This window comes from Streptomyces sp. NPDC093109 (genome assembly GCF_040701725.1).
Lineage (GTDB): Bacteria > Actinomycetota > Actinomycetes > Streptomycetales > Streptomycetaceae > Streptomyces.
On the sequence record NZ_JBFBEZ010000030.1, the window covers coordinates 57,672 to 98,547 of the forward strand.

At 70.0% G+C, this 40,876-nt stretch carries 39 protein-coding genes and 1 pseudogene (1 of these 40 running past the window's edge); 30 read left to right on the forward strand and 10 right to left on the reverse strand.

The window, feature by feature from the left end:
- The 16 genes from uvrA to AB0389_RS26355 form a co-directional block, all read left to right on the forward strand.
- Positions 1-628, forward strand: the final stretch of a protein-coding gene (gene uvrA / locus AB0389_RS26280; protein WP_366397950.1) for an excinuclease ABC subunit UvrA. Its footprint begins 2,354 nt before the window's first position; only the last 628 of its 2,982 coding nucleotides appear in the window; its start codon lies beyond the left edge, outside the window; its stop codon occupies positions 626-628.
- Positions 629-803: 175 nt separating this feature from the next.
- Positions 804-1,256, forward strand: a complete 453-nt coding sequence (locus AB0389_RS26285) for a Rieske (2Fe-2S) protein (RefSeq protein ID WP_366397951.1) — start codon at positions 804-806, stop codon at positions 1,254-1,256.
- Between the two features lie 106 nt (positions 1,257-1,362).
- The gene (uvrC, locus tag AB0389_RS26290) at positions 1,363-3,351 is read left to right on the forward strand and encodes an excinuclease ABC subunit UvrC (protein ID WP_366397952.1); all 1,989 of its coding nucleotides are present in this window, start codon (positions 1,363-1,365) and stop codon (positions 3,349-3,351) included.
- Positions 3,344-4,282, forward strand: coding sequence for an RNase adapter RapZ (gene rapZ, locus AB0389_RS26295; RefSeq protein WP_366397953.1), 939 nt, complete (start codon positions 3,344-3,346; stop codon positions 4,280-4,282). The genes uvrC and rapZ overlap by 8 nt, the downstream gene beginning before the upstream one ends.
- Entirely contained in the window at positions 4,279-5,319 is a 1,041-nt protein-coding gene (gene yvcK / locus AB0389_RS26300; protein ID WP_114658634.1) for a uridine diphosphate-N-acetylglucosamine-binding protein YvcK, read from the forward strand. The genes rapZ and yvcK overlap by 4 nt, the downstream gene beginning before the upstream one ends.
- On the forward strand, positions 5,310-6,299 hold the full coding sequence (gene whiA, locus AB0389_RS26305; RefSeq protein WP_030353658.1) for a DNA-binding protein WhiA: 990 nt from the start codon (positions 5,310-5,312) through the stop codon (positions 6,297-6,299). The genes yvcK and whiA overlap by 10 nt, the downstream gene beginning before the upstream one ends.
- Positions 6,300-6,537: 238 nt before the next feature.
- Positions 6,538-7,542, forward strand: coding sequence for a type I glyceraldehyde-3-phosphate dehydrogenase (gene gap / locus AB0389_RS26310; RefSeq protein ID WP_366397954.1), 1,005 nt, complete (start codon positions 6,538-6,540; stop codon positions 7,540-7,542).
- A gap of 125 nt (positions 7,543-7,667) precedes the next feature.
- Complete coding sequence (locus tag AB0389_RS26315; RefSeq protein ID WP_366397955.1) at positions 7,668-8,879, forward strand: phosphoglycerate kinase; 1,212 nt, start codon at positions 7,668-7,670, stop codon at positions 8,877-8,879.
- Between the two features lie 6 nt (positions 8,880-8,885).
- A complete protein-coding gene (gene tpiA / locus AB0389_RS26320) occupies positions 8,886-9,680 on the forward strand; it encodes a triose-phosphate isomerase (protein ID WP_366397956.1) in 795 nt (264 codons plus the stop codon).
- A 133-nt stretch (positions 9,681-9,813) separates the two neighbouring features.
- Positions 9,814-10,044 carry a preprotein translocase subunit SecG gene (gene secG, locus AB0389_RS26325; RefSeq protein WP_181957609.1) on the forward strand — a complete coding sequence of 77 codons (231 nt, stop codon included), beginning with the start codon at positions 9,814-9,816 and terminating at the stop codon, positions 10,042-10,044.
- Positions 10,045-10,266: 222 nt separating this feature from the next.
- Complete coding sequence (locus tag AB0389_RS26330) at positions 10,267-10,554, forward strand: RNA polymerase-binding protein RbpA (RefSeq protein ID WP_231717310.1); 288 nt, start codon at positions 10,267-10,269, stop codon at positions 10,552-10,554.
- Between the two features lie 147 nt (positions 10,555-10,701).
- Complete coding sequence (locus tag AB0389_RS26335; protein ID WP_366397957.1) at positions 10,702-11,913, forward strand: MFS transporter; 1,212 nt, start codon at positions 10,702-10,704, stop codon at positions 11,911-11,913.
- A gap of 57 nt (positions 11,914-11,970) precedes the next feature.
- A complete protein-coding gene (pgi, locus tag AB0389_RS26340; protein ID WP_366397958.1) occupies positions 11,971-13,623 on the forward strand; it encodes a glucose-6-phosphate isomerase in 1,653 nt (550 codons plus the stop codon).
- A 30-nt stretch (positions 13,624-13,653) separates the two neighbouring features.
- Positions 13,654-14,151 (forward strand): PH domain-containing protein, encoded by a 498-nt coding sequence (locus AB0389_RS26345; protein ID WP_366397983.1) that lies wholly within the window; start codon positions 13,654-13,656, stop codon positions 14,149-14,151.
- Complete coding sequence (locus tag AB0389_RS26350; protein ID WP_366397959.1) at positions 14,148-15,821, forward strand: PH domain-containing protein; 1,674 nt, start codon at positions 14,148-14,150, stop codon at positions 15,819-15,821. The genes AB0389_RS26345 and AB0389_RS26350 overlap by 4 nt, the downstream gene beginning before the upstream one ends.
- Positions 15,818-16,660, forward strand: coding sequence for a poly-gamma-glutamate hydrolase family protein (locus AB0389_RS26355; RefSeq protein WP_366397960.1), 843 nt, complete (start codon positions 15,818-15,820; stop codon positions 16,658-16,660). The genes AB0389_RS26350 and AB0389_RS26355 overlap by 4 nt, the downstream gene beginning before the upstream one ends.
- 81 nt (positions 16,661-16,741) lie before the next feature.
- Here the strand turns inward: AB0389_RS26355 and pgl are convergent, their stop codons facing one another.
- The 5 genes from pgl to tkt are packed head-to-tail and all read right to left on the reverse strand — an operon-like array spanning position 16,742 to position 23,324.
- Positions 16,742-17,524, reverse strand: a complete 783-nt coding sequence (pgl, locus tag AB0389_RS26360) for a 6-phosphogluconolactonase (protein ID WP_366397961.1) — start codon at positions 17,522-17,524, stop codon at positions 16,742-16,744.
- A complete protein-coding gene (gene opcA / locus AB0389_RS26365; RefSeq protein WP_366397962.1) occupies positions 17,521-18,561 on the reverse strand; it encodes a glucose-6-phosphate dehydrogenase assembly protein OpcA in 1,041 nt (346 codons plus the stop codon). The genes pgl and opcA overlap by 4 nt, the downstream gene beginning before the upstream one ends.
- The gene (gene zwf / locus AB0389_RS26370; protein ID WP_366397963.1) at positions 18,558-20,090 is read right to left on the reverse strand and encodes a glucose-6-phosphate dehydrogenase; all 1,533 of its coding nucleotides are present in this window, start codon (positions 20,088-20,090) and stop codon (positions 18,558-18,560) included. Before zwf ends, opcA begins: the two co-directional genes overlap by 4 nt.
- 4 nt (positions 20,091-20,094) lie before the next feature.
- Positions 20,095-21,213: a transaldolase gene (tal, locus tag AB0389_RS26375; RefSeq protein WP_366397964.1), complete on the reverse strand. Its 1,119-nt coding sequence runs from the start codon at positions 21,211-21,213 to the stop codon at positions 20,095-20,097.
- A 35-nt stretch (positions 21,214-21,248) separates the two neighbouring features.
- Complete coding sequence (tkt, locus tag AB0389_RS26380; protein WP_366397965.1) at positions 21,249-23,324, reverse strand: transketolase; 2,076 nt, start codon at positions 23,322-23,324, stop codon at positions 21,249-21,251.
- A 317-nt stretch (positions 23,325-23,641) separates the two neighbouring features.
- Between tkt and AB0389_RS26385 the strand changes: the two genes are divergently transcribed.
- From AB0389_RS26385 to AB0389_RS26395, 3 genes are all read left to right on the forward strand, one after another.
- Positions 23,642-24,595, forward strand: coding sequence for a heme o synthase (locus AB0389_RS26385; RefSeq protein WP_366397966.1), 954 nt, complete (start codon positions 23,642-23,644; stop codon positions 24,593-24,595).
- 51 nt (positions 24,596-24,646) lie between these two features.
- The gene (locus AB0389_RS26390) at positions 24,647-25,063 is read left to right on the forward strand and encodes a hypothetical protein (RefSeq protein WP_366397967.1); all 417 of its coding nucleotides are present in this window, start codon (positions 24,647-24,649) and stop codon (positions 25,061-25,063) included.
- Positions 25,064-25,164: 101 nt separating this feature from the next.
- Positions 25,165-26,328 carry an amidohydrolase gene (locus tag AB0389_RS26395; RefSeq protein WP_366397968.1) on the forward strand — a complete coding sequence of 388 codons (1,164 nt, stop codon included), beginning with the start codon at positions 25,165-25,167 and terminating at the stop codon, positions 26,326-26,328.
- A gap of 35 nt (positions 26,329-26,363) precedes the next feature.
- On the opposite strand, the gene AB0389_RS26400 is transcribed toward AB0389_RS26395, so the two are convergent.
- The 3 genes from AB0389_RS26400 to AB0389_RS26410 form a co-directional block, all read right to left on the reverse strand.
- Positions 26,364-27,359, reverse strand: a complete 996-nt coding sequence (locus AB0389_RS26400) for a COX15/CtaA family protein (protein WP_366397984.1) — start codon at positions 27,357-27,359, stop codon at positions 26,364-26,366.
- Positions 27,360-27,438: 79 nt separating this feature from the next.
- Positions 27,439-28,155: an ABC transporter permease gene (locus AB0389_RS26405; RefSeq protein WP_366397985.1), complete on the reverse strand. Its 717-nt coding sequence runs from the start codon at positions 28,153-28,155 to the stop codon at positions 27,439-27,441.
- 65 nt (positions 28,156-28,220) lie between these two features.
- Positions 28,221-29,174 (reverse strand): ABC transporter ATP-binding protein, encoded by a 954-nt coding sequence (locus tag AB0389_RS26410; protein ID WP_366397969.1) that lies wholly within the window; start codon positions 29,172-29,174, stop codon positions 28,221-28,223.
- Positions 29,175-29,354: 180 nt separating this feature from the next.
- Between AB0389_RS26410 and AB0389_RS26415 the strand changes: the two genes are divergently transcribed.
- From AB0389_RS26415 to AB0389_RS26465, 11 genes are all read left to right on the forward strand, one after another.
- On the forward strand, positions 29,355-30,125 hold the full coding sequence (locus AB0389_RS26415; protein WP_366397970.1) for an ArsR family transcriptional regulator: 771 nt from the start codon (positions 29,355-29,357) through the stop codon (positions 30,123-30,125).
- Positions 30,122-31,543, forward strand: coding sequence for a Fe-S cluster assembly protein SufB (gene sufB, locus AB0389_RS26420; RefSeq protein ID WP_366397971.1), 1,422 nt, complete (start codon positions 30,122-30,124; stop codon positions 31,541-31,543). The genes AB0389_RS26415 and sufB overlap by 4 nt, the downstream gene beginning before the upstream one ends.
- A 122-nt stretch (positions 31,544-31,665) precedes the next feature.
- The gene (gene sufD, locus AB0389_RS26425) at positions 31,666-32,844 is read left to right on the forward strand and encodes a Fe-S cluster assembly protein SufD (RefSeq protein WP_366397972.1); all 1,179 of its coding nucleotides are present in this window, start codon (positions 31,666-31,668) and stop codon (positions 32,842-32,844) included.
- Positions 32,844-33,161: a bifunctional 3-phenylpropionate/cinnamic acid dioxygenase ferredoxin subunit gene (locus tag AB0389_RS26430; RefSeq protein ID WP_366397973.1), complete on the forward strand. Its 318-nt coding sequence runs from the start codon at positions 32,844-32,846 to the stop codon at positions 33,159-33,161. Before sufD ends, AB0389_RS26430 begins: the two co-directional genes overlap by 1 nt.
- A 5-nt stretch (positions 33,162-33,166) precedes the next feature.
- On the forward strand, positions 33,167-33,931 hold the full coding sequence (sufC, locus tag AB0389_RS26435) for a Fe-S cluster assembly ATPase SufC (RefSeq protein ID WP_366397974.1): 765 nt from the start codon (positions 33,167-33,169) through the stop codon (positions 33,929-33,931).
- Positions 33,928-35,199, forward strand: a complete 1,272-nt coding sequence (locus AB0389_RS26440; protein WP_366397975.1) for a cysteine desulfurase — start codon at positions 33,928-33,930, stop codon at positions 35,197-35,199. Before sufC ends, AB0389_RS26440 begins: the two co-directional genes overlap by 4 nt.
- Before the next feature lie 18 nt (positions 35,200-35,217).
- Positions 35,218-35,682, forward strand: a complete 465-nt coding sequence (gene sufU, locus AB0389_RS26445) for a Fe-S cluster assembly sulfur transfer protein SufU (RefSeq protein ID WP_366397976.1) — start codon at positions 35,218-35,220, stop codon at positions 35,680-35,682.
- Positions 35,679-36,017, forward strand: coding sequence for a metal-sulfur cluster assembly factor (locus tag AB0389_RS26450; RefSeq protein WP_114658608.1), 339 nt, complete (start codon positions 35,679-35,681; stop codon positions 36,015-36,017). Before sufU ends, AB0389_RS26450 begins: the two co-directional genes overlap by 4 nt.
- A gap of 425 nt (positions 36,018-36,442) precedes the next feature.
- A complete protein-coding gene (locus AB0389_RS26455; RefSeq protein WP_366397977.1) occupies positions 36,443-36,898 on the forward strand; it encodes a hypothetical protein in 456 nt (151 codons plus the stop codon).
- A 48-nt stretch (positions 36,899-36,946) separates the two neighbouring features.
- On the forward strand, positions 36,947-39,211 hold the full coding sequence (locus AB0389_RS26460; RefSeq protein WP_366397978.1) for a hypothetical protein: 2,265 nt from the start codon (positions 36,947-36,949) through the stop codon (positions 39,209-39,211).
- 64 nt (positions 39,212-39,275) lie between these two features.
- Positions 39,276-40,280, forward strand: a complete 1,005-nt coding sequence (locus AB0389_RS26465; RefSeq protein ID WP_366397979.1) for a hypothetical protein — start codon at positions 39,276-39,278, stop codon at positions 40,278-40,280.
- Positions 40,281-40,349: 69 nt separating this feature from the next.
- On the opposite strand, the gene AB0389_RS26470 is transcribed toward AB0389_RS26465, so the two are convergent.
- Positions 40,350-40,517, reverse strand: a complete 168-nt coding sequence (locus AB0389_RS26470; RefSeq protein WP_366397980.1) for a hypothetical protein — start codon at positions 40,515-40,517, stop codon at positions 40,350-40,352.
- A 169-nt stretch (positions 40,518-40,686) separates the two neighbouring features.
- Positions 40,687-40,876 (reverse strand): annotated as a pseudogene (locus AB0389_RS26475) (oxidoreductase); the annotation flags it as partial.

A 40,876-nucleotide genomic window follows, 5' to 3' on the forward strand; every position in this document is an offset into this window, starting at 1 on the left:
CAAGGGCAAGTCCATCGCCGAGGTCCTGGACATGCCGATCGAGGAGGGGCTGGCCTTCTTCGAGGCCGTTCCGACGATCGCGCGCCATCTGCGGACGCTCAACGAGGTCGGGCTCGGCTATGTCCGGCTCGGGCAGTCCGCGCCGACCCTCTCGGGCGGCGAGGCGCAGCGCGTGAAGCTGTCGAGCGAACTCCAGAAGCGCTCCACGGGCCGCACGGTCTACGTCCTGGACGAGCCGACGACCGGTCTGCACTTCGAGGACATCAGCAAGCTGATCACGGTCCTGTCGGGGCTGGTCGAAAAGGGCAACTCGGTGATCGTCATCGAGCACAACCTGGATGTCATCAAGACGGCGGACTGGGTCATCGACATGGGCCCCGAGGGCGGCAGCGGCGGCGGTCTGGTCATCGCCGAGGGCACCCCGGAGCAGGTGGCCGGGGAGCCGGCCAGCCACACCGGCAAGTTCCTGCGCGAGATCCTCGACGCCGACCGCATCAGCGACGCGGCACCGGCGAAGAAGACCACGGCCAGGCGGACCACCGCGAAGAAGACACCGGCCAAGGCACCGGCCACGGCACCGGCCACGGCACCGGCCAAGAAGGCCGCGGCCCGCACCCGCCGCGCCTGACGGCCCTCCGGCCGGCCGGTCCCGCGTAGCCCCGCAGCCCGTGCGCGGGCCCCGTACCGTACGGGGCCCGCGCACCGACCGGCGGCCCCCGGCCGGACGCGGGAACGGCGCCGGTATCGTCGGGTATGCCCGCCCGCCCCCGTCCCGCCCGCACCCCCCGACCCGTGGAGCCACCATGTCCGGCCCGTCAGCCCCCCGTCGCACTCTGCTCAAGGGGGCCGCGCTCGCCGGTGCGGCCGGGCTCGGCGTGGCCGCCTGCACGACCGAGTCGAAGCTCGGGCACGCCCAGGCACCCACCCCGACCGAGCCCGTCGACCTCGGGGACGCCTCCGCGGTGCCGGTCGGCGGCGCCACCCTCTACCGGAAGCAGCGGCTCGTGGTGAGCTGCCCGGCGGCGGGCACATACAAGGCGTTCAGCGCGCAGTGCACCCACGGCGGCTGCCTGCTGGCGAAGGTGGAGGGCACCGAGGGCGACTGCACCTGCCACGGCAGCAAGTTCGACGTCACCACCGGCGAGCCGATCCACGGCCCGGCCACCGCGCCGCTGCCCGAGGTGCCGGTGTCGGCGCGCGGCGGCCGGCTCGTCGCGGGACCCGGCGCCGGCCCGGCCGAGGGCCTCAAGCGCTGAGACCGGCGGACGGAGACCGGCAGGCCGCGACAGCCCCGGGCCCCGCCAGGAGGCCGGTCACCGTCGGCCACCCCCGCTGTCAGTGCCCGACAGTAGGGTGGAGTACATGGCCGACCCCTCCAGCTACCGCCCCAAGCCGGGACAGATCCCCGACTCGCCGGGGGTCTACAAGTTCCGCGACGAACACCGCCGGGTGATCTACGTCGGGAAGGCGAAAAGCCTGCGCCAGCGGCTCGCCAGCTACTTCCAGGACCTCTCCGGACTGCATCCGCGCACCCGCTCCATGGTCACCACGGCCGCCTCCGTCGAGTGGACCGTCGTCTCCACCGAGGTCGAGGCGCTCCAGCTGGAGTACTCGTGGATCAAGGAGTACGACCCCCGGTTCAACGTCAAGTACCGCGACGACAAGAGCTATCCGTCCCTCGCCGTCACGCTGAACGAGAAGTTCCCCCGGGTCCAGGTCATGCGCGGCGCCAAGAAGAAGGGCGTGCGCTACTTCGGACCGTACGGACACGCCTGGGCCATCCGCGAGACCGTCGACCTGATGCTCCGCGTCTTTCCCGTACGCACCTGCTCCGCAGGGGTGTTCAAGAACGCGGCGCGCACCGGCCGCCCCTGCCTCCTCGGCTACATCGACAAGTGCTCGGCGCCCTGCGTCGGCCGGGTCACCCCCGAGGAGCACCGCGAACTGGCCGAGGAGTTCTGCGACTTCATGGCCGGCCGCACCGGTACGTACATCCGCCGGCTGGAGAAGCGGATGACGGACGCCGCCGAGGAGATGGAGTACGAACGGGCCGCCCGGCTGCGGGACGACATAGAGGCCCTGCGCCGCGCGATGGAGAAGAACGCCGTCGTCCTCGCCGACGCCACCGACGCCGACCTGATCGCCCTCGCCGAGGACGAACTGGAGGCCGCCGTACAGATCTTCCACGTCCGCGGCGGCCGGGTCCGCGGCCAGCGCGGCTGGGTCACCGACAAGGTCGAGGCCGTCGACACGGCCGGCCTCGTGGAGCACGCGCTCCAGCAGCTCTACGGCGAGGAGCGCGGCGACACCGTCCCCAAGGAGGTGCTCGTCCCCGCCCTCCCGGAGGACGCCGGCGCCGTCACCGAGTGGCTCAGCGCGCGCCGCGGCGCCCAGGTCTCGCTGCGCGTCCCGCAGCGCGGCGACAAGAAGGACCTGATGGCGACGGTCGGGCGCAACGCCCAGCAGTCCCTGATCCTGCACAAGACCAAGCGCGCCAGCGATCTCACCACCCGCTCCCGCGCCCTGGAGGAGATCTCCCGGGCCCTCGGACTGGACAGCGTGCCGCTGCGCGTCGAGTGCTTCGACATCTCGCACCTCCAGGGCGACGACGTCGTGGCGTCCATGGTGGTCTTCGAGGACGGCCTCGCACGCAAGAGCGAGTACCGCCGCTTCGAGATCAAGACCTTCGAGGGCCAGGACGACGTCCGGTCGATGCACGAGGTCCTCACGCGCCGCTTCCGCCGCTATCTCCAGGAGAAGGAGCGGACGGGCGAGTGGGCCGAGGAGACCGGGGAATCCGGCGAACCCCGCCCCGAGGACGACGGCCGCCCCAAGCGCTTCGCCTACCCGCCCCAGCTCGTCGTGGTCGACGGCGGACAGCCCCAGGTCGCCGCCGCCCAGCGCGCCCTCGACGAACTGGGCATCGACGACGTCGCCGTCTGCGGCCTCGCCAAGCGCCTCGAAGAGGTCTGGCTGCCCGGCGAGAGCGACCCGGTGGTGCTGCCGCGCTCCAGCGAGGGCCTCTATCTGCTCCAGCGGGTACGGGACGAGGCGCACCGCTTCGCCATCACCTATCAGCGGGCCAAACGGGCCAAACGGATCAGGTCGGGCCCGCTGGACGACGTCGCCGGCCTCGGCGAGTCCCGGAAACAGGCACTCATCAAGCATTTCGGCTCGGTGAAGCGCCTCCGGCAGGCGACAATCGATCAGATCTGCGAGGTTCCCGGTGTGGGCCGCAAGACCGCGGAGGCGGTCGCCGTCGCCCTCGCCGCCGCGGCCCCGGCCGCACCCGCCGTGAACACGGCAACAGGAGAGATCATGGAAGACAACGGGGGCACCACGCATGACTGAGCACGACCGGGACGGAGCTGCGCACGTGAGTACGGGCACCACGAAGGAGAACGGTGAGGCCGTCGAGGCGGCCATCCCCGAGCTGGTGATCATCTCCGGCATGTCCGGCGCCGGCCGCAGCACCGCGGCCAAGTGTCTGGAGGACCTCGGCTGGTTCGTCGTGGACAACCTGCCGCCCGCGCTGATCCCCACCATGGTGGAGCTGGGCGCGCGCTCCCAGGGCAATGTGGCGCGGATCGCGGTCGTCGTGGACGTCCGCGGCCGGCGCTTCTTCGACAACCTCCGCGAATCCCTCGCCGACCTCGACGCCAAGGAGGTCACCCGGCGGATCGTCTTCCTGGAGTCCTCCGACGACGCCCTGGTCCGCCGCTTCGAATCCGTCCGCCGCCCGCACCCCCTCCAGGGCGACGGCCGCATCGTCGACGGCATCGAGGCTGAGCGCGATCTGCTGCGCGAGCTGCGCGGCGACGCCGACCTGGTGATCGACACCTCCAGCCTCAACGTCCACGAGCTGCGCAGCAAGATGGACGCGCAGTTCGCGGGCGACGAGAAGCCGGAGCTGCGGGCCACCGTCATGTCCTTCGGCTACAAGTACGGCCTGCCCGTCGACGCCGACCTCGTCGTGGACTGCCGCTTCCTGCCCAACCCGCACTGGGTCCCCGAGCTGCGCCCCTTCACCGGGCTCAACGACGAGGTCTCCACCTACGTCTTCAACCAGCCGGGCGCCAAGGAGTTCCTCGACCGCTACACCGAGCTGCTCCAGCTGATCGCCGCCGGCTACCGCCGCGAGGGCAAGCGCTATGTGACCGTCGCCGTCGGCTGCACGGGCGGCAAGCACCGCTCCGTCGCGATGTCCGAGAAGCTCGGCGCGCGACTGGCCGCGGAGGGTGTCGAGACCGTCGTCGTGCACCGGGACCTGGGGCGCGAGTGACCGGACGGACCTTCCGTATGCGCCGGCTGCGGCGGGGCGTACCGACGCTGTCGGCGCGCGGGCGCGGGCGCGGTGCCCAGCCGAAGGTCGTCGCCCTCGGCGGTGGCATGGGGCTGTCGGCCTCCCTCGCCGCCCTCCGCCGGATCACCGGCGATCTCACGGCCGTCGTCACCGTCGCCGACGACGGCGGCTCCAGCGGCCGGCTCCGCGACGAGCTGGGCGTCCTGCCGCCCGGCGACCTGCGCAAGGCTCTGGCGGCGCTCTGCGGCGACGACGACTGGGGCCAGACCTGGTCGCGGGTGATCCAGCACCGCTTCCAGTCCAAGGGCGAGCTGCACGAACACGCGGTCGGCAATCTGCTGATCGTCGCCCTCTGGGAGCAGCTCGGCGACCATGTCCAGGCCCTCGACCTGGTCGGCAAGCTCCTCGGCGCCCACGGCCGGGTGCTGCCCATGTCCGCCGTACCGCTGGAGCTCCAGGCCCTCGTACGGGGCCACGACCCGGCCCGCCCGGACGAGGTCGACACCGTACGGGGCCAGGCGACCGTCGCCCTCACCCGCGGCGAGGTGCAGTCCGTCCACCTCGTGCCGAACGATCCGCCGGCCGTCCCCGAGGCGGTCGCCGCGGTCCTGGACGCCGACTGGGTGGTGCTCGGTCCCGGGTCCTGGTTCTCCTCCGTGATCCCGCACCTGCTGGTGCCCGAACTGCTCGACGCGCTCGTCGCGACCAAGGCCCGCCGGGTCCTCTCGCTGAACCTCGCTCCGCAACCGGGCGAAACCGATGGCTTCTCACCGCAGCGTCATTTGGAGGTTTTGGGGCGACACGCCCCTAAACTCGCCTTGGACGTGGTGCTGGCCGACGAGGCCGCCGTGCCTGACTGCGAGTCTCTCTCCGATGCCGCGAAACGGTTCGGTGCCGCGGTCGAGCTGGCGCCGGTGGCAGCGCCCGACAGCTCGCCGGTCCATGATCCCGAGCTGTTGGCAGCCGCGTACGACCGTATTTTTCGGATGCATGGAAGGATCGGCCCATGGCGATGACGCCAGCGGTGAAGGACGAGATCGCCCGCCTCCCCGTCACCCGGACGTGCTGCAGGAAGGCGGAGGTCTCGGCGATCCTTCGGTTCGCGGGCGGGCTGCACCTGGTGAGCGGCCGCATCGTGATCGAAGCGGAGCTGGACACCAGCATCGCCGCGCGCCGGCTGCGCAAGGACATCCTGGAGATCTTCGGGCACAACTCGGAGCTGGTGGTGATGGCCCCCGGCGGGCTGCGCCGCGGCAGCCGTTACGTCGTACGGGTGATCACCGGCGGTGATCAGCTGGCCCGGCAGACCGGCCTGGTGGACGGCCGGGGGCGCCCGATCCGCGGGCTGCCCCCGCAGGTCGTCTCCGGCGCCACCTGTGACGCGGAGGCCGCCTGGCGCGGCGCGTTCCTGGCGCACGGCTCGCTCACCGAGCCGGGCCGCTCCTCCTCGCTGGAGGTGACCTGCCCCGGGCCGGAGGCCGCCCTCGCGCTGGTCGGCGCGGCCCGCAGGCTCCAGATCGCCGCCAAGGCCCGCGAGGTGCGCGGTGTGGACCGCGTGGTCGTCAGGGACGGGGACGCGATCGGCGCGCTGCTGACCCGGCTCGGGGCGCACGAGTCGGTGCTGGCCTGGGAGGAGCGGCGGATGCGCCGCGAGGTCCGCGCCACGGCCAACCGGCTCGCCAACTTCGACGACGCGAACCTGCGCCGTTCCGCCCGCGCGGCGGTCGCCGCCGGCGCCCGGGTGCAGCGCGCGCTGGAGATCCTCGGCGAGGAGGTGCCCGAGCACCTCGCCGCCGCCGGCCGGCTGCGCATGGAGCACAAGCAGGCGTCGCTGGAGGAGCTGGGCGCGCTCGCCGACCCGCCGCTGACCAAGGACGCGGTGGCCGGGCGGATCCGGCGGCTGCTGGCCATGGCCGACAAGCGGGCGCAGGATCTGGGGATCCCGGGCACCGAGTCCAACCTCAGCGAGGATCTCGCCGACGGCCTCGTCGGCTGACGCGAACACCGGTGCGACCCGGGTACGAACCCCGGCGTGAACGCGTCCGCGGGCTGATCCGGGCGGTGCCGGGTCTGTCCGTACTCGCCGGTAATGGCGGGTGCGGGCCGGGCCCGGCTCCCGGGGCGACTCGGATGTCACCACGCGGCCCGGGGAGAGGTAGGGTCATAAGCGGTCGGGGACATCCCATACAACTCGCCGGCGTCGAAACCCGGCGTACCAACGAGGAGATCGGTTCGTGACGATCCGCGTAGGCATCAACGGCTTTGGCCGCATCGGTCGTAACTACTTCCGCGCGCTGCTGGAGCAGGGTGCAGACATCGAGATCGTGGCTGTCAACGACCTGGGTGACACTGCGACCACGGCGCATCTGCTGAAGTACGACACCATCCTGGGCCGCCTCAAGGCCGAGGTGACCCACACCGCCGACACGATCACGGTCGACGGTCACACCATCAAGGTGCTCTCCGAGCGCGACCCGGCCGACATCCCCTGGGGTGAGCTGGGCGTCGACATCGTCATCGAGTCGACCGGCATCTTCACCAAGAAGGCCGACGCCGCGAAGCACATCGCCGGTGGCGCCAAGAAGGTCCTCATCTCGGCTCCGGCCTCGGACGAGGACATCACGATCGTGCTCGGTGTCAACGAGGACAAGTACGACCCGGCGAACCACCACATCATCTCCAACGCCTCCTGCACCACCAACTGTGTGGCGCCGATGGCCAAGGTTCTCCTGGAGAACTTCGGCATCGTCTCGGGCCTGATGACCACGGTCCACGCGTACACCAGCGACCAGCGTCTGCAGGACTTCCCGCACAAGGACCTGCGCCGCGCCCGCGCCGCCGCCGAGAACATCATTCCGGCGAGCACCGGTGCGGCCAAGGCCCTCGGCCTGGTCATCCCGGAGCTGGCGGGCAAGCTCAACGGCATGGCGATGCGCGTTCCGGTCCCGACCGGTTCCGTCACCGACCTGGTCGTCGAGACGGAGCGCGTGGTGACCAAGGAAGAGGTCAACGCCGCGTTCCAGAAGGCCTCGCAGGGTGAGCTGAAGGGCTACCTCGACTACACCGAGGACCCGATCGTCTCCTCGGACATCGTCAACTGGCCGGCCTCCTGCACCTTCGACTCTTCCCTGACCATGGTTCAGGGCAACAGTGTGAAGATCATCGGCTGGTACGACAACGAGTGGGGCTACTCCAACCGTCTGGTCGACCTGACCGTCTTCGTCGGCGGCCAGCTCTGATTCAGGGCCTCTGAATCCAGGGCCGACAGGCATCTCGATATGAGCGACAGGGCTCGGTCGGCGCACACGCGGCGCTGTTCGAGCCCTGTTGGCCTGTCCAGACATTCCAAGGAGTGCAGCAGCAGATGAAGACGATCGACGAACTTCTCGCAGAAGGGGTCGCCGGCAAGCGCGTATTCGTCCGCGCCGACCTCAATGTGCCGCTGGACGGCACCACCATCACCGACGACGGCCGTATCCGCGCCGTCCAGCCGACGATCGCCCGGCTCGCCGAGGCCGGCGCCCGCGTGATCGTCGCCTCCCACCTGGGCCGCCCCAAGGGCGCCCCGGACCCCGCCTTCTCCCTCGCGCCCGCCGCCGCGCGCCTCGGTGAACTCCTGGGCACCGACGTGGCGTTCGCGACCGACACGGTCGGCGAGTCCGCCACCGCCACCGTCGCGGCGCTCACCGACGGCCGGGTCGCCGTCATCGAGAACCTCCGCTTCAACGCGGGCGAGACCGCGAAGGACGACGCCGAGCGCGGCGCCTTCGCCGACCAGCTGGCCGCGCTGGCCGATGTGTACGTGGGCGACGGCTTCGGCGCCGTCCACCGCAAGCACGCCTCGGTGTACGACCTGCCGGCCCGGCTGCCGCACGCCGCCGGATATCTGATCGCCACCGAGGTCGGGGTGCTCAGGAAGCTCACCGACGACGTGAAGCGGCCGTACGCGGTCGTCCTCGGCGGTGCCAAGGTCTCCGACAAGCTCGCGGTCATCGACCATCTGCTGGAGCGCGCCGACCGGATCCTGGTCGGCGGCGGCATGGTCTTCACCTTCCTCAAGGCGCAGGGCCACGAGATCGGCTCCTCGCTCGTCCAGGAGGACCAGATCCCGGCCGTCCGCGAGTACCTGGAGCGGGCGAAGGAGCGCGGCGTGGAGTTCGTGCTCCCCGTCGACGTCGTGGTCGCGGCCGGGTTCCCCGACCTGAAGGCCAAGGCGCCGACCCACCCCGAGACGGTGGCGGCGGACGCCATTCCGGCCGGCCGGATGGGCCTGGACATCGGCCCGGAGACCGGCCGGCTCTACGCCTCGAAGCTCGCCGACGCGGCCACCGTCTTCTGGAACGGTCCGATGGGCGTCTTCGAGCACCCCGACTACGCCGAGGGCACCCGGGCCGTCGCCCAGGCCCTCGTCGACTCCCCGGGCTTCTCGGTGGTCGGCGGTGGCGACTCCGCCGCCGCCGTCCGCATCCTGGGCTTCGACGAGAAGGCATTCGGCCATATCTCGACCGGTGGCGGCGCCAGCCTCGAATACCTCGAGGGCAAGACGCTTCCCGGCCTCGCCGCACTGGAGGACTGACAGTTCATGAGCACTTCGAACGGAACGACCGGCCGCACCCCGCTGATGGCGGGCAACTGGAAGATGAACCTCAACCACCTTGAGGCCATCGCGCACACCCAGAAGCTGGCCTTCGCGCTGACCGACAAGGACTACGACGCCGTGGAGGTCGCCGTCCTGGCGCCCTTCACCGATCTGCGGTCCGTGCAGACCCTGGTCGACGGCGACAAACTCAAGATCAAGTACGGCGCCCAGGACATCTCGGCGTACGACTCGGGCGCGTACACCGGGGAGATCTCCGGCCCGATGCTCGCCAAGCTGAAGTGCGCGTACGTCGCGGTCGGGCACTCCGAGCGGCGGCAGTACCACGCCGAGTCGGACGAGATCTGCAACGCCAAGGTGAAGGCCGCGTTCAAGCACGGCCTGACCCCGATCCTCTGCGTCGGCGAGGGCCTGGACATCCGCAAGGCCGGTGACCAGGTGTCCTACACCCTGGCCCAGCTCGACGGCGGCCTCAAGGACATCCCGGCCGAGCAGGCCGAGTCCGTCGTGATCGCGTACGAGCCGGTGTGGGCCATCGGCACCGGCGAGGTCGCCACCCCCGACGACGCCCAGGAGGTCTGCTCGGCCATCCGCGGGCGGCTCGCCGAGCTGTACTCGCAGGAGCTGGCCGACAAGGTCCGCATCCAGTACGGCGGCTCCGTAAAGTCCGGGAATGTCGCCGCGATCATGGCGCAGCCGGATGTGGACGGGGCCCTGGTGGGCGGCGCGGCGCTGGACGCCGACGAGTTCGTCAAGATCGTCAGGTTCCGCGACCAGTGAGTATGCGGTAGCAAGGATCCGTCGTACCCTGGCGGGGGCCGGGAGGCACAGCCCCTCGGCCCCCGCCATCCGTTGTCCGGCAGGTCGGTCCTGCCGGTTCTGCCCGTCCGAGGAAGTTGGTCCAGCCGTGGTCATGGGGTTCTCGATCGCCCTCATCATCTTCAGCCTGCTGATGATGCTGCTGGTGCTGATGCACAAGGGGAAGGGCGGCGGCCTCTCCGACATGTTCGGTGGCGGAATGCAGTCGTCCGTCGGGGGTTCCTCGGTCGCCGAGCGTAACCTCGACCGCATCACCGTTGTTGTCGGTCTGCTGTGGTTCGCGTGCATTGTCGTGCTTGGTCTGCTGCTGAAGCTGGACAGCTGAGCATACGTACGGTACGGCACCCGGGCGCGGCCTATCATGAGGTTCCGCGCCCGGCGGCTGAGGGAGTAACTCCCTTCACTGGACGCGCGTTGGGCCTTACGTAGACTGTGGCCAGCCCGGCAGCGGAGCTGCCTATCGACGCATTGCGGCACCATCACGCAGGGAGTTACGACCGTGGCAAGTGGCAACGCGATCCGGGGAAGCCGGGTCGGCGCGGGGCCGATGGGTGAGGCCGAGCGCGGCGAGTCCGCGCCCCGCCTGCGCATTTCCTTCTGGTGCTCGAACGGGCACGAGACGGTGCCGAGCTTCGCCAGTGACGCGCAGGTTCCGGAGACGTGGGACTGCCCGCGCTGCGGCTTCCCGGCCGGTCAGGACCGGGACAACCCGCCGGACCCGCCGCGCACCGAGCCGTACAAGACGCACCTCGCGTATGTACGGGAACGGCGCAGCGACGCGGACGGCGAAGCGATCCTTGCCGAGGCCCTCGCCAAACTGCGTGGCGAGTTCTAGCCACTTTTTCCGGCCGGACACGGAACAGGTGTCCGGCCGAACCATTTTTGCCCGGCATTGTCCTGGTTTTCGGGCTGCCGGCGTCCGGGCCTCACTGTCAGTGCCACCCCTTACGGTCTGAATCAAGGTCGACCGGAAGGGGGAGTGGTGACGGCTGTCGACACGGAGGAGGCGGCGGCGCCGCCATGGCGCGGAGGGTTCGGCAGGCTCTGGTCGGCCGCGATCGTCTCGCGCTTCGGTGACGCGCTGCGGGCCGCGGCCATGCCTCTGCTGGCCGCCTCGCTCACGGACGATCCCCTGCTGATCGCCTCCGTGACCGCCTGCGGCTATCTGCCGTGGCTGCTGTTCGGACTGCTCGGCGGGGCGGTCGCCGACCGGGTCGACCAGCGGCGGGCGATGTGGGGCGTCGATCTGGTCCGGGGCGCGCTGATGGCGGCCTTCGCGATCGCCGTGGCCCTCGGCCAGGCGTCGATCGCGCTCCTGCTCCTGCTCGCCTTCGTCCTCACGACGCTCCAGACACTCTTCGACAACGCGGCGACGGCCCTGCTGCCGTCGCTGGTCGAGCGGAACGAACTCGGCAGCGCCAACGCCCGCCTGATGACGGGTCAGCAGATAGCCGGGAGCCTGGTCGCGGCCCCGCTGGTGCCCGCGCTGCTCCTGGTGGGCGTGGCCGCGCCGCACGCGGCCAACGCCGTCACCTACGGTCTGGCGGGACTGCTGATCGTCTCGCTGCGGGCCGAGGCCCCGGAGCGGCCGGCGCGCACCGCGGGCTCCACCCTGCGGGGCGAGATCGCCGAGGGGCTGCGCTTCCTGGTGCGGGACCGGACGCTGCGCGGGCTGTGCCTGGCGACGACGCTCTGCAACATCGGGATGAGCGCGCTGATCGCCACCCTGGTGCTGCATGTCACGGGCTGGCTGGGCGCGGGGAACAGCGGGTACGCCCTGACGCTCACCGCCTTCGGGGTGGGGAGCGCGGTGGGCGGGCTGCTGGCGAAGCGGATCGCCGAGCGGACCGGCAGGGTGCGTGCCATGTTCCTCGCCGGAACGGTGCAGATCGGCTGTCTGGTCGTCCTGGGATCGGTACGCGAGATCTGGGCGGCGGTCTGCTGCCTGGGGGTCTTCGGAGCCATGAACATGGTGTGGAACGTGCAGCAGGCGACCCTGATGCAGGAGCGCAGCCCCCGGGACATGCTGGGCCGGATCAGCTCGGCCTTCCGCACACTCGCGACGGCCGGAGCGCCGCTCGGCGCGCTGCTGGGCGGTGCCGCGGCGGCCGGCTGGGGACTGAACGCCCCGGCTCTCCTGACCGCCGGGTTCTTCGTACTGGCTGTCGCATCACTCGGCTCCCTGATCAATTAAGTTGGGAGGACAGCGGGGTTCGCGTACACGTACGACAATGAATGGGCTGATGTCCGAATGAACGCAGAGGGACGTACCAGGCTCAACCGGACGCCCGAGTGGAGCGCGCTGGGCAAGCACCGGGAGCAGCTCGGAGAGGTGAGCCTGCGGGAGCTGTTCGCCGCCGATCCGGCGCGCGGTACCGGCTACACCCTCCAGGTGGGCGATCTTCACCTGGACTACTCCAAGCACCTGGTGACGGACGAGACGCTGGCGCTGCTGCGTGAGCTGGCGGCGGCCACCGGGGTCGCCGAGCTGCGCGACGCCATGTTCCGCGGCGAGAAGATCAACACCACCGAGGACCGCGCGGTGCTGCACACCGCGCTGCGCGCGCCCCGTGACGCCGTGATCGAGGTGGACGGCGAGAACGTCGTACCGGCGGTGCACGCCGTACTGGACAAGATGGGTGCCTTCGCCGAGCGGATCAGGTCCGGCGAGTGGACCGGCCACACCGGCCGCCCCATCAAGAACATCGTCAACATCGGCATCGGCGGCTCCGACCTCGGGCCCGCGATGGCGTACGAGGCGCTCCGCTCCTTCACCGACCGCGAGCTGACGCTCCGCTTCGTCTCCAACGTGGACGGCGCCGACCTGCACGAGGCCGTACGGGACCTGGACCCGGCCGAGACGCTGTTCATCATCGCGTCCAAGACCTTCACCACCATCGAGACCATCACCAACGCCACCTCCGCGCGCGACTGGCTGCTGACCGGCCTGCGCGCCGATCAGAGCGCCGTCGCCAAGCACTTCGTGGCGCTCTCCACGAACGCCGGGAAGGTCGCCGACTTCGGCATCGACACGGCGAACATGTTCGAGTTCTGGGACTGGGTCGGCGGGCGCTACTCGTACGACTCGGCCATCGGGCTCTCCCTGATGATCGCGATCGGCCCCGACCGGTTCCGCGAGATGCTCGACGGCTTCCACCTCGTCGACGAGCACTTCCGTACCGCCGCGCCCGAGGAGAACGCGCCGCTGCTGCTCGGGCTGCTCGGCGTCTGGTACGGGGCGTTCTTCGACGCGCAGTCGCACGCGGTCCTGCCGTACAGCCACTACCTGTCGAAGTTCACGGCCTACCTCCAGCAGCTGGACATGGAGTCCAACGGCAAGTCGGTCGACCGGGACGGCAACCCGGTGGAGTGGCAGACCGGGCCCGTCGTCTGGGGCACGCCGGGCACCAACGGGCAGCACGCGTACTACCAGTTGATCCACCAGGGCACGAAGGTCATCCCGGCCGACTTCATCGGCTTCGCCCGGCCGGTCGCCGATCTGCTGCCCGGCCTGGTCGCGCAGCACGACCTGCTGATGGCCAACTTCTTCGCGCAGACCCAGGCGCTCGCCTTCGGCAAGACGCCCGAGGAGGTACGGGCGGAGGGCGTGCCCGAGGAGCTGGTGCCGCACAAGACCTTCCGCGGCAACCACCCGACCACCACCATCCTCGCCGGGGACCTCACCCCCTCGGTCCTGGGCCAGCTGATCGCGCTGTACGAGCACAAGGTGTTCGTCCAGGGCGCCGTCTGGAACATCGACTCCTTCGACCAGTGGGGCGTCGAACTGGGCAAGGTGCTCGCCAAGAAGATCGAGCCCGTGCTCACCGGGGACGAGAAGGGCGAGGAGCTGGACGGCTCGACCGCGGCGCTCGTCGCCACGTACCGCTCGCTGCGCGGTCGCTGAGCCGATGACCGGGAGGGGGAGACGGTGGCGATAACGGGGGAGACGGTCCGGCTCCGGCCGCCGGACAACACGCTGGATCCGCGCGCCGTCGGCTGGTGGCGTACGCAGTGGCTGCTGCTCACGCTCGGGCCCGTCACCGTCCTGGCCGTGCTGGGGGTGTTCATCACCCCGGCGCGGACCTGGCTGCTGGCCGGGGCCGCCACGCTGGCGGTGCTGGGGCTGCTGTGCACGCTGCTGATACCGGTGTGGTGGTTCCGGGTGCACCGCTGGGAGGTGACGGACGAGGCCGTCTACGTCCGCACCGGCTTCTTCTGGCAGGTGTGGCGGATCGCGCCGATGTCCCGGATCCAGACGGTGGACACCGTGCGCGGTCCGCTGGAGCAGCTCTTCCGGCTCTCCACGGTGATCGTCACCACCGCGTCGGCGGCGGGCGCCGTGGAGATCCGCGGGCTCGACCACGAGCTGGCGGCGGAGCTGGCCGAGCGGCTGACGCTGATCACCCAGGCCACCCCGGGGGATGCCACATGAGCGGGCCCGTGGAGTTCGCGGGGGCCGACGGGCCGACCGGTCCGGATGGGGCGACGGGGTCGGCCGGTCCGGCCGAGGCCGGCGGTCCGGTCGCTGCGCCTGCGGCACCCGCGGCACCCGCAGCCGCCGAGGAGGAGTGGCGGCAGCTCGCGCCGCGGGCCCTGCTGGTCCACGCCTTCGTCATGGCGGGCGTCGTCGGCGGCGGTGGGGTGCCCGCCTTCTTCGCCCTGACCGCCAGAATGCCGCTGCGGCAGGCGCTGTCCTGGCTGCTGGCCGGCGCCGTACTCCTCGTCCTCGCCGCGACGGCCGCGGAGTACGTCCGGTGGCGCCGCACCCGCTACCGCATCGGCCCCGAGCGGGCCGAACTCCACACGGGCCTGTTCGTGCTCGAACGGCGCTCGCTGGCCCGCGAACGGATCCGCAGCGTCGATCTGACCGCCAGCCTCCTCCCGCGGCTCCTCGGCCTGGTCACGGTCCGGATCGGTACGGGCGAGCACGCGGGCGCCGAAGCCACGCTGGAGCTGGACCCCGTCACCAGGGCCGAGGGCGAGCGCCTCCGTACGGAACTCCTCGGCCGCGCCTCCGCCGAGGCACCGGGGGCGCACCGCGAGGGCTTGCTGGCGGCGCTCGACCCGGCCTGGCTGCGGTACGCGCCGATGTCGTTCGTCGCCCCGGTGCTCGGCGGGGCCGCGATCGGGGCCGTGTTCCAGGTCAGCGACTGGTTCGGCGCGCAGAAGCAGGTGTTCCACTGGCTCGACGACCGCTTCCACGACACCCCGTTCGGCTGGATCGTCGCGACCGTCGTGGCCGGAGCCGCGCTCGCCGGTGTGATCGGCGCACTCGGGCTGTGGACCGAGATGTGGTGGAACTACCGGCTGGAGCGGGAGCCCGGCGGCACCCTGCGGGTCCGGCGCGGCCTGCTCACCTCCCGCTCCGTCTCCATCGAGGAGCGGCGGCTGCGCGGGGTGGAGCTGGTCGAGCCGCTCGGGATACGGCTCGCGGGCGCGGCCCGGCTCGACGCGGTCGCCACCGGCCTCTCCCAGGGCGGCGAGGAGGACAAGCACGCCGACCAGAAGTCCCTGCTCCCCGCCGCGCCGCGCGCGGTCGCCGAGTCCGTGGCGGCGCGGGTCCTGCGCGAGCCGGAGTCCCCGACGCGGCCGGCGGTCCTCACCGCGCACCCCCGCGCAGCCCGGGGCCGGCGGCTGCGGTGGGCGCTCGCCGCCGCGCTGGCCCCCGTCGTGATCCTCGCCGTCCTCGGCGCGCTGTTCACCGACGTACTGCTGTACGTGGCGCTGGGCTGCGCCGTGGTGCTGCCCGCGCTCGCCGTCGCGCTCGCCCTCGACGCGTACCGCAATCTGGGCCACGGCATCGGCGGCGGCTATCTGGTCGCGCGCTCCGGCACCCTGCGCCGTACGACGGTGGCCCTCCAGCGCGGCGGCGTCATCGGCTGGACGGTCACCCAGTCGTACTTCCAGCGCCGCGCCGGGCTGCTGACGCTGACGGCGACCACGGCGGCGGGCCAGGGCGCCTACCACGTCCACGACGCGGCGACGGGCGAGGGCCTCGCCTTCGCGGCCGAGGCCGTACCGGGACTGCTGGAGCCCTTCCTCGTCCGCGAGAACCCCACCCCACCGGGCACCGCCCCGAGCATGGAGACGACGACCGCATGACCACCACCAGCCGCAGTACGGTCCTCACGGCCCTCGCCACCGCCGCCGTGAGCGGCCCGCTGCTGACCGGGGTGGGCGCCGCGCCCGCCCACGCCGCCGACGATCTGTACGCCTCCAACACCGACCTCTACACCCGGCTCGCGGGCAGGGAAGGGGCCGACTTCGGCCGCCGCTACAAGCGGCACGAGAAGTCCGACAACAGCATCACCACGGCCTACCCGTTCCACCGCACCACCGTCATGGCACTGCACGGCGGCGGTATCGAGACCGGCACCTCGGAGCTCTGCCTGGGCATCGCGGGCTACCACCCGGCCACCTTCGAGATCAGCCCGGCGGCCGGACCGGTCTACGACTACTGGATGTTCGAGGGTCTGCGGTCGAGCAACAACGGCGAACTGCATGTCACGTCCGTCAACTGCGACGACCGGGTGGCCCTCTCGATGGCGGGCGGCAGCCTCAACGTACTGAGCCTGCACGGCTGTACGGCCGCCCAGGCCGGCGTCGCCGGTACCCGGCCCGAGGCCGTGGTCGTCGGCGGGCTCCACACCGCCTTCAAGGACTATCTGCGCGCGGCCTTCGACAGCGCCGGGTTCCAGACCGTCGACGGCTCGACCGTGCCCGCGCTGGCCGGGGTGCAGCCCCAGAACATCGCCAACCGCACGGTCCTCGGCAAGGGCGGCCAGCTGGAGATCACCACCGAGCTGCGCCAGGCGATGTTCGGCGTCAACACCCGCGCCGGGCGGCCCGGTTCCACCACCGAGGTCTTCGACCGCTTCGTGGCCGCCACCCGCACGGCGATCGCGCGCCTGGAGGCACGGACGGACCAGGCCGTTCTCTGAACGCTCCGAGCACCGCAACGGCGTCGGCCCGCCCCCGGGATACGGGTGCGGGCCGACGCCGTTGCTGTCTCGTTCGTACGGTCAGGCCGAGGCCGGCGGATAGAGGCCGCGCGGCAGCGCCGAGGCAGCCGCCGCGTCCAGCAGCCAGAGCGTGCGGCCACGGCCGTACGCGCCCGCCGCCGGGGCCTGGATCTCGCCCGCGCCGGACAGCGCTATCTCCGCCGCCTTCGCCTTGTCCTCGCCCGCCGCCAGCAGCCACACCTCGTGCGCCGCCCGGATCGCGGGCAGCGTGAGCGAGATACGGACCGGCGGCGGCTTGGGCGCGCCGTGTACGGCGACGACCGTGCGCTCGGTCTCCCGCACGGCGGGCAGCTCGGGGAAGAGCGACGCGACATGCGTGTCGGGCCCGACGCCCAGCATCAGGACGTCGAACGTCGGCACCGGACCGTGGTCCTCGGGCCGGGACGCGGCGGCCAGCTCCGTGGCGTACGCGGCGGCAGCCGCCTCCACATCGCTGCCGTAAGGCCCGTCCGACGCCGGCATCGCGTGCACCCGCGCGGGGTCCAGCGGCACCGAGTCGAGCAGCGCCGCCCGCGCCTGGGTGATGTTGCGCTCCGGGTCGCCCTCCGGCAGGAAGCGCTCGTCCCCCCACCACAGATCGAGCCGGGACCAGTCCACCGCGTCCCGGGCGGGCGCCGCCGACAGCGCGGCCAGCAGCCCGTTGCCGTTGCGGCCGCCCGTCAGCACCACCGAGGCGGTGCCGCGGGCGGCCTGGGCGTCCACGATCCTCGTGATCAGCCGGGCCGCGGCGGCCTGCGCCATCAGCTCCTTGTCGCGGTGGACGACAAGCTGGGGCGTGTTCACTTCGAGGCCGCCTTCTTCACCGGCATGCTCGCGGGCGTGACGGCCGAGGCCGGCGCGTGCTCCGAGGAGCCCGCCTCCCGGGTCGGCAGCGGCGGCAGCGCGGGCTTCGCCGGGTCACCCAGCCGGTGCACGCCGAAGCGCAGCGCCGACGCGTAGGTGTCGTCCGGGTCCAGCCGGCGCAGCTCTTCCGCGATCAGCTCGGCCGTGTCACGCCGCTTCAGGGCGACCGCGCGGTCCGGCTGGCCCTGGATGGACAGCGTCGCGAGCCCGCCGTCCGGGCGGTCCAGCGCGATCGGCCCGCAGGTCGTCTCCATCCGTACCGCCGTGAGCCCGGGACCGCCCGAGACACTGCGCCGCACCGGGACCCGCAGCCGGTTCGCCAGCCACATGGCCAGCAGCTCACAGCTCGGGTTGTGCTCCTCGCCCTCGACCTCGACCGAGGTGACCTCGCAGTCCACCTGGTCCAGGGCGGCGGCGACCATCGAGCGCCACGGAGTGATCCGGGTCCACGCCAGGTCCGTGTCGCCCGGGGTGTACGCGTCGGCGCGGGCCGTCAGCTCCTCCACCGGGTTCTCGGAGGCGTAGGTGTCGGTCACGCGGCGCTGGCCCAGCTTGCCCAGCGAGTCCTTCGCCGGGTTGACCGGGGAGTTGACCGGCCACCACACGACGACCGGGGCGTCCGGCAGCAGCAGCGGCAGGACCACCGACTGGGCGTGGTCCATCACATCGCCGTACAGCCGCAGCACGACCGTCTCGCCGGTGCCCGCGTCCGCCCCGACCCGTACCTCGGCGTCGAGGCGGGCCGTGGCGCGGTCGCGCGCCGAGCGGGAGACCCGCTTGACGACGACCAGCTTCCGCGAGGGGTGCTCGCGGGACGCGTCGTTCGCGGCCTTGAGCGCGTCGTACTGGTTCTCCTCGTCGGTGACGAGGACCAGGGTGAGGACCATTCCGACAGCGGGGGTGCCGATCGCCCGGCGCCCCTGCACAAGGGCCTTGTTGATCTTGCTGGACGTGGTGTCCGTAAGGTCGATCTTCATGGCCGACGCCAGCTCCGTCCGTCTCGTGCGAGCATTTCGTCCGCCTCGACCGGACCCCAGGTCCCGGACTCGTACTGCGCGGGCTTGCCGTGCGTGTCCCAGTACCGCTCGATCGGGTCGAGGATCTTCCAGGACAGTTCGACCTCCTCCACACGCGGGAAGAGGTTCGAGTCGCCGAGGAGCACATCGAGGATGAGCCGCTCGTACGCCTCGGGGCTGGACTCCGTGAAGGACTCGCCGTAGGCGAAGTCCATCGAGACGTCCCTGACCTCCATGGAGGTGCCGGGCACCTTCGAGCCGAACCGCATGGTCACGCCCTCGTCCGGCTGGACGCGGATGACCAGGGCGTTCTGCCCCAGCTCCTCCGTGGCCGTGTGGTCGAAGGGGGAGTGCGGGGCGCGCTGGAAGACGACCGCGATCTCCGTGACCCGGCGGCCGAGCCGCTTTCCGGTCCGGAGATAGAACGGGACGCCCGCCCAGCGGCGGTTGTCGATTCCCAGCTTCACGGCGGCGTACGTGTCGGTCTTCGACCGCGTGTCGATGCCGTCTTCCTGGAGGTAGCCGATGGCCTGCTCGCCGCCCTGCCAGCCCTCCGCGTACTGCCCGCGCACCGTGTCCGCGCCGAGGTCCTGGGGCAGCTTCACCGCGCCGAGCACCTTGGTCTTCTCGGCGGCCAGCGCGTCCGCGTCGAAGGAGGCGGGCTCCTCCATCGCGGTCAGCGCGAGCAGCTGGAGCAGGTGGTTCTGGATGACGTCACGGGCGGCGCCGATGCCGTCGTAGTAGCCGGCCCGGCCGCCGATACCGATGTCCTCGGCCATGGTGATCTGGACATGGTCGACATAGGACCGGTTCCAGATCGGCTCGAAGAGGGTGTTGGCGAAGCGGAGCGCCAGAATGTTCTGGACGGTCTCCTTGCCGAGGTAGTGGTCGATCCGGAAGACCTCGTTGGACGGGAAGACCTCGTGGACGACCTTGTTCAGCTCGATCGCCGACTCCAGGTCGTGCCCGAAGGGCTTCTCGATGACGGCACGCCGCCAGGAGCCCTCCGTCTGGTCCGCGAGCCCGTGCTTCTTGAGCTGCTGGACGACCTGCGGGAAGAACTTCGGCGGTACGGAGAGGTAGAAGGCGAAGTTGCCGCCCGTCCCCTGCGCCTTGTCCAGCTCGGCGATGGTCTCCTTCAGGTTCTCGAACGCCTGGTCGTCGTCGAAGACGCCCTGGACGAAGCGCATCCCCTGGACCAGCTGCTGCCAGACCTCCTCGCGGAACGGCGTGCGCGCGTGCTCCTTGACGGCGTCGTGGACCTCCTGTGCGAAGTCCTCGTTCTGCCATTCGCGGCGCGCGAAGCCGATGAGGGAGAAGCCCGGCGGCAGCAGACCACGGTTGGCGAGGTCATACACGGCAGGCATCAGCTTTTTGCGGGACAAATCGCCCGTGACGCCAAAGATGACCAGGCCCGACGGCCCCGCGATACGCGGGAGCCGTCGGTCCGCGGCGTCACGGAGCGGGTTCGCTCCGTGGGTTGAGGTCAAGGGATCAGCCCTCCGAAGGGGCGAGGCGCTTCAGCTCCGCCTCGGTCGACTTGAGCAGGTCAATCCAGGCGGCTTCGAACTTCTCGACGCCCTCGTCCTCCAGCAGCTGTACGACGTCGTCGTACGAGATGCCGAGCTTGTCGACGGCGTCGAGCTCCGCGCGCGCCTGGCCGTACGTACCGCGCACGGTGTCGCCGGTGATCTGTCCGTGGTCACCGGTGGCTTCGAGGGTGGCCTCCGGCATGGTGTTCACCGTGTTGGGGGCGACCAGCTCGTCCACGTACAGGGTGTCCTTGTACGCGGGGTCCTTCACGCCCGTCGAGGCCCACAGCGGACGCTGCTTGTTGGCCTGCGCGCGGTCCAGGGCGGCCCAGCTCTCGCCGCCGAAGACCTCCTCGTACGCCTCGTAGGCGAGACGGGCGTTGGCGAGGGCGGCCTTGCCCTTGAGGGCCTTGGCCTCGGGGGTGTCCAGCGCGTCGAGCCGCTTGTCGATCTCGCTGTCGACACGCGAGACGAAGAAGGAGGCGACCGAGTGGATCGTCGAGAGGTCCAGGCCGGCGGCCTGCGCCTTCTCCAGGCCGGCGATGTAGGCGGCCATCACCTCGCGGTAGCGCTCCAGGGAGAAGATCAGCGTGACATTGACGCTGATGCCCCGGGCGATCGTCTCGGTGATCGCCGGCAGACCGGCCTTGGTCGCCGGGATCTTGATGAGCGTGTTGGGGCGGTCCACCAGCCAGGCGAGCTGACGGGCCTCGGCGATGGTCGCCGCGGTGTTGTGGGCGAGGCGCGGGTCGACCTCGATGGAGACCCGGCCGTCCTGCCCCTGCGTCGCGTCGAAGACCGGACGCAGGATGTCGGCGGCGTCACGGACGTCCGCCGTCGTGATCATGCGGACGGCTTCCTCGACGGTGACCTTGCGGGTGGCGAGGTCGGTCAGCTGGGCCTCGTACCCGTCGCCGCCGGAGATCGCCTTCTGGAAGATCGACGGGTTGGTGGTGACACCCACCACGTGCGACTGGTCGATCAGTTCGGCGAGATTGCCCGACGTGATCCGCTTGCGCGACAGGTCGTCGAGCCAGATCGCGACGCCTTCGTCGGAGAGGCGCTTGAGTGCGTCTGTCATGAGGTTTGCATCTCCTACTGGTTCGTATATAAGCGTCAGCGCGCGGCAGCCGCGAGTGATTCCCGGGCGGCGGAGGCGACCGCGTCGGCGGTGAAGCCGAACTCGCGGAAGAGGATCTTCGCGTCGGCCGAGGCACCGAAGTGCTCCAGCGACACGATGCGGCCGGCGTCGCCCACGAAACGGTGCCAGGTCAGGCCGATGCCCGCCTCGACCGCCACGCGCGCCTTCACGGAAGGCGGCAGCACGCTGTCCTTGTACGCCTGGTCCTGCTCGTCGAACCACTCGACCGACGGCATCGACACGACCCGCGTCGGCACGCCCGCGGCCTGAAGCTGCTCACGCGCCTCCACGGCGAGCTGCACCTCGGAGCCGGTACCGATCAGCACGACCTGCGGGGCGCCGCCCTCGGCCTCGAACAGCACGTAACCGCCCTTGGCGGCCTCGTCGTTGGCCTCGTACGTCGGCACGCCCTGGCGGGTCAGCGCCAGACCGTGCGGGGCGCCCTTGGCGTGGCGCTTGAGGATCTCGCGCCAGGCGATCGCCGTCTCGTTGGCGTCGGCCGGGCGGACGATGTTGAGACCCGGGATGGCGCGCAGCGCGGCCAGGTGCTCCACCGGCTGGTGGGTCGGGCCGTCCTCGCCGAGACCGATCGAGTCGTGCGTCCACACGTAGGTGACCGGGAGCTGCATCAGCGCGGCCAGCCGGACGGCCGGGCGCATGTAGTCCGAGAACACCAGGAAGGTGCCGCCGTAGATACGGGTGTTGCCGTGCAGCGAGATGCCGTTCATCGTCGAGCCCATGGCGTGCTCGCGGATGCCGTAGTGCACCGTGCGGCCGTACGGGTCGGCCTCCGGCAGGGGGTTGCCCGCGGGGAGGAACGACGACGTCTTGTCGATGGTGGTGTTGTTCGAGCCGGCCAGGTCGGCGGAGCCGCCCCACAGCTCGGGGATGATCTCGCCGAGCGCCTGGAGGACCTTGCCGGACGCCGCACGCGTCGCGACGGCCTTCCCGGTCTCGAACGCGGGGAGCTTGTCCTCCCAGCCGGCGGGCAGTTCACCCGCGCGGACCCGGTCGAACGTCGCCGCGCGCTCCGGATTGGCGGTGCGCCAGGCGGCGAACGTCTTCTCCCACTCGCCGCGCGCCTCACGGCCGCGGTCGAGGGCCTCACGGGTGTGCGTGATGACCTCGTCGGAGACCTCGAAGGACTTCTCGGGGTCGAAGCCGAGCACCTTCTTCGTGGCGGCGACCTCTTCGGCGCCGAGCGCCGAGCCGTGCGCGGCCTCGGTGTTCTGCGCGTGCGGGGCGGGCCAGGCGATGATCGACCGGGCCGCGATGAACGAGGGGCGGTCGGTCACGGCCTTGGCCGCCACCAGCGCCTCGTACAGTCCCCGCGGGTCGAGGTCGCCGTCGGGCGACTGCGCGACGCGCTGGACGTGCCAGCCGTACGCCTCGTACCGCTTGAGGGTGTCCTCGGAGACCGCGGTCTCCGTGTCGCCCTCGATGGAGATGTGGTTGTCGTCCCAGAGCAGGACGAGATTGCCCAGCTTCTGGTGGCCGGCCAGCGAGGACGCCTCCGCGGAGATGCCCTCCTGGAGGCAGCCGTCACCGGCGATCACATAGATCATGTGGTCGAACGGCGACGTGCCGGGAGCGGCTTCCGGGTCGTACAGGCCGCGCTCGTAGCGGGCGGCCATGGCCATGCCCACCGCGTTGGCGACGCCCTGGCCGAGCGGGCCCGTCGTGGTCTCCACGCCGACCGTGTGTCCGTACTCCGGGTGGCCCGGGGTCTTCGAACCCCAGGTGCGGAAGGACTCCAGGTCGCTCAGCTCCAGGCCGTATCCGGCCAGGTAGAGCTGGGTGTAGAGCGTCAACGACGAGTGGCCCGCCGAGAGGACGAACCGGTCACGGCCCGTCCACTGGGCGTCGGCCGGGTCGTGCCGCATGAGCTTCTGGAAGAGCAGATACGCGGCGGGAGCCAGGCTCATGGCCGTACCCGGATGGCCGTTGCCGACCTTCTGTACGGAATCCATGGCCAGGACGCGGGCGGTGTCAACGGCCCGGCGGTCCACATCGGTCCACTCGAGGTCTGTTGTGGTCGGCTTGGTGCTCACCCTGAGTCAGGGCTCCTCTCCACATGTTCGAATTCCGGTGTCTGAGGGCGCACCGGTTCGCTGTTCGTTGTCGAGCCTACCCGCAGCGTCTGACATCTTTCCGAGTGCGTTTCCAGGGTGCGGTGCGTGCGGGGACTTCGCCTCTCGGCAGGCTCTCGGCAGGGTGTACGGGCCGTGTCGGGACGGCGTTCAACACGAGTCCCGGGGACCCGACCCCGGCGGCGATCGGCATGGGGGCAACGTCTACAGTGGCGTGGTACGCGCAGGTCTTTACCGGGACTTAACGCCGGTGGCCTGCTGGAATTTCTCTGTCAGGGGTGTACGTGACGGCCGTCGAGTCCCGACCCGCAGGGGTCGTCCTGACTCCGAGCTCGGGTGGCCATCGGCCGTTCGGGGCCCGCGTCAAAGCGTTCGTGGCGCTGACCAAGCCGCGGATCATCGAACTACTGCTCATCACCACCGTGCCGGTGATGTTCCTGGCCGAGCGGGGCGTGCCGGACCTGTGGCTGGTGCTCACCACCTGTATCGGCGGCTATCTCTCCGCCGGTGGCGCCAACGCGCTGAACATGTATATCGACCGTGATATCGACGCCCTGATGGACCGCACGTCCCAGCGTCCCCTGGTCACGGGAATGGTCTCGCCGCGCGAAAGCCTGTTCTTCGGCATCACGCTCGCCGTGGGCTCGACCCTCTGGCTCGGCTACCTGGTCAACTGGTTCTCCGCCTGGCTCGCGCTCGGCGCGCTGCTCTTCTATGTCGTCGTCTACACGATGATCCTCAAGAGGCGCACCTCGCAGAACATCGTCTGGGGCGGTATCGCTGGCTGTATGCCGGTGCTGATCGGCTGGTCGTCCGTCACCGACTCGCTGTCCTGGGCCGCCGTCATCCTCTTCCTGGTGATGTTCTTCTGGACGCCGCCGCACTACTGGCCGCTGTCCATGAAGGTGAAGGACGACTACGCGCGCGTGGGCGTGCCGATGCTCCCCGTCGTCGCCGGAAACCGCGTGGTGGCCAAGCAGATCGTCCTCTACAGCTGGGTGATGGTCGCCGTCTCGCTGCTGCTCACCCCTCTGGGGTACACGGGCTGGTTCTACACGGCCGTGGCCCTGCTGGCCGGCGGCTTCTGGCTCTGGGAGGCGCACGGCCTCCAGGCCCGCGCGAAGGCCGGCCTGGAGGGCGCCAAGCTCAAGGAGATGCGCCTGTTCCACTGGTCCATCACCTATGTGTCGCTGGTCTTCGTAGCTGTGGCAGTGGACCCCTTCCTGCGCTAGGCCGTGGGCACCTGTCGCCATGTCGGACTACCCGTCGGTAGCATCCTGTTCATGGCAGAGACCGAGCAGGTGGACACCGAGCAGGTGGACAAGGACCAGAACGCCCCCGACGGCGGGGCCGGCCGGGACGGCGACGACCGGGCCCGCGCCCGGCGCGAGGCCCGCGACCGGCGCCGGACGGCGAGGACCGCCAAGCGGATCGGCGCCTTCGCCCGCGCGCACGGCGGCGCCGAGGGACAGCTCGCCCACCTGGGGCAGGCCGGCACCCGTATCGTCCTCGTCGGCGAGGACGGCGCGTGGGGCGATCTCGTCGCCCCCACCCACGACATCGCGCGTGGCGCGGCCGAGCTGGCGGGCCTTACGCTCCACGAGTCCTTCGACGGTGAGTTCGCCGCCAAGGTGCGCACAGGACCGTACGAATGGAACCGGATGGCCGGACTCCAGATCGGTGGCCGCCAGAGCGCCTGAGGCGCCGGCACCGCCACCCGACCGGTGTTCACCCGTTAGGACTTCAGGAGAAGACCGGCCGACGAGCGGCCGGCGGTCCACGGTCCACGACGGGAATCCCGATGATCGAAACAGCGTCCCTGGTGGACCAGCACTGCCACGGCGTGCTCCGTACGGAACTGGGCCTCGGCACCTTCGAGACCCGGCTCGGCGCGCCGGCGGCGGGGCGGTCCGCCGCCGGCACCACCCTCTTCGACACCCAACTGGGCTTCGCGGTACGGCGCTGGTGCCCGCCGCTGCTCGGCCTCGAACCGCACTGCCCGCCCGCCCGCTATCTGGCGCGCCGCCGGGAACTCGGCGCGCTGGAGGCCGCCCGGCGGTTGCTGCGCGCCACCGGGATCACCACCTATCTGGTGGACTCGGGCGCGGGTGAGGGCGGTGAGGGTACGGACGACCTGGCCGGGCCCGAGGAGATGGCGTCGCTGGGCGCGGCCGGGGCCCACCGGATCGTCCGGCTCGAACGGCTCGCGGAACGCGTCGCGGATGTCTCGGGCGGGGCGGGCACCTTCCTCGCGGGCCTGGCCGAGACCGTCCACACCGAGGCGGCCACGGCCGTCGCCTTCAGCTGCGCGAGCGGTACGGGAGCTACGGGCGGTGCGGGTGGTAAAGGCGAAACGGGCGGTACGAGCGGTACGGGCGGTACGGAGTTCGCGCCGGAGCCGCCCGCGCCCGGCGCCGTCCGGGGCGCCGCCGCGCGCTGGCTTTCCGGGCGCCGCGCCGGGGGAGCGCTCACCGACCCCTTACTGGTGCGCCATCTGCTCTGGACGGCGATCGCCACCGGACGCCCGCTGCAACTGCTCCCGGACGGCGCCGATCCCACGGCGCTCACCGGCTTCGCGGCGGCCACGGCCGGGCTCGGCACCGACCTCGTCCTGCTCGACCCCTATCCGTACCACCGGCAGGCCGCCCGGCTGTCGGGCCTCTTCCCGCATGTGTACGCGGACCTCGGGCCCGCCCTCGCCCGGACCGGGCCCGGGGCCGCGGCCGTACTGGCGCAGAGCCTGGAGACCGCGCCGTTCGGGAAGCTGCTGTTCTCCAGCGGCGCGCGCGGACTGCCCGAACTCCAGGTGGTCGCGGTGCGCGGATTCGCCGAGGCGGCGGACCGGGTCCTCGGCGGCTGGGTCGCCGAGGGCGCCTGGTCGGCCGGGGACGCGCGGCGCGTCGCCGGGCTGATCGCCGGGGGCAACGCCCGCCGCGTGTACGGACTTCCGCCCGCCGGCGGCTGACCGGCGGGCGGAAGAAGTCCTCCGGAACTCCGGACTCAGACGGTCGAGGCCGAGAGCGTGGGGTCCGGCTGCGCGGGGATCGTGGCCGCCGTGTGGGGGCGCTCGCGGGTGCTCATCGCCACCCGCAGCACCGCGATCCACACCAGGCAGGAGCCCAACATATGGCTGCCGACCAGGACTTCCGGGGTGTCCGTGAAGTACTGCACATAACCGATGGCGCCCTGAGCGAGCAGCACCAGCACCAGATCGCGGGCGCGCGCCCGGGTGTCGGCCGGCGCGTCCACCACCCGCAGCACCAGCCACATGGCCACCGCCAGCGCGCAGACGACCCACGCGAACACCGCGTGCACATGCGCGACGGTCACATAGTCGAACGGCATCCTCGGCACCTCGCTGCTGTCGCCCGCGTGCCGGCCAGAACCCGTCACCGTCGTACCGGCCGCGATCAGCACCACCGAGGAGATGATCAGCGCCCAGGACAGCTTGCGCACCGGGCGCGGCACGCGCGGGCGGGGGGCGCCGTCGCCCTCGCCGGTACGCAGCCAGGTGAGGGTGGTGACGGTGAGCAGCGCGCTGGCGAGGAGGAAGTGCCCCGCCACGGTCCAGGGGTTCAGCTCCGTCAGTACGGTGATACCGCCGATGATGCCGTTGGCCATCACCAGCCAGAACTGCGACCAGGCGAGCCGGGTCAGTCCGGGACGCCCGGGCTTCGCGGAGCGCGCCGCGATGATCGCCCAGCCGACCGCCGCGCACAGTACGTACGTCAGCATCCGGTTGCCGAACTCGATCGCGCCGTGCAGCCCCTGCTCCGGGGTGGCGATCAGGCTGTCGTCCGTGCACTTGGGCCAGGTGTCGCAGCCGAGACCGGAACCGGTCAGCCGCACCGCGCCGCCGGTCACGACGATCAGCACGCTCATCACGACGGCGCTGAGGGCGGCGCGCCGGACGATACGGGGTGACGGCGTCCAGCGCTGGGCGATATACGCGAGGGGTGTCAACACGGCCTCTATCGTAGGACGGAGCTTGTGCAGGATTTCACGAGGGGCACGTATGCGGCGTTACGGCACGCCAAGGCCGTAACCGAGGCCCGGACGCAGTCACTCCCAGCCGTCACTCCCAGCGGAAGAACCGGCCGGCCGCGGCCAGTCCGGGCACCGCCCACAGGACGAGGATCCCCAGCTCGCGCCACGGCATCGCCGCGCCGTGCTGGAGCACGTCCCGCAGCCCCTCCGAGAGCGCCGAGATCGGCAGCAGACCGAGAACCGAGGCCGCCGCGTCCGGGAACTTGTCCAGAGGTACGACCACCCCGCCGCCCATCAGGAGCAGCAGGAAGACCAGGTTCGCGGCGGCCAGGGTCGCCTCCGCGCGGAGCGTGCCCGCCATCAGCAGGCCGATTCCGGAGAACGCGGCCGTGCCGAGCACGAGCAGCAGGAGTACGGCGACGGGGTTGCCGTGCGGCGACCAGCCCAGCGCGAGCGCGATCACCGCCAGCAGCACGATCTGGAACACCTCGGTGACCAGTACGGAGAACGACTTCGCGGTCATCAGGGCCCAGCGCGGCAGCGGCGACACCGCGAGCCGCTTGAGCACCCCGTACCGCCGTTCGAAGCCGGTGGCGATGGCCTGGCCGGTGAACGCCGTGGACATGACCGCCAGCGCGAGGATGCCGGGCGCGAGGAAGTCGACGGCCTCGCCCGCGCCGGTGTCCACGATGTCCACGGTCGAGAAGAGCACCAGCAGCAGGGACGGAATGATCACGGTGAGCAGCAGCTGTTCGCCGTTGCGCAGCAGCAGCTTCGTCTCGAACGCGGTCTGTGCCGCGATCATGCGGAGCAGCGGGGCCGCCCCGGGCGCCGGGGCGTACGTACCGGCGCCTGTGTGGGTCCCTGTGCTCACGAACGCAGCTCCTTGCCGGTCAGTTCGAGGAAGACGTCCTCCAGCGTGCGCCGCTCGACGGAGATCCCGTCCGCCATCACCCCGTGCTGCGCGCACCAGGACGCGACGGTGGCCAGCAGTTGCGGGTCGATCCCGCCGCTGATCCGGTACAGCCCCGGCGTCAGCTCGGCGGCGGCGGTGCCGTCGGGCAGCGCCTTGAGCAGCGAGCCGAGGTCGAGACCGGCGCGCCCGGTGAAGCGCAGGGTGTTCTCGGCGCCGCCCCGGCACAGCTCCTCGGGGCTGCCCTGGGCGATGACCCGGCCCGCGTCGATGATCACGACATCGTCGGCCAGGGCCTCGGCCTCGTCCATGAAGTGCGTGGTGAGGACGGTGCCGACGCCGTCGGCGCGCAGTTCGCGGACCAGCTCCCAGGTGGAGCGGCGGGCCTGCGGGTCGAGCCCGGCGGTCGGCTCGTCCAGGAAGACCAGCTCGGGGCGGCCGACCACGGCCAGCGCCAGCGCGAGGCGCTGCTGCTGGCCGCCGGAGAGCCGCCGGTAGGTGGTACGGCCGCAGCTGCCGAGGCCGAGCCGTTCGATCAGCGTGTCCACGTCGAGCGGGTGGGCGTGCAGCCGTGCCATGTGGCGGAGCATCTCGTCGGCGCGCGCGCCGGAGTACACGCCCCCGGACTGGAGCATCACGCCGATGCGCGGGCGGAGCCGGGCGGCGTCGGCGACCGGGTCGAGCCCCAGGACCCGTACGGTCCCGGCGTCCGGACGGCGGTAGCCCTCGCAGATTTCGACGGTGGTGGTCTTGCCGGCGCCGTTGGGACCGAGGACGGCCGTGACCGTACCGGCGCGTACCACCAGGTCGAGGCCGTCGACCGCGGTCTTGGTCCCGTACCGCTTCACCAGCCCCCGTACCTCTACGAGACTGTCGGGCGGGGAGCCACCCGGGGAGACCGTTTTTTGCATGTCCGGAAGTCTAGGCAGCCGCCGCGCGGCCCGGGCCCGGCGGGGTGAGAAAGCCCGTGGGGCGCCTGCCGAAGGCCCGCTTCCCACCTATTTCTTAGGTAACCCTTAGTGACGAAGGGCACCGTTGCCCAAGCGGGACGGTGGTTGTCACCGCCGACGGAATTACGCAACAATGGCGTTGTGAAATACGTTGGCGAGGCTCCTCCGGAGGAACTCGCGACCGGCGAGCACTCCACTCGCAACCGGGTCGCGCGCTCCATCCTGGACCACGGCCCGTCCACCGTCACCGAGCTGGCAGGACGTCTCGGGCTCACCCCCGCGGCCGTCCGCCGCCACCTCGACGCCCTGGCCGCCGATTCCATGGTGGAGCCGCGCGACCAGCGGGTCCACGGCTCGCGCGGGCGCGGACGGCCCGCCAAGGCGTTCGCCCTGACCGACTGCGGCCGGGACGCCTTCGACCAGTCCTACGACCAGCTCGCCGCCGACGCCCTGCGCTGGATCGCCACCGCGGCCGGCGGCGGGGAGCGCGGCGAGGCCGCCGTGGCCGCCTTCGCCCGGGCCCGTATCGCCGACCAGGGCGCCGCCTACCGCAGGGCCGTGGAGAGCGCGGAGACCGACGGCGGGCGGCTGACCGAGGCACTTGCCGCGGCGCTGAGCGCGGACGGGTACGCTGCTACGGCTCGTAGCGCGCCGAACCAGCAGGGCGAACAGCTCTGCCAGCACCACTGCCCGGTCGCGCACGTAGCCGCGCAGTTCCCCCAGCTGTGCGAGGCGGAGACGGAATTCTTCTCCGAGTTGCTCGGGACCCATGTGCAGCGGCTGGCCACCATCGCCCATGGTGACGGCGTCTGCACGACCTTCATCCCCGGGGCGACCGCACAGCACGCCGCACCACCCCCACAGACCACCCATCACGCTTCTGAAAGCACAGCCGGGAGGAACCCCGCATGACGCTCCCCACGGAGACTGCCCACCCTGAGCTCGATGGCCTGGGCACGTACGAATTCGGCTGGGCCGACTCCGACGCAGCCGGTGCCACGGCCAAGCGCGGCCTCTCCGAGGCTGTCGTCCGCGACATCTCGGCGAAGAAGAACGAGCCGGAGTGGATGCTGAAGCTGCGGCTCAAGGGCCTGCGGCTGTTCGACAAGAAGCCCATGCCGAGCTGGGGCTCCGACCTGTCGGGGATCCACTTCGACAACATCAAGTACTTCGTACGCTCCACCGAGAAGCAGGCCACTTCGTGGGAGGAGCTGCCGGAGGACATCAAGAACACGTACGACAAGCTCGGCATCCCGGAGGCGGAGAAGCAGCGCCTGGTCGCCGGTGTCGCCGCGCAGTACGAGTCCGAGGTGGTCTACCACCAGATCCGCGAGGACCTGGAGGAGAAGGGTGTCATCTTCCAGGACACCGACACCGCGCTCAAGGAGCACCCCGAGCTGTTCCAGGAGTACTTCGGCACGGTGATCCCGGTCGGCGACAACAAGTTCGCCTCCCTGAACACCTCCGTGTGGTCCGGCGGCTCGTTCATCTACGTGCCGAAGGGCGTGCACGTCGACATCCCGCTCCAGGCCTACTTCCGTATCAACACGGAGAACATGGGCCAGTTCGAGCGGACGCTGATCATCGTCGACGAGGACGCCTACGTCCACTACGTCGAGGGCTGTACCGCCCCGATCTACTCCTCGGACTCGCTGCACAGCGCCGTCGTCGAGATCATCGTCAAGAAGGGCGGCCGCTGCCGCTACACGACCATCCAGAACTGGTCGAACAACGTCTACAACCTGGTGACCAAGCGCGCCGTCGCCTACGAGGGCGCGACGATGGAGTGGGTCGACGGCAACATCGGCTCCAAGGTCACCATGAAGTACCCGGCGATCTACCTGATGGGCGAGCACGCCAAGGGCGAGACCCTGTCCATCGCCTTCGCGGGCGAGGGCCAGCACCAGGACGCCGGCGCCAAGATGGTCCACATGGCCCCGAACACCTCGTCGAACATCATCTCCAAGTCGGTGGCGCGCGGTGGCGGCCGTACCTCGTACCGCGGTCTGATCGAGATCGCCGAGGGCGCCGAGGGCTCCAAGTCCAATGTGCTCTGCGACGCGCTGCTGGTCGACACCATCTCGCGCTCCGACACCTACCCGTACGTCGACGTCCGCGAGGACGACGTCTCCATGGGCCACGAGGCGACCGTCTCCAAGGTCTCCGAGGACCAGCTCTTCTACCTGATGAGCCGCGGCATGACCGAGTTCGAGGCCATGGCGATGATCGTGCGCGGCTTCGTCGAGCCGATCGCGAAGGAGCTGCCCATGGAGTACGCCCTGGAGCTGAACCGGCTGATCGAGCTGCAGATGGAGGGCTCCGTCGGCTGACCCCGACGGACGGCCGGCTCCCCTCCGGGGCCGGCCGCCCCAGCCCCACCGGCGGCCGCCGGAACCCCCCGGCCGCGCCCGCATTTCCTACGCAGAGGCAGAGAGAGAGCACGACGACAGCCATGGCTGAGGCTCAGAACATTCCGGCGGGTTCCACCACCGCCGGTTCGATCGCGGTGGCCGCCGAGTCGACCGTCGCCACGCGCATGAGCGCGCCCCCGTCCTTCGACGTCGCGGACTTCCCCGTCCCGCACGGCCGCGAGGAGGAGTGGCGGTTCACCCCGCTGGAGCGGCTGCGCGGGCTGCACGACGGCACGGCCGTCGCGGCCGACGGCGTCACGGTCGAGGTGACCGCGCCCGAGGGCGTCGTCGTCGAGACCGTCGGCCGCGACGACGCGCGCGTCGGCCGGGCCGGTACGCCGGTGGACCGGGTCGCCGCCCAGGCGTACTCCTCGTTCGAGAAGGCGTCCGTCATCTCCGTACCCAAGGAGACGGTGGTCACCGAGCCGATCAGGATCGCCGTGCACGGCGACGGCGGCGTCTCCTACGGCCAGCAGATCATCGAACTCGGAGCCTTCGCCGAGGCCGTCGTGGTCATCGACCACACCGGCGACGCGGTCGTCGCGGCCAACGTCGACTACCTCATCGGCGACGGCGCCAAGCTCACCGTCGTCTCCGTACAGGACTGGGACGACAAGGCCGTCCACGTCGCCCAGCACAACGCGCTGGTCGGCCGCGACGCCTCGTTCAAGTCGATCGTCGTCACCTTCGGCGGCGACCTCGTACGGCTCCAGCCGCGCGTGCAGTACGCGGCGCCCGGCGGCGAGGCCGAGCTGTTCGGCCTCTACTTCACCGACAAGGGCCAGCACCAGGAACACCGGCTCTTCGTCGACCACAACGCCCCGCACTGCAAGTCCGACGCCGCCTACAAGGGCGCGCTCCAGGGCGCCGACGCGCACGCGGTCTGGATCGGTGACGTGCTCATCCGCGCCTCGGCCGAGGGCACCGACACCTACGAGATGAACCGCAACCTCGTCCTCACGGACGGCGCCCGCGTCGACTCCGTACCGAACCTGGAGATCGAGACCGGCGAGATCGCCGGCGCCGGACACGCCTCCGCGACCGGCCGGTTCGACGACGAGCAGCTCTTCTACCTGATGGCGCGCGGTATCCCCGAGACCGAGGCCCGCCGCCTCGTCGTCCGCGGCTTCTTCGCCGAGCTGGTCCAGAAGATCGGACTGCCGGACGTCGAGGAGCGCCTCATGGCCAAGATCGAGTCGGAGCTGGAGGCGGCAGTCTGATGACCTTCGTCCGTGCCTGTGGGCTGAGCGAGCTGGCGGAGGACACCCCCAAGCGGGTGGAACTCGACGGCACGCCCGTCTCCGTCGTCCGCACCGAGGGCGAGGTGTTCGCGATCAACGACATCTGCTCGCACGCGAACGTCTCCCTCTCGGAGGGCGAGGTCGAGGACTGCATGATCGAGTGCTGGCTGCACGGTTCCAGCTTCGACCTCCGTACCGGCAAGCCGTCCGGCCTTCCCGCGACGCGCCCCGTCCCCGTTTACCCCGTAAAGATCGAAGGGGACGATGTGCTCGTCTCCGTCACCCAGGAGTCCTGAGGCACATGGCAACCCTTGAAATCCACGACCTGCACGTCACCGTCGAGGCCGACAACGCCACGAAGGAGATCCTGCGCGGTGTCGACCTCACCGTGAAGCAGGGCGAGACGCACGCCATCATGGGCCCCAACGGCTCGGGCAAGTCGACCCTCGCGTACTCCCTCGCCGGTCACCCGAAGTACACCATCACCGGTGGCACCGTGACCCTGGACGGCGAGAACGTCCTGGAGATGACCGTCGACGAGCGCGCCCGCGCCGGCCTCTTCCTGGCCATGCAGTACCCCGTCGAGGTCCCCGGCGTCTCCGTCTCCAACTTCCTGCGCACCTCGGCCACCGCCGTCCGCGGCGAGGCCCCCAAGCTGCGTACGTGGGTCAAGGAGGTCCGGGAGACCATGGAGCGCCTCCAGATGGACCCCGCCTTCGCCGAGCGCAGCCTCAACGAGGGCTTCTCCGGCGGCGAGAAGAAGCGCCACGAGATCCTCCAGCTCGAACTGCTCAAGCCCAAGATCGCCATCCTCGACGAGACCGACTCCGGCCTCGACGTGGACGCCCTGCGGGTCGTCTCCGAGGGCGTCAACCGCGTCCGCGAGACCGGCGAGGTCGGCACCCTGCTGATCACGCACTACACCCGGATCCTCCGCTACATCAAGCCCGACTTCGTGCATGTCTTCGCCCAGGGCCGCATCGCCGAGTCCGGCGGCGCGGAGCTGGCCGACAAGCTGGAGAACGAGGGCTACGAGGCGTACGCGAAGGGAGGCGTCACCGCGTGACACAGACGCCGGGCCTTCTCCCCACGTCGGACCGTCTCCTCGACGAGGCGCTCCGCAAGGACTTCCCGATTCTCGATCGGGTGATCCACGGCAAGAAGCTCGTGTACCTGGACTCCGCGGCGACCTCGCAGAAGCCGCGCCAGGTGCTCGACGCGCTCGCCGAGTACTACGAGCAGCACAACGCGAATGTCCACCGCGGTGTGTACACCATCGCCGAGGAGGCCACGGCGCTGTACGAGGGCGCCCGCGACAAGGTCGCCGCGTTCATCAACGCGCCCAGCCGCGACGAGGTGATATTCACCAAGAACGCGTCCGAGTCGCTCAACCTCGTGGCCAACATGCTCGGCTTCGCCGACGAGCCCTACCGGGTGGACCACGAGACCGAGATCGTCATCACGGAGATGGAGCACCACTCCAACATCGTGCCGTGGCAGCTGCTCGCGCAGCGCACCGGCGCGAAGCTGAAGTGGTTCGGCATCACCGACGACGGCCGGCTCGACCTGTCGAACATCAACGAGATCATCACCGAGAAGACGAAGATCGTCTCCTTCGTGCTGGTCTCCAACATCCTCGGCACCCAGAACCCGGTCGAGGCGATCGTCCGCCGTGCGCAGGAGGTCGGCGCGCTGGTCTGCGTCGACGCCTCGCAGGCGGCGCCGCACCAGGTGCTCGACGTCCAGGCGCTCCAGGCGGACTTCGTCGCCTTCACCGGCCACAAGATGGTCGGCCCGACCGGCATCGGTGTCCTGTGGGGCCGCCAGGAGCTGCTGGAGGACCTCCCGCCGTTCCTGGGCGGTGGCGAGATGATCGAGACCGTGTCGATGCACTCGTCCACCTACGCCCCGGCGCCGCACAAGTTCGAGGCCGGTACGCCCCCGATCGCCCAGGCCGTCGGCCTCGGCGCGGCCGTGGACTACCTGTCCGCGATCGGCATGGACAAGATCGCCGAGCATGAGCACGCGATCACCGAGTACGCGGTCAGGCGCCTGCTGGACGTTCCCGACCTGCGGATCATCGGCCCGACGACGGCCGAGGACCGGGGCGCGACGATCTCCTTCACTCTCGGCGACATCCACCCGCACGACGTGGGCCAGGTTCTCGACGAGCAGGGCATCGCCGTCCGGGTCGGCCACCACTGCGCCCGCCCGGTCTGCCTCCGGTACGGAATTCCGGCGACCACGCGAGCGTCTTTCTATCTGTACTCCACTCCGGCCGAGGTCGATGCCCTGGTCGAGGGGCTGGAGCACGTCCGTAATTTCTTCGGATGAGGGTTTGAGGGGCTACTCGTGAAGTTGGATTCGATGTACCAGGACGTCATCCTGGACCACTACAAGCACCCTCACGGGCGCGGTCTGCGGGACGGCGACGCCGAGGTGCACCATGTGAACCCGACATGCGGTGACGAGATCACCCTGCGGGTGCGGTACGAGGGCTCGCGCATCGCGGACGTCTCGTACGAGGGCCAGGGCTGCTCCATCAGCCAGGCCAGCGCCTCCGTACTGAACGAACTGCTGGTCGGCAAGGAACTGGCCGAGGCGCGGAAGATCCAGGGCACCTTCCTGGAGCTGATGCAGTCCCGCGGCCAGATCGAGCCGGACGACGCGATGGAGGAGGTACTGGAGGACGCGGTCGCGTTCGCCGGCGTCTCGAAGTACCCCGCCCGCGTGAAGTGCGCCCTGCTCTCCTGGATGGCCTGGAAGGACGCGACGGCCCAGGCCCTGGGCGACGACTCTTTGAAGGAGACGGCATGAGCGAGAACGACACCGTGACGATGAAGCCCGCCTCCGAGGACGAGGTCCGCGAGGCGCTGTACGACGTGGTCGACCCGGAGCTGGGTATCGACGTCGTCAACCTGGGCCTGATCTACGGCATCCACATCGACGATTCCAATATCGCGACGCTGGACATGACCCTGACGTCGGCGGCCTGTCCGCTGACAGATGTGATCGAGGACCAGGCGAAGTCGGCGACGGACGGCCTGGTCAGCGAACTGAAGATCAACTGGGTCTGGATGCCCCCGTGGGGCCCGGACAAGATCACCGACGACGGCCGCGAGCAGCTGCGCGCGCTGGGCTTCAACGTCTGAGGTGACTGCCGTCCTCGGATGTGTCGCGAGACCCCCACGGTCCTTCCCCGGACCGTGGGGGTCTCGCGTTGAGCGGGTGCCGGAGGTCAACCGCGGTGACGTGCTCCCCGGCGCAGCGAGAACCCGACGAAAGACCAACGGCGGGACGGCCCATGAAGGGGAGTAGTCGGCGCGAAGGCCGCGTCGATAAAGGTGCGTACATCGGCACGGCTCAGGACGAGCGGCGACGACGCGGGACTCCTCGAGTCACGAATGGCCACCTGCCCTTCGAGCGTGGCGAGTTCGGCAACAGTCGTTGTCTCCGCCGCTAAAGCTGCCCGGCGGCCGCCCGGCGCGTACGGTGGCCAATCCCGCTCGAAACCGAGCCTGTTACCCTCGACAGTCGGTCCTTTGCGCTCAGTTGTCGACTACGGGGAGACGAAGGTATGGCGGGAACGGAATCGGCATGGGCGGGCGATCCCACGCCGGGTGGAGCCATGGGGACGCGGCTCAACCAACTGCCCGCAGATCAAGGCGGTACGGGACTCACCGGGCCCTTCGCGCCGGGGGGCCCGCGGGACCTGGCGTCGAGCCCAGCGGAGAAGGCGGCCGCAGCGAAGGCGATTGAGGAGCACATCCAGCCGGACACCCGCGCGTCGGGCGAGTGGGCGGATGAGGAGACGGCCGCTGTCGTCAAGGCGTTCAAGGCCCAGGACGGTCATGGCTGGTTGGCGGCGGCGGCCGTCAGGAAGGCCCACAAGACGTGGGAGAGCCAGGTCAAGGCCCTGATGGACAGACTTGGTTCGGAAAAGGAGGCCCTCCGTATGACGGGAACCCTTCTCCAGGGCGTGGACATTGGTACGGCCGTCAGCCTTCGCTCGTCGGCGCTCAGGAACTACTGAGCTGTACCGCACACCATCGGGAAAGCGATGCCTACGTATCACGAGATCATGAGTACGGACCTCGCCACACTCACCACGGCGGCCGACCGATGGGACGGCATGGCGGGCGAGTTCAAGAAGTGCGAGACGGCGTACAAGGCCGACGTCCACGGGGTGACGCTGGGAGATTCCTGGGTCGGATTGAGTGCAGACGCGGCCAATCGGCGATTCGACCTCACGCTCAAGCAGTTCCGGTCCGCACAGACGGAGGCCAAAGCGATCGCCTCGCTGCTGCGGGACGCCCACGCCAACCTCGTGGACCTGCAGGGTCGGCTCAGGATCGCTCGACAGGAGGCCGTCGAGGCGAAGATGAGGGTCTCGGACCAAGGTGTGGTGACGTACGACAGTACATCGCTCACCGACGGCGAGAGGAACGCTCTGCATCACGACCCCGATTACCAGGAGAGTGTACGCAAAGCCGTCAAGTCCTGGCAGGACCGTATCGACCACGCGGTGAGGGCCGTGGACGATGCTGACAAGGGCATCGAGATCGCCTTCGGGGCCGTCGTGCTCGACTCGGACATCAGCGACGGTACGGGAGGCTCTGGATTCAACGGCAAGGCGCAGGGCGACATCGAGAAGTACGAGGCGGAGAAGGCGGCCGACATCGCGACCCGCCTGAACGCGGGAGAGAGCGTCTCCCCGGCCGATCTCGACGAACTTCAGCGGTCGTTCCGTGATAACTCCGGTGACAAGGCGTACAGCCAGACACTGCTGAACCGCCTGGGCCCCGACGGGGTCATCCAGCTGACCAATTCGCTGAACGGCCTGGCCTACGACTCGGACAAGAGGAACAAGGCGCGGTATCTGGAGCTTCAGGGTGGGCTGGCCAACACCATGGCAACGGCCACGCATGTGCCCGGCTCAGTGAAGGACATGCCGCCAGGCTCGAAGGCGTTCGAGAACTGGCTCGCGAGCGACGACGGTACGTTCTACCGGAAGTGGACGGAACGGCTCGACGCGTACGGGACCAAGAACTACGGGTCCAACACCAATCCGCTCTACGGCTACCAGTCGCTCGCCGGCATGATGGAGCAGAGCGACAAAAAGTTCGACGACCAGTTTCTTTACCAGCTCACCGATGACCTGATTGCCGCCGAGAAGACGCATCCGGGGATCTTCACCGCGTGGGGGCCCGGTCACGACGGAATCAGGGCCGACGCCGTCGACGTGGTCCTCGGCGTCATGAGCCGGAACCCCGACGCGGCCACTGCCTTCTTCGATCCCGCGGGTAATGGTTCCGGCGACAGTCACGTCGACAACAACCACCTTCAGTACCTCGCCGGGAGCGGGGACGACACGCGCGAGTGGCCGAAGCACGTCTTCACCGGCGCCGCAGTCACCCAGATGGACGACCCGCTCAGCCGCACCGGGCTCGGAGCGGCTCTGGAAGCCGCGGCGACCGGCCATGTACCGCTCGCCCCGGGCCAGGAGGCTCTGCCGACCCTTACGCACACACCCGAGCGGACGCGGGTCATGAACGGCATCATCGGCACCCTTGACCAGGGGACCACCACCGAGGTTCACGAGAACTTGCGTACGCCCATCGCCCGGGCCCTCGCCGAGTACACGCCGGACACGCATGAAATCCTCGGCGGCCTCGACGGGGAGTACCCGAAGAACATGGGAGAGGGCTACTTCCACGACGCGAACGACCCCGAGCAGGCGCATCTAGCCACGCCGGTGGACAGCCTGGTTCATGTCATGCGTGGGCTGTCCGAGGACCCGGAGGCCTACGCCACCATGCACAAGGCCGAGTCCCGTTACATAGACGTCGAACTCGCCAAGCTGCCCGAGGGAAGCATGGGTTACTCGGAGAGTGTCCCTGTCTCGAAGGCGGGCGCGGCCCTGGGCGCCTACACCGCCATCCGGGAAGACATGTTCAACGATGAGCGGGCGAGTGCTTACACCGAGGCCGACTGGAAGTCCAAGGTCGCTTATCACGTCATCGGCGGCGCGCTGACTCCTCTGTACGTGACGACCGGAGGCACGACGATCGCCATCGGGGACGCGCTTCAGCGAGGCGTCGACACCTGGGCATGGCAGTGGGGCAACGACATGAAGGCGGACGCGGACGCCAAGGCGAACGAGGGCATCAACGACCGCTTCCTGAGCGCGAACACCCAGATGCAGCTCATGGTGTACGAGTGGGGCGGCGAACGCTACGACATGGACACCGAGCGTGGAAAGGACCAGGTCAGTGGCTTGACCGAGAAGATCATGTCCAGTCACACCACCGGCGTGACCAATGCCAGGGCCTATCTCGCAGGCTGAGAGCCCCGCCCGATGTGGCATGTGAAACAACGATCACCCCTGTTGGCGAAGAAGGATCGATCCCATGGCTGCTTCCCCCTCCCGCCGTACCCGCACCGCCCTGTTGTCGGCCGGTGCCGTGGCACTCGTCGCGGCGGGGGTGGGGACATGGACCTGGACACGTGACGGCGGCGGCAATACGTGCTCGACCCTGCGCGACGACAGCAGGATCCGGACTGTGCTGGGCTCCTCCTACCGTGACGACCTCGACTGCGCGGTCCTCGGGGAGAAGCTCAAGGACTCCGCGACCGGGAGCCGGGAGGGGACACACTCCGTCAAGCAGGCGCGGGCCATGCGTGACATCATCTCGGCGACCGGTGACGCCTTGAAGAGCGACGGCCTCACTCTGGACAGCGCTTTGCGGATGCCACTGGCGGAGATTCTGGTGGACTACACGCCCGACACGCATGAGATCCTCCGACAGCTCGATTTCGATTACGAGAAGCATCTGTCGGACGGTGAGCCGTGGAAGGACGATTCGGGTGTGCGCGTGACGGTGCCGAACGACACCCTTGTGCGCGTCATCCGGGCGATCTCCCAGGACCCCGCCGCCTATGCGGTCATCAGGATCGCCGAGGGACGCCATGCGGCGGGAAAGCTGGTCGCGATTCCCGGTCGAGCGGATGATCTGAAGATAAATCTCGATGCGTGTGGGAATGCGAGAACGCTCGGCTCCCTCGATGGAATCGCGGCCGACACGACGGCCGGACTGTCGAAGGAGAAGAGAACCCGGTGGGAGAACCAGGTGATCGAGGCTCTCTCGGCGCAGGTTTCCTCCTCCGGCATACCGCCCTACAAGACCGATCCCGTAGGGCACGTGACGGAGACCTGGGCGGGGAAACTGCACGTCGGTGAAGTGAAACCCTTCTCCGTGACATTCCGTGCGCAAGCCGTGGAATACGTTAATACCTGGGCGCGATACCGCACGGTGGAACCGGCACTGCTGGATAGTCTCGCGGTGGAGTGCCGGAAGAGCGCCACCAATATGTATGTGGAGACCATGCGCACCCTTGAGAAAAAAATGAACTGATCTCAGGGAAGTGGTCTTGACGTCGGGGCTCAGCGTCGGCGTCAGGACCGGTGAATGAGGCTGGGAGCCTCATTCGAAGGTCTTGAGGGGGTCCTCGCCGCTGGTCCACAGGACGCCGAGCCGCTGGCGGGCCAGGAGCCAGCCGTGCGGGGTGCGGCGGAAGTCCCAGTCGTACGGGCCGCCCATGGCGTAGGGGGAGTTGGCCTTCCCGGGCGCGGTGACGGCGACGAACCACATGTAGCCGATGCCGGTCGCCGGCCACGTCGAAGTGCATGTTGAGGATGTGGTGCTGCCCCCCGGATCATGAGGGCGCGCAGCGCTTCGGCGTCCTCCAGGGCCCGCACTCTGCGGGCCAGGTCGGCGCGGGCCGGCTCGGCGTGGTCGGCGCCTGCCCTTCCCAGGCGGCTCACTGGGCGCTCGCGGTGGGGCGGACGACGATCTCGTTCACGTCGACCTCGGGCGGCTGCGCGAGGGCGTAGGCGATGGCGTCCGCGATGGCTGAGCCTTGATCCACCGACGTGGTCTGAAAGTGATCTTCTGACTGATCCTGAGTCGGTTTCGGGTCGGTGGTTGTGGGCGGGCAGGTGGCATCTGCT

Excerpts from the sequence above, each read along its gene's own strand:
- AB0389_RS26465 (WP_366397979.1), top strand. The coding sequence starts at position 39,276 with ATGGCTGCTTCCCCCTCCCGCCGTACCCGCACCGCCCTGTTGTCGGCC.
- AB0389_RS26455 (WP_366397977.1), top strand. The coding sequence starts at position 36,443 with ATGGCGGGAACGGAATCGGCATGGGCGGGCGATCCCACGCCGGGTGGA.
- AB0389_RS26285 (WP_366397951.1), top strand. The coding sequence starts at position 804 with ATGTCCGGCCCGTCAGCCCCCCGTCGCACTCTGCTCAAGGGGGCCGCG.
- AB0389_RS26315 (WP_366397955.1), top strand. The coding sequence starts at position 7,668 with ATGAAGACGATCGACGAACTTCTCGCAGAAGGGGTCGCCGGCAAGCGC.
- AB0389_RS26355 (WP_366397960.1), top strand. The coding sequence starts at position 15,818 with ATGACCACCACCAGCCGCAGTACGGTCCTCACGGCCCTCGCCACCGCC.
- sufD (WP_366397972.1), top strand. The coding sequence starts at position 31,666 with ATGGCTGAGGCTCAGAACATTCCGGCGGGTTCCACCACCGCCGGTTCG.
- AB0389_RS26350 (WP_366397959.1), top strand. The coding sequence starts at position 14,148 with ATGAGCGGGCCCGTGGAGTTCGCGGGGGCCGACGGGCCGACCGGTCCG.
- AB0389_RS26330 (WP_231717310.1), top strand. The coding sequence starts at position 10,267 with ATGGGTGAGGCCGAGCGCGGCGAGTCCGCGCCCCGCCTGCGCATTTCC.
- sufC (WP_366397974.1), top strand. The coding sequence starts at position 33,167 with ATGGCAACCCTTGAAATCCACGACCTGCACGTCACCGTCGAGGCCGAC.
- secG (WP_181957609.1), top strand. The coding sequence starts at position 9,814 with ATGGGGTTCTCGATCGCCCTCATCATCTTCAGCCTGCTGATGATGCTG.
- sufB (WP_366397971.1), top strand. The coding sequence starts at position 30,122 with ATGACGCTCCCCACGGAGACTGCCCACCCTGAGCTCGATGGCCTGGGC.
- AB0389_RS26410 (WP_366397969.1), bottom strand. The coding sequence starts at position 29,174 with ATGCAAAAAACGGTCTCCCCGGGTGGCTCCCCGCCCGACAGTCTCGTA.
- rapZ (WP_366397953.1), top strand. The coding sequence starts at position 3,344 with ATGACTGAGCACGACCGGGACGGAGCTGCGCACGTGAGTACGGGCACC.
- whiA (WP_030353658.1), top strand. The coding sequence starts at position 5,310 with ATGGCGATGACGCCAGCGGTGAAGGACGAGATCGCCCGCCTCCCCGTC.
- pgi (WP_366397958.1), top strand. The coding sequence starts at position 11,971 with ATGAACGCAGAGGGACGTACCAGGCTCAACCGGACGCCCGAGTGGAGC.
- AB0389_RS26470 (WP_366397980.1), bottom strand. The coding sequence starts at position 40,517 with ATGTGGTTCGTCGCCGTCACCGCGCCCGGGAAGGCCAACTCCCCCTAC.
- tal (WP_366397964.1), bottom strand. The coding sequence starts at position 21,213 with ATGACAGACGCACTCAAGCGCCTCTCCGACGAAGGCGTCGCGATCTGG.
- AB0389_RS26390 (WP_366397967.1), top strand. The coding sequence starts at position 24,647 with ATGGCAGAGACCGAGCAGGTGGACACCGAGCAGGTGGACAAGGACCAG.
- opcA (WP_366397962.1), bottom strand. The coding sequence starts at position 18,561 with ATGAAGATCGACCTTACGGACACCACGTCCAGCAAGATCAACAAGGCC.
- tpiA (WP_366397956.1), top strand. The coding sequence starts at position 8,886 with ATGAGCACTTCGAACGGAACGACCGGCCGCACCCCGCTGATGGCGGGC.
- AB0389_RS26430 (WP_366397973.1), top strand. The coding sequence starts at position 32,844 with ATGACCTTCGTCCGTGCCTGTGGGCTGAGCGAGCTGGCGGAGGACACC.
- AB0389_RS26460 (WP_366397978.1), top strand. The coding sequence starts at position 36,947 with ATGAGTACGGACCTCGCCACACTCACCACGGCGGCCGACCGATGGGAC.
- AB0389_RS26405 (WP_366397985.1), bottom strand. The coding sequence starts at position 28,155 with ATGATCGCGGCACAGACCGCGTTCGAGACGAAGCTGCTGCTGCGCAAC.
- uvrC (WP_366397952.1), top strand. The coding sequence starts at position 1,363 with ATGGCCGACCCCTCCAGCTACCGCCCCAAGCCGGGACAGATCCCCGAC.
- AB0389_RS26450 (WP_114658608.1), top strand. The coding sequence starts at position 35,679 with ATGAGCGAGAACGACACCGTGACGATGAAGCCCGCCTCCGAGGACGAG.
- AB0389_RS26395 (WP_366397968.1), top strand. The coding sequence starts at position 25,165 with ATGATCGAAACAGCGTCCCTGGTGGACCAGCACTGCCACGGCGTGCTC.